We start from the raw sequence: 56131 nt of genomic DNA on the forward strand, positions 1-56131 counted from the left end.
AGCAGCGTCAGCCCGAGCACGGTGATCGGCGCACTGAGCAGCAGACCAAGGTTGGCACCCATGCCGACGCTGATGAAAAACAACCCGAGCAACAGGCCCTTGAACGGTTCGATCTGCGCTTCCAGTTCATGGCGATATTCCGAATCCGCCAGCAGCAAACCGGCCAGGAACGCACCGAGCGCCATCGACACGCCGACCAGATCCATCAGCCACGCCGTGCCGATCACCACCAGCAACGCGGTGGCGGTCGACACTTCCGGCAGACCGGTTTTCGCCACCACGCGGAACACCGGACGCAACAGATAACGCCCGCCAATCACCACCACGGCAATGCCGCCAAGCACTTGCAAGCTGTGCCGCACATCGTCGGCGGTGCTGGTGTGGTGGTCGACGCCGGCGAGCATCGGCACCAGCGCAATCAAGGGGATGGCGGCGATGTCCTGAAACAGCAGAATCGCGAAGGCAAGACGCCCATGAGGGCTGGTCAGTTCCTTGCGCTCGGCCAGGCTTTGCAGGCCAAACGCGGTGGACGACAGCGCCAGGCCAAGGCCCAGCACAATCGCGCTGTTCAGCGGTTGGCCGAACACGGACAAGGCCAGCACGCCGATCACCGAAGCGGTCAGCAGCACCTGCGCCAGGCCCACGCCAAACACCGATTTGCGCATCACCCACAACCGTCGCGGCGACAGCTCAAGACCAATGATGAACAGCAGCAACACCACGCCCAGTTCGGAAATGTGCGCCACGCTTTGCGGATTGCCAATCAGGCCCAGCACGGACGGGCCGATGATGACCCCGGCAAACAGATAACCGAGCACGGCGCCCAGTTGCAGACGTTTGGCCAAGGGCACGGTGAGCACCGCAGCGAACAGAAACACGACAGCGGCTTGTAACAGGTTGCCTTCATGGGGCATTGACTGACTCCTGACAGCGGTACGGCGGGAGGACAAGGATAAAGGCTGAATCGATTCCATATCCACCGAATATCCCCTGTGGGAGTGGGCTTGCTCGCGAAAGCGGTGTGTCAGTCGGCAGGTGTATTGCAGGTGCCACCGAATTCGCGAGCTAGCCCGCTCCCACAGGTCATGTGTGATCTGTAATAATTTGCATCAATTAGTTACATTTATAACCTCTGTGAATCAATCTTCCGGGTTTCGCCATGGCCATCAACTTCGACCTCAACGACCTGCAAGCCTTTCGCGCCGTGGTCGAGCAGGGCAGTTTTCGCAAGGCCGCCGACACCGTGCGCCTGTCGCAGCCCGCCCTGAGCCGGCGTATCGAAAAGCTCGAAGACGCCCTCGGCGTGAAGCTGTTCGAACGCACCACGCGCAAGGTCAGCCTGACCCAGGCCGGGCGGGGGTTCATGCCGAGTGTCGAGCGCTTGCTGGATGATCTCGACGTGGCGTTGCTCGGCATCAGCGAAGTGGCCTCGACCCGGTTGGGCCATGTCACTGTCGCCTGCGTACCGTCGGCGGCGTATTACTTCATGCCACGCGTGGTTGCCCATTACCACCGGCAATTCCCGCGGATCAAAGTCAAAGTGCTCGACTCCAGCGCCCACGATGTACTCAGCGCCGTGGTCAACGGCGAGGCGGATTTCGGTTTGAGTTTTATGGGCACACAGGATGCCAAAGTCGACTTCGAACCGCTTGTGCAGGAGTGCTACGTCGTGGCGTGCCGGCGCGATCACCCGTTGGCCGGGCGCAGCAGCGTGACGTGGAACGAGTTTTATCAGCAGGATTACATCTCGCTGGACAAAACCTCGGGCAATCGTTTTTTGCTCGATCAGGCATTGAGCAGCGTGGTGCCACAACGCCAAAGCATCTGCGAAACCCGGCATGTGACGACGATGATTGGCCTGGTGGAGGCGGGGTTGGGTGTGGCGGCCGTGCCGTTGATGGCGCTGCCGGGGCCGGATCATCCGATCCTGACGCGGGTGCCGCTGACCGATCCGCAAGTGATGCGCAGTGTCGGCATCATCAAGCGCCGGGGTCGCACGTTGACCCCGGCGGCGTTGGAGCTGGAGCGGCTGGTGGTGGAAATGAAAGTCCAGCCGCCGGACCTCAGCGCTTGACCGAATCCAGTCCGGTGGCCTGCACGTCAGCCTGGGCGGCTGGCGCGGCGAGGTAGGCGAGCAACGCCTTGGCCTCGGCCGGATGCTGCGCGCCGACCGGAATGCCGGCAGCGAAACGCGTCACCGACTGCACCGATTCCGGAATCTTCGCGACGAAACTTACCCCCGGTACCGGCAGCAATTCGCTGACCTGCTGGAAGCCCAGTTGATAATCGCCGGTGGCAACCACCGAACCCACCGGGATTTTCGCGATCATCTTGGCTTTCGGTTTCAGCTGATCTTCGATCCCCAGTTTCTTGAACAACTGCTGCTCGATGTACACACCGCTGGCGCTGTCGGAGTAGGCCACCGACTGCGCGTCGAGCAGGGTTTTCTTCAGGGCTTCGACGCTGCTGATGTCCGGTTTCGGCGTGCCTTCGCGCACCACCAGGCCGATCCGCGAATCGGCCAGTTCAACGCGCGACGCCGGGTCGACTTTGCCTTGCTTGATCAAGTCATCGAGGGCGTAGCCGACCATGATCACTACGTCAGCGGGTTCACCGCGTGCGAGGCGATTGGGGATCGCCTCCGGTGCCTTACCCATCGATGGGCCGAGTTGAGTGTCCAGCGTGTTGCCAGTCGCGGCGGCAAATTTCGGCCCGAGGATTTTATAAGCGGCAGTGAAGCCGCCGGAGGTCATTACCCGTACTTCCTCAGCGTGCGCCAGGGCACTGAACGCGAGGAGGGCGACGGCGGTGAGGTTGAGTAGTTTTTTCATGTTGATGGCTCCTTATGCCGCAATGGGTTGCAGAAGGCCGCCCGCGCGGCGATAGAGGTACAGCGTGGCAAGCAACGCACACAGCGCACCGATACTCATCCAGTAGCCTGGCGCGGCTTTGTCGCCGGTGTACTGGATCAGGAAGGTCGACATCGCCGGGGTGAAACCGCCGAAAATTGCCGTGGCCAGGCTATAAGCAAGAGAGAAACCGGCGACCCGGACTTCCACCGGCATGATTTCGGTGAGCGCCGGAATCATCGCGCCGTTGTACAAGCCGTAGATAAACGACAGCCACAGCAACGACAGCAGCATGTGGCTGAAGCTCGGCGCCTGCACCAAGTACGACAGCGCCGGGTAAGTCGTGGCCAGCGCCAGCAGGGACATGGCGATCAGCACCGGACGACGGCCGATGCGGTCGGACAACATGCCGCCAATCGGCAGCCAGAAGAAGTTCGATACGCCGACCAGCAGGGTCACCAGCAATGCATTGGATGTGCTCAGGTGCAGCACGGTTTTGCCGAAGGTCGGCGCGTACACGGTGATCAGGTAAAACGCGGTGGTGGTCAGGGCGACCATCAACATTCCGCCAAGTACCACGCCCCAGTTCTGGCCGAGCGTGCGGAACACTTCTTTCATGCTCGGGCGATGTTTGCGGGCGGCGAACTCTTCGGTTTCCGCCAGATTACGCCGCAGGAAAAAGATGAACGGCACGATCATGCAGCCGACGAAAAACGGAATGCGCCAGCCCCAATCGGCAATCACGTCCGGCGCCATCCACGCGTTCAGCGCGTAACCCAACGCGGCGGCAACGATGATCGCCACTTGCTGGCTGGCCGACTGCCAAGCGGTGAAGAAACCTTTGCGACCCGGTGTGGCGATCTCGGCGAGATACACCGAAACGCCGCCCAGTTCCGCACCGGCCGAGAAGCCTTGCAGCAAGCGCCCGATCAACACCAGCGCCGGGGCGAACAAGCCGATGGACTCGTAACCGGGCACCAGCACAATCAATATCGTACCGCTGGCCATGATCGACAGGGTGACGATCAAACCCTTGCGACGACCGACGTCATCGATGTACGCACCGAGCACGATGGCGCCCAGCGGACGCATCAAAAAGCCTGCGCCGAATACGGCAAAAGTCATCATCAGGGAGGCGAACTCGCTGCTCGCCGGAAAGAACACCGCCGCGATTTGCGTGGCGTAGAAACCGAACAGGAAGAAGTCGAACTGTTCGAGGAAGTTGCCCGAGGTCACCCGGAAAATGGCGCCGGCCCGCGAGCCGCCGTGTGGGATTGAGGCTGTCATAGAAAAGTACTCCACCGCTTTTATGACGTGCGCTAAGGGAGGGCGGCGCACGGTTTTTATTGAGGTGGATGGTGGCGCAGATGTAACAATCTGTTAATTGCATTGTTGGCATGGATTGATGCCAGAAGCGGATCAATCAGCAAGCCCGCTGAACCCTTGTGGGAGCTGGCTTGCCAGCGAAGGCGGTAGTTCAAGCAATAAACCTGCTGGAGGTGCCGACGCCTTCACGGGCAAGCCCGCTCCCACAGGTTCTTGCAGAGTTCCCAGAATCGAGGCGCAGCCACGACCCCTGTGGGAGCGAGCTTGCTCGCGAAAGCGGCGCGTCAGGCGACGCGAATGCTGGATGTGCCGGCCTCATCACGAGCAGGTTCATTCTCACGGGTGTCTGTTTCTGGCAGCGGGGTCAACAGCGGTGGCAGCGGGCAATCGAGCAAATCCGCCAATGCGCGAAACAGTTCCACTTCTGCCACGCTGATCACGCCATCGTGCATTACGCATCGGGTCATGGCGTTGAGCAGGGCGGGGCGTTCCTCTGGCATCAGGTGGCGCAGTCGTTTGAGGGCTGCTTCCAGCCCCGCCAGATCCTCCAGTTCAACCGGCAGTTCTTCCGGCTGTTCGAAAGGTAAGCCTTCCCAGGCAAAATCCAGCGCCAGCAGCGCCGCCTGCTGATTCTGCTGACCTGCGCGGGCCAATGCGTTCAATAAAACCATGAGCTGTTCGGCGCACTGGAACAGGCCGAATTTGAATTGCACTGGAGATGCGCCTTCGACATTGCGTTCAACGATGCGCAACAGCGTCCACTCCAACAACTCGGTTTCGTTATCGGCTTCGATCAGCAGATTCAGAGTGCGCTTGACCTTGGCAAAGGGCTTTTTATCCAACTGTCGCAGGCTTGGAATGGCCAGATCCAGCAAGGGCAGGCGCAGGCCTGGATTGAGCAATGACAGGGGTTCACGCAGCAGATTCAAAGCGTCGAACACAGCGCCGTCGACCTCCGATTGCAGTGCGTCAAGTTGAACGCCCAGCAGAGACACCGAACGTGACAGCAGCAGCCCATAAACAATGGCTTGGGCGCCCTCGATGGTGCGGGCCGCGACTCTGAGCGGTTGTGAAATGTCTTCCAGCACGCGACGCGCTTCAATCAGGTGTTCTGTTTGTGGAGCGCCGATGGCGGACACCGATAGCTGGGCTGCATTCAAGTCGTAGAGCACCGCCGTGGCCGCGGCGGGGATGCCGCCGAAAGCATCGGGTACGGGCATTTTGGCGGTGGATTGCGTATCAATTGACGGTGCCGCAATTTTGATGAAGGTGCCATCCCATTGCGCATCGACCCGGCGGATTCGCTCACTCAGATCCGGATGCGAAGCCATCAAGTCAAAGCTTGAAGTGCCTGACCCGAAATACAGGTGACTGAATTCGGCAGCGTGGGCAGCGTTGATTGTCGCCCCTAACTCATAACCGCCAATTTTCTTCAGCGCCCCGGCAATGCTTTGCGGGTTGCGGGTGTATTGCACCGCCGTCGCATCAGCCAGAAACTCTCGCTGCCGACCGATCGCAGCCTTGATCAGATTGCCGAAATACGTCCCCGCGAACCCGACAATGCACAACACAAAACCGATCATCATCGTGACCGCAACAAACTTATTGCGACGTGCGGGCGTTTTACCGACACCTTCCCCGCCGCGCAGGATAACGCTGCCAGCCAGACCGACTACCAGAATCCCGTGGACGATGGCGACCAGGCGTGTGTTCAGACGCATGTCACCGTTGTAGATGTGGCTGAACTCATGGGCGATCACCCCTTGCAGCTCTTCACGCGTAAGCAGATTGATCGCACCCTGGGTCACGCCGATGACGGCATCCTGGGGCGTGAGTCCGGCAGCGAAGGCGTTGATCCCCAGGTCAGGCAGCAGGTACACCGAGGGAACAGCGGTACCGGAGGCGATGGCCATTTCTTCCACCACGTTAAGTAACCGCTGCTCTTCCAGTGTTTGCGCGCTGTGGTTGATCAGGCGCCCGTCGAGGCGCCGCGCAATCGCCTTGCCGCCAGCGGACAGCTCCGCATGTTTCGACAGACTGCCCAGCAGCACGATGCTGACGATCACTGCCGACACGGTTGCGAACAATTCCCAACTGAGTTTCAGATCGATCAGGATCTCACCGTCGTCACCCTTGACTGGAATGGTCATCAGCACGCAAGTCACAACGATCAGACTGAGCACCGCAAGCGCCATCAAAAAGATAAGCAGCAAGGTGCGGCGCCTGGCTTGGCGCTGTTGTTCAAAAAAATTCATGTCGCCATCCGTTGGCCAGGGTTAGAACGAGACTTTTGGCGCTTCCTGAATCGCCGCGCTGTCGGCAAATGTCAGCGGGGATGCGTCGGCGCCATGCCCAAACAGCGGCGCGAACAACGCTGCCGGAAAGCTTTGCTTGAGGGTGTTGTAGGTCATCACCGCATCGTTGTAGGCCTGGCGGGAGAAGCTGACTTTGTTTTCGGTGCTGCTCAGCTCTTCACTCAGTTGCTGCATGTTTTGCGAGGCTTTGAGATCCGGATAGGCTTCAACCGTTACGTTTAACCGGCCCATTGCATTGCTCAGTGCGCTGTCGGCCTGACCCAGTTGTGCCATGTTCTGCGCATTGCCCGGCTGCGCCTGCGCAGCCTGAAGCCCGGCGATTGCGTTGTTGCGCGCAGCAATCACGGCCTCGAGGGTTTCACGTTCATGGGCCATGTAGCCCTTGGCGGTGGCGACCAGATTGGGGATCAGGTCGTAGCGACGTTTGAGTTGTACTTCGAGTTGCGCGAAGGCGTTTCTGATCTGGTTACGTCGGGCGACGAGGCGGTTGAAGACGCTGATGGCGTAGAGGGCGAGGAGCCCGCCAACGACCAGGAGGATGACGAGGGTGCTGTTCACGGTGATCTCCTTGTTCACACGGCGGAATGGGGCGCGGCATGTTAGCGCAAAATGCGTGGCGCTGATTGTGAGACGGTCCCTTGAACACAACAAAACCACTGAGCATTCTCGCGCGCCAAGGCAGATGTTGAATGTGCCGGCCCCATCGCTGGCAAGCCAGCTCCCACAAGTTTTTGCGGCGTGCGTTTATTTCTGACACACCCTCTAACCCCTGTGGGAGCAGGCTTGCCAGCGATGGCGGCATTCGTGGCGCCTACAATCTCCCGGCCCGTTCAGGCGAAAAACAAGGAATGTTTTCAGAACCCGGTAGTCGGAGTTCAGGTAGCACACATCTCAGGAGGTTCACCGATGAACAGCAAAACCCTAATCGCCAGCCTGGCCCTGGTCGCCGGCATTGCCGGGATCAGCCCACTTGTTCAAGCGGCGCAAACCTCAAGCGAACCGGCCGTCCAATCCCCGACCAGCGACCGTGAGTTGAAGGTCAATGATCGTGCTCCCGACGTTTATCAGCGCAGCGACAAGGCGTTGAAAAACTGGAAGCAGAAAGGCTTGAAAGCACCGATCGAACAGGCGCAGTGGGTGCAGATCAACGATCAGTACGTGATGGTGATGATCACCAACGGGACGATTGTCGAGATGCAACCGGTCGAGCGTTAACTTCGCGATTCAAAGCCCTGCGCCTTTACGTGCGCAGGGCTGTGCCCCCCAACCGATACTGATTATTCCCACTGCGTTTAGCCTCATACATCGCCAGATCGGCAATGTGCAGCAGCCGATCCATGGTCGGTGCATGATCGGGGAACACCGCCACCCCAAGGCTGGTGCCGATGTGGCGCTGGTCGTTGCCGATACTGATTGGCGGCGACAGTTCGATGAAAATCTTTTGGCAGATGCTGCGCGCTTCGTCCTGCAGATTGAGGTTCGGTGCCAGGCCTTGCAGGATCACCACGAATTCGTCGCCGCCAATCCGCGCGACGGTGTCGGTGGCGCGCAGGATACGTTTGAGGCGAGTGGCGGTGGTGATCAACACGCGGTCGCCGGCGGCGTGGCCGTAGTGGTCGTTGATGTTTTTGAAACCGTTCAGGTCGACGAACACCAGCGCCATTCGGGTATTGGTTTGTCGCGCCTGATCCAGTGCTTCGGACAAGCGCTCCTCCAGCACCAGACGATTAGGCAAACCGGTCAACGGGTCGTAGTGGGCGAGGTGTTTGAGGTAACTGGCCGAGGCCTTTTCTTCGGTGATGTCGCGCACCACACCCATCATCTTGATCACCGCGTCGTGGTCGTTGCGCACCACATTCCCGGTCTCGCGTAGCCAGCGAATAGTGCCGTCGGGCCAGACCACACGGTATTCCTCATCGTGGTTTTCGCCGGTCTCAAGGCAACGCAGTTCACCTTCACGCACGCGTATGCGGTCGTCCGGATGCACACAGGAACAGAACAGCGCATAGGAGGGGGTGATTTCGCCGATCTTGAACCCGAACATGCCGTAGATCGCATCCGACCAGTACAGTCGATCGGTATCGACTTCCCAATCCCACGTGCCGATGCGCGCAAAGTACTGGCTGCGCTTGAACCGCTCGGCGTCGTTGTCCTGATGGATGCTTCTGCCTTCGGCGGCGCGAGTCAGCAGCTCGCGGTACTCGGCCAACTGCCGGCGCAAATCGCGCTCGCGCAAAACGAGTACGGCAATCACCGCAAACAGGGCAGCGCCCATGGCAAGGCCGATCCAGAGTTGAATCATTTAGGCGCTGCCAGCATGACGAGTCGATCCGTGAAGTAATGGCGGTTGGCTATGTTAATTCTTCGGCACTCACTTCCGATACAGCGTTGATCTGCGCCTGCGGGTTGCCAATCACGAACAATTCTGGGAAAACGGCCGCCAGTTGAACAATAGAGTGAATGTCATGAATGATGAACTGCAGGTAATCGATCTTCAGGTGGGCGAGGGTAAGGCCGCCGTCAAAGGCGCATTGATCACTACCCAATACACCGGCTGGCTGGAAGACGGCAGCGAGTTCGACTCTTCCTACAGCCGTGGCAAACCTTTTCAGTGCGTGATCGGCACCGGCCGCGTGATCAAGGGCTGGGAGCAACAATTTCATATGTGACACTCAACCCTGTACCATCCCGTCACCAGTACAGGGCATTACATTTATGAAGCGTCTCCCATCGAAGCAAGCCATTTCCTACGTCCGTTTTTCCAGTGAGCGGCAGCGGGGCGGTAGTAGTGTTGAACGCCAGCAAGCCATGATTCGTAGGTGGCTGGATGACCATCCTGATTACACCAACACTGACTTGAAATTCTCCGACTTGGGCAAGAGTGGATTCCATGGGGAACACGTAAAGGAAGGAGGCGGGTTCGGAAAGCTTTTGTTAGCCGTCGAAGCTGGAGCCATCAAGGCCGGGGACGTAGTTCTAGTTGAGGCTATCGACCGTACAGGCAGGCTCCAAGCGCTAGACATGCTTACGCAAGTGATTGCCCCGATCCTGCAAGCTGGTGTCTCGATCATCACCCTAGACGACAACACCACTTACACGAAAGAGTCTGTCGGCGGTTCCCAAATCTTCCTGCTCGTTGCAAAGATTCAAGCAGCTCATGGCTATTCTCGAAGTCTGTCCGAGCGTGTATCGGCGTCTTACGAGTTGCGGAGGAAGCAAGCTAAGGAGGGCGGTGTCACGCCTAAGCGGATAACACCCGTGTGGTTGAACAGTGATGGTTCGATTCGTGAAGACGTTGCTCCTTGGATTAAGACGGCCTTTGAGCTGTACGTCTCTGGCGTTGGGAAGGCCACCATTGCAAAGCGGATGCGGGAGTCAGGCGTTGCACGACTCGCCAAATCTTCCGGCCCCGGTGTGGAAGGCTGGCTGAGAAACAAAGCTGTGATCGGGAAATGGGAAGTGCTGGTTGATACGCCCGATCAACACGTCATTGACGATGTGTATCCCGCAATCATCGAACCCGCCCTGTTTTACAAAGCACAAGTGCATGCTGAGAAGATGAAGACACAGCGCCCTACCAAAACCGCGAAGCATTTTCTTGTCGGTCTGGTGAAGTGCGGGAGTTGTGGAAAGAATTACGTCATGCAAAACAAAGATGGAAAGCCACACACGATGCGGTGTATCTCAAGGGTTGCAAAGTCCTGTGATAACTCGCACATCGTGCCCAAGCCTGTGATGGACGCTATCTACTCGTACACATCCGTTACCGCTGCTTTGGAAGCAATCAAGCAGCAACAGATGGGTGTGAACGACAAGGAGATTGTGACTAGAGAAGCCGAACTCCAAGAGTTGAGTAGGAGGGTAGCCAACCTCTTGCAGACGGCAGAGGCAGTTGGTTATATGCCGGAGCTTGCCACTAAACTGAAGGAAGCGAATGAAGCACGAGAAGCGGCGGAGAATGCACTGGTGATACTTCGCTCGACGGTTGTTCCTCCTTCCGGTGAAAACTGGCGGATCATGGGTAGTCTGTGGGAAATAGAGAAGGAGGATAGCCAGCGGCTAGCAGCAATGCTTCGTAATGTTAACTATGCAATTACGATAAGCCCGGATGGAGAAATTACTAGCACTCACACGCAGACGGTCTACCGATACCTTGGCGTAGACAGGGCATTAAATAAATACAAACTCATGCAGAATGACAAACTGACATTCGTGGCGAAGTGTTCAATAGCAGATGATTTGTACTTCGAACCGTTCCGAGATTTGGAAGGGGTATCTGTGTGGGACGAAACAGATTATGAAAATCTGCGTCAGCAGCATTCATGACACAATTCTAACTGCGGTGGATGTGATAATCGTAATGCACTCTAGTATGTTTCGAATTCGAATTTTATGTGCCAGATAATGTAAAAGTGATAGACAGTTGAAAGTGTGGCATGTTAAAATAGGCCATACAAGGAAGTAATGTTTTGCTCCTTCTCATGCTTTCCTTGTATCGCTACTGATGTAATGTCATGCATCGATCCGGCGTCAACAATCCGCTGTAGCAGCAGACTCAACGAGTTCTGAGATTGTTTCTAATTCTGTGTAGCAGTGCAATGCTCCTACATGCTGTTTCAAGAATCTATGTAGTGTGGGATTACATCGGTGGGAATGGATAGGCTCCTTTGGGAGCCTTTTTCTTTGTCCGTCACGTTTTATCGCACGCTTAACTGACACGACTTCACCTCCCACCTCCCAACTCCCAATAAACAAACACAAAGGAAATTGCCGTGGGCATTAAATCTATCTCTACGACTGTCCGCCACTGCCTGAACTGTGGCCTTCCATCAAACGCCCGACGTAGCACGCGCTTGCATTGCTCTGGCGCATGTCGGGCTGCTTACAGCCGTAAGCGATATTTCAAAACATTCCAACCGATCCGCGTAAAGCCGGAGTACACACAAGGAAGATCCCCATGCGTCAAAGAGAAAGAACTTACTCCCTAGTTGTTGGGGATTACCAGACGGGCAATGGCCTGTTGATTGAAACGCTACAGATGGCATTCGATGTCTCAAAAGTAGCGGACAACAAGAATAACAACGGTAACAGCGCTTCAATTGAGATTTATAATCTCAACCCTTCACAAATCGCTCTTCTTGATACGCAGTTCATTGATGCAACTCTTTCTGTCGGATATCGTGACATTGGTAACAGGGTGCTTGTCAGCGGCAACGTTATGGAAGTGGTGACACGTAAGTCAGGTGATGATTACGTCACGCAACTGACAATGGGCGAAGGGTACAGTGACCTTAATCACAATAAGCTCAAAGGTGTTGTTTCTCCCGGAAGCACAGTGGCTGATGTCATCGAAGCTATCCGTAAGGAAATGCCCAGCGTAGCCCGTGGATCGGTAACTGGGACAAACCTTAACAACCCAGTCGTAAGTGGATGGCGCCTCTCTGGCACGCCTAGGGAAGCTCTAAAGAAGCTTTGTGAAGCCAATCAATTGGAATACAACATCACTGGCAACGTGCTTAATACGACAGACGTTAACGGTGTATTCACAAAGGACACCGTGAATTGTCCGGTGCTGAACGAAGTAACAGGATTGATCGAAACTCCCTTCCATATTCTGCAACAGGCGGGAAAGAGCAAGAAGGACAAACGCCGCCGCAAAGGTATGCAATTCAAGGCACTGTTAAATCCAATGATTCTGCCCGGTGCAATCGTAAAGCTTGAGTCACCTGTAATCACGGGGTTCTACCGTGTAAACGCTGCTCGATTCTCTGGAGACTTCCGGGGAAATGATTGGACAGTTGAATGCACATGTTCGGAAATTGCTGCTGACGAACTCGAATAAATAAGGAAATCAAAGAAATGACTATCAACAACCGATGCTTAGTCGCATCTGCTGCTGTTGGCGAGTTGTTGAGCGTTGTTACAAAGACAGAACGTTCTCTATCTCGCTATTTTAATGACGTCGGCTACCTGGGGATGCACTGTGTCTTTGATGATATCGCGCACCAAATGATAACGACGCTCGAAGAAAACTTAACGGAAGTGAAGCGCTTAATTGCAGAGACTCAAGAGCGATTGAAATTCCAGTCTGAACGCAGGACATTGAGTCCGAGAAATAGGAGAGAAGAGAATGCCACGTCTTACTAAGACATTTGCCATTGGGTCACGCACATACACAATCAGACAGATGAATGCTGTGGACGGGAGCATGATGCTTCAAAAAATGCAGCCCATGATTACAAGTTTCTTGAGAAATTATGACGACATAGTTGTAAGGCTGACAAGTAGGAGAGGGTTGCACGTTGCAGGTTGGATTTTGGCTTTTGGAAATTTGATGGAAGCAATCACAGCGCCTCTGTATGAGAAAGGGAAACCAGTGATCCCAGAAGAGAAGCGCGAAGCCGTCGAAGCTGAACTAATCGCAGATACAGTTAACACAATCCTTGAAGGCGTTCTGCACAATGGCGAGCAAATGACTATCGAACACTTCGCTGGCCGTTACGAAGAATTGTCCGCTGTGCTGGTTACGGTGTTTCAGCACAACTTCCACGGTGCATGGCGTGAGCGCTTCCATATGCCAGAAGATTACGACTACGGAACATCAACCCCAAGAAGTTTGGAGCGTGCCCAAGAGGCGTACACGCAATCGGCCTTGGTTTACACGGTTGTAACTTCTTCGCTCGCATCTTACGGGGAGCTGCACACTCTGTTCAACACAGAGGACATTTACAATATGTATGAAACGGTGTGCCGTAAGAGTTTCGAAGAAATGGAATTCCATAAACAAGCCCAGCGGGAAGCAGCTCAACAACGTTAACAAACCACAGGAGATACAATGTCTGTCAAACAATCGATTGCATCCCATATTGACGGGTTGCATGAAGCTGGCCTAGCTACGGTGATGTATACGATCACAGGCCGTATCGACATGCCTCGACTTTGCAGGTCGTTCAATATGTTCGTACAACGTAAACACCCCGGTGTAACTCAGCATCATTTCTTTTGGTTCAAAACCGGAAAGGGCGTTGTAATTAGTTACGCTGGCAATTCTTTCTTGCTGCACGCTGTAGAGCAATTCATGACCAAGGCAATCAAGCTTGGCATAGTTGGGGGCGCAACGCTCGAATACAGCGGTCGTAGTAAGAGAGCCTTCATGACGCTTCTTGATGAACGTCTCTCACACTTCACCCCAATTGCAAATGTTCGTTCTTTCGGCGGTACACATCGAAATATGGGGGAATGAAACAAGGATTAACCCTTGAATACACAGACACAAATACTTTCAACAAAGTTTATGGAGTTCTTCCGAGGTATAGGCATAACGCTCATATTTGGCTTTGCAGTCCTTCTATCTCATTGCGATACAAAGAGTCAGGTTAGGGAGCAAAGCATCATCACGGAAGAAGCAACGCGGAAATATGTTCAGGCACAGCAAGATGTACTTTATAGCCGAGTGCAACGCGAGGTTAATCAGTCACTTGATGGAATCCGAACTGAGTTGGCACAGACCAATACACTCTTGAGACAAATTACTGAATTCCAAATCAGTAAGAGTGAAAACAACATTGCAACGAGCAATTCCAGTGTAGTCAATGCTCCCTTTACAAGACCCCGTTCCTTGCGAGGCGATCCATGAAACTTAACGTCACCAAGCTACGCGCGGTAAAGAGACGATTGAAAGCGCTTGATAGCACAAAGGTACAGGTTGGTTTCTTTGAAGGAGACAAATACGAAGACACGGGAATCCCCGTTGCTCAAGTTGCTTACTTTAACGAATATGGAACACATCTCAATCCTACAAGACCTTTCATGCACGATACCTTTGAAACTGACGTAGTTAGACGCTTAATCAAGCATGGCTTGGGTAAGGTCTTTATTGCTGCTGTCAAAGGCCAAGCGATTCAACACACACTACGCGAACTAGGGAAGAAGCTTGTGGAAGCCATGCAGGCACACGTTGACGCATATCCCGGTAACAACAGTGCAGCAACAATTCTTCGGAAGGGATTCAATGATCCGCTGTATGACACCGGTAAAATGATGAAGTCCGTGAAGTTTCAAATCTCCTAACCTCAGTTTCGCATCATCAAGGAATAAAAATATGACTTACGCAATCCGCCGTGATAACGGCGACGTGCTGTGGTTTGACGCTATCACCGACGTGGCAGAAGACTACAGAGCAACAGTTTCAAAGCATCCACTATCATCGGGTAGTTTCGTCAGTGACCATACTACGGTTGACAATAAAAAGTTTTTCATCCGGGGAATTCTCTCTGATGCTGACTTCAATCTAAACCGACCAAGTGACGAAGGATGGCGCTCTGTAACAGATAAACAATATGTGAACAACACAGAGACCGCTAAACCGGTGGTAATCACACAGGAGGGCGCTAGGTGGCGAAGCTTCATTCCAGAAGTAGTAAGTCAATTCACTGCAAGCACAATCCCAACAGTTACGGTCACCCCGCAAGCCAAGGTGAAGACAGCCCACGCTGTGAGATCGGACTTAATCCAAATCCTTGAAGACCGTGAGCCGTTCACACTGGTTGAATATAATAGTAACCTTGTTGCACGATCATGGAGCAATGTTGTGATGACTGGGCTCACGTTCGAGGAAGATGCAGATACAGGGGAGGGTTTGTTCCCGTCCATGCAGATGGAGCAGGTGGTTTACACAGACCAGCTTGCAATTACTATCGCTATTCGCTCCAACAAAGGCAGACAGAGCGGTGTTAAGAGCGATAAAGCTATGGGGAAGGGTGACGACGCTGCTAACGAGAAAACGTCAAACGCCAACAAGAGTGCTGCTGATGTAAGTCCGTACGCTTACAATCGCTCATGAGTTACGCGAGAGGGAGCGCCTACATGGTCGCTCCCTTTTCTTTGTCTGTATGGGGAGTAAAAAGAAAGTTCACATATTTATGCACTTGTCTATTGACTTCTGGAGTTTTCGTGAGATAATTCTCATGTGGGATATTAAATACCTTTCCCGCCGCATTAATCCTCTAAGTGCAGCTGCCTCCCACCGGCAACAAGATTTTCTAACTCACAACTCTCATTTGACCTATTGCCATCTGGCTCATCCTCTAAAGGAGATTTTTCTATGTCCGTTAACAAAACGTGTGTTTGCAAAGTCTGCGGTAGTGTCCGTTCCTTCAAGAAGGTGACGGCCACTTGTTCCCGTCTCTGCAAAGATATCTATCTGGCTCGCCCAGCAGCCAACTCTACAACCCCAATCCATTCCGCTATCCATTCAGGAGCCAAAAGCCATGACACAGACCGCACAAAAGACTAAAGCCAAAGCTGATACACGTATCACATGCACTGCCAAAGGGTGCAGCCAGAGATTCAGGCCACCCCGCAAAGGCGCAAAGTTCTGTTCCGACACATGCCGAACGATTTGCAACAACGCCAGAAAATCCCGCACCACAGAAACAACAATCCCTCGCTCCAACCACTTCTGCCAGACACTAATCGATGAAGCTATCCGTGCTGGAACGCTCGAAGTGTTCACCCGCTTGAAAGGCAACGTTGCAGCGCTTGAAGCTACATACAAGGTCGTCAAAGCTCGCATGAGAGCCAACATTGTTGCAGGCGTGAATAGTTTCCACGTTTGCCACGTCGCACCTGTAGCCCACTCTACACGCCTTGGAACATTCGACGCTTCAAACCTGTTCATTGGTGCATCAGAGAAGAACAAGGCAGCCGCTATGACAGCGACAGGAGCAGGAACATTCGTTGCTAAAGCCAACCTTAACCCGGCTAACGATGTTGCGTCAGATGCAGGACGTGCAGTCACCCTAGATCGCATCATTGCTTATATCGGTGAAACCACATTCAAGGCTTTCGTTAAGAAGGTGAAATTGAAAGACTCCGTGCGTGTAGTGACTCTCGCAAAGCTTGAAGCTCTGATTGAAGTTGATAATCCAGAACACAGCCAGTATTCCGTTCTGATCCTCAATAAGAAAACAACCACGTATGAACTAGCCAGCGCTCTTGCTGAGCTATCTGGGAAGTGTAGTGGTCAACTAATCCCGGACACGACGTTAAGTTTTTTCTCGGCCTGAGCTGGGGCCAGTCCGTTGTTGAATTGGTGCGGTCTAATCCAGTTGTACCGATGCATCAGGTAATGACTGATGTCGCGGTGCGCTTCTTGAGCTGTCATGTAGCCCACGGTCGGTATCCATTCAGTTTTCAAGCTGCGAAACACACGCTCCATCGGCGCGTTATCCCAGCAGTTTCCACGACGGCTCATGCTTTGGCGCATGCGGTAACGCCAGAGCCGTTGGCGAAACTGGCGACTGCCATATTGCGAGCCCTGATCCGAGTGAAACAGAAGCCCTTGAGGCCTGCCACGCTGTTCGTAAGCCATGTCCAACGCCTTGATGACCAGATCCGCATCCGGCTTGTTCGACAGCGCCCAGCCCACCACTCGGCGCGCGTAAAGATCCATAACGACAGCCAGGTAATGCCATTTCCCTTGAGCCCAGATGTAGGTGATGTCGCCACACCAGACCTGATTCGGCGCCGGCACATCAAACTCTCGATTCAATATGTTCGGAATGTCAGGCCGCTCAACCGTCGCTTGTTTGTAGGCATGTGATCCAGGTTGTTTACTGACCAACTCCAGTTCCCGCATCAGGCCTCGCACCTTGAACCGCCCAATTTGCTCGCCGTCTTCCTGCATCATCGACACGATGCTGCGGCTACCGGCGGCGCTTCGACTTTGCGTAAACAGTTCGTTAACCCGGCTGCGCAACCGAAGCCGCTCAACGTCTGGAGTTCGGCGCCTGAGACGATGGGCGTAGTAACACGAACGAGTGACGTCAAAGACTGCGCAAAGCCAATCAACCGGCTCTTGGGGGCTCAGTTGATCAATCAGCGCGTGCGCTCGTGCTCTTCCGACATCAAGAGCGCGGTAGCCTTTTTTAAAATGGATTTCTCCCGCTCAAGTCGAGCGATTCGAGCTTCCAATTCCTGGATTTTCTGTTGCTCTGGCGTCAGCGCTTTACTCTGCGGAGTAACGCCAGTGCGCTCCTGCTGAAGCTGATTAACCCAGCGGCGCAACGCGGACTCAACCACACCAAGCGAGCGGCTGGCTTCGATATGGCTATAGCCTTGATCGAGCACGAGGCCTGCGGCCTCGCGTTTGAATTCAGCGGAAAAAGAACGACGTTGTTTGGTCATCAGACACCTCTATCTGGCGAGCATTCTCGCCTAAATGGGTGTCCGGTTTCATTAGACCACTACAGTACCGATCCCGTGAAAGATGGTGGTAATACCGCTAAGGGACTGTGCTGCACCCTCGTCAAGCGCTCCTGCTGATCGCAATTTTTTCACAGTCTGAGAGGTAAGCGCCTGCACGGTCATGGTTTCGTACCCAGTTTCCCCGAGCTGCTTAAGGCAGGATTTCATTACCGTCTCGACATGAGAACAGCTACGAGCAATGGAGTCTTCTGGATCGACTTCCACTGCCTTCCGTGCCTTTTGCCACGACTCAAGCAGGCTTGGATGCTTGTCAAATTCCTGTTCAAGGTCTGTATCAATCGCAGCCTTTTCCGCTGCTACGAACTCAGTTAGCAGAGCGTTTGTACTTGCGATGGTGTCGTGTTCCGCTTCCAAAGTACTGAAGAGATTATCTATCAGTGATTCCAAGACGTGCGGTGCACTGAGCAGAACTTGCCATTCCGGCTTCACGTCTTTGAGAAAATGTGTGTCCCAGTCTGGCTCCGGCCACCCATCCTCGTATTGCTCGGTTCTGACTATCAACCTCGATCCGTCGAACACTAGCCAAGCGTTTGTAGTGCCAGCCCGGTCGGTTTCTTCGTAAAACCAGCTTTCCACCATTACGCTATTGCTCGTGCCGTAGCAGCCCAGCTCTCCCATTGATTCGACGAGTTTTTTCTCAAAGGCATCGAGCTTTTCGAGTAAGAGCCGACGCTCAGCCTTCAGCTTCGTGGTAAGGGACGCTAGTCGTGATAGTCCGTGGTCGCGCATTGTGTTTTCCATATTCTTGGCAAACCGACGTTGTACAGGAGCTGACCGAAAAATTCGACAAGGGATCTGACCGAGAACGAATTGAGTCGATCTTGTCCCTTCCTAGGTGTAATAGTTACACGCGAATCTTAGCCCCATTTCGTCTACAGGCTATGTGTTACAAGGTCTACAGCGTTTCACCTCATGGCAGAAAACCGCAAATGGAATGACCTCTCTAATGGAATAACGCACACCGACACAAGCGAGCTTACAGGGTTGATCCAGTTAGCCGGAGGCAAAGAAGGGTTGCACCCGCAACGAAGTTGCAAAGGAATGACTTGCAGCCCTGCTGCATTGGCTTCTCTTTTGAAAGGGTATCCAAATATAAATTAAATATTGTGATACCTTCGTAACTGGAATCATCTGTAACTACAGCTTCTTCAGGGCGGGACGTCTCACTATCAAAAGTTTACGTTAAAGTTGGCGAAGATTTACTGCGGGAACTCCTCACAAACTGTAGTGTATGTTAAATTAGTTAATGTTTCTTGTAGTTATTAGTTGCTAATTGCACATGTTCATGGTAAAATTGTACAAAGGAGAGAAGATAAGCTTTACCACTTTCCGTAGCTTTCTTTTCTTGCTCTCCAGCCACCGAAGATGGTTTGTCGAGAGCACGCTAGACCAAGGTGGGGACACCTCCAAGCATCTTCCAGTGATGCGGTCGAACGACGTTCTAGTCGAATACTGGACACTCTGCAATGGCGGATTTGTTCCCCGCATACATTGGTAATAAGCTACGTTGCTGTCGTAGGAGTGGAAACAGCCTCGAATTCAATGCCTGCATGAGAGTGGCTATAGATGCCTTTTCAAATTTTCCGCCACTAGCAGGCGCCCTTTAAGCTTCGCCGTGCAATACGGTGGAAGCACGCATCGTTAGCTACAGCACAATCCCGCCGATTCAGGCGGTTTTTCTGTACCCCGATTTAACTCCGCAACATTCCCAATAAACATATTTCATAAATCCTATAACAGAAGGAGCCTTTCTCATGGCCGCTGTAATGCGTCAATGCCCCCACTGCGGAACTTGGTTTCCATCTAAAACCGCTCGTGCTGTTTATTGTCCCGCTCCTGCTTCATGCAGAACGTTGGCAGGTCGTGCAAAGAAACGTCAGCTATTGGACTTAGCAATCAATGAAACCAACTTCCTCAATGTCCCCGACGTAACGTAACAATCCCTGATATCCCTCACCATCCCCCACATACAGAGAGAAAAACAATGTTCACCATTTACACACTACTCGCACTTACAGCCTTCGGATGTCTTGCTGCTGGATTCGCCTTTGGTTACATCTTCGGACGTACACAATGAATTCAATGCTTACAGAAACTGAATGGTGCAGAGGCTTTGTAGCTACCCTAGATGAAGACGGAAATGAAACTCACCAATCAATGGTGTTCGTTGCAAACAACCGTTATCCAGATGACTACGAAGACGACAACATTGAAGGTTACTTCAGTGTGCGTCCATATGAAGGAGATTACAAATGACCGATCTAAGCCTTAAAGACCTTGAGCGTAGATTGAGACTCGCAGATGAAAGCTTTGTGCGTTCGTACACGCGCCACGGAAAGAAACTTCCAAAGCTCTCACCTGAAGACTCTGAGGGTGTTGAGTTCTTTAACTCGATCCAGCGAGAGCTACAACGTGAACGCATGAAAGCAATTTACTCCGACCATAACGTATAACCTAATCCCATATCCAGAAGGAAAATATAAGATGACTAACGACACACGCTTTAACCAAGCCACCCTAGACGCTCTTCAAGAGGCGAACAAAACTGCATATGCTCAACGTGTAAGCAAGCATGATTTCGATATGACCAAGCCTGCTAATGCTCGTGGTAACTACCCTCGTGTGTTTATGCACGGAGCAATTGTTGAAGTAAATGGCAAAAGCCTATCAGAGTTCTTGACCAACTACGAAGCTCTGCGTGCAGAAGGTTATTCACGCTCCGCAGTAACTGAGTACGCTGTTGGTATTGCCCTCTTCGGTTTCATGGCAAAGCCAGCCGAATTGCAAGCAGAAGAACTTGTAAAAGAGAACGCTCGTATTGAAGACGACTACCGTGCAGCGGTTGAAGCAAACGCACAGAAGGCCGCAGAGAAGGAGGCAGAAGAAGAACTAGCAGCCATTGAAGCAGAAGTGCAAGCCACTCTTGCAAGAGAGCAGGGTGACCGTATTGCAGCTATTCGCGCTCGCATCCTCGGAGAGAAAGCAGCTACAGCTAAGCGAGCTTCAAAATGAATGTTGAAAACAGGTACAGCATCGGTGGTTGGCGCTGGCAGTTGTTGGAGAGTGTAAAAGCTCTTCACACTGTTGATGATCCCCGTGAAGACATCTTGAAACTTGTCTTAATTCGAGATTTGAAAGCGTCAAAGTCGGACAACGACATTGTTGTAGCCGTGAAGCGTTATCGCTATGCAGTTGAGAACTGCCGTACCCCTCAGCACTTCGACTTCTTAGAGAGCATTGCAGCATGAGCCAATTCGAAGATGACACAGATGATGCACGACACAAACGCCGTGTGTCCCGCTCCCAAGACAGAGCCAGAGGTAAACAACGTGACGAAAATAAGTCTTCCCGCCGTGAGTCTCGTTACAAATAATGAAAGAGGTGATACATGGCTAATAGCCCCACAGCAGAACAATTGATTACACGCACAGCCAGACGTTCACGTCTCGCTCTTCCTACCCTAGAACGTTACCTAGTTGCAGCTCAGCAAGCTAACTTCCCGGAAGCACACATTGAAGCTCTGACACAGCTTGTCGCTGAAATGGAAGCGCTTACGAAGCTTGAGGGTGTGGAGTTTGAACTACCAGCTCGCAGACCCGGACCTGTCCCTGCTTCCCGTGCAAAGACTACGGATTACACACGCGCTATCTTTGAATCTGTTGCTCCAAAGAAGCCACGCAAGAAAAAGACTGATGTTCCCAAAGTGATTGCAAAGATAGTCGCTAAAGACTTCGCGCCAGTGAGACAGCTCGAAGCTGAAGAAGCAGCAGCATTCACCAGTGAAGGCCAGTTGGTTACATTTGACTTCATGTAAATAGGGGCTGCAATGGCCCCTTCAGTAATAAACACTCCCCCGTTCGAACACATCCCCACATATTCGTCTTTCCAGACTATCCAATTTAGGAGCTATACCCATGTGCACAGATTCTCAGCAGGCGGTTATCACTCGTCTCATTGCTGACGTTCCAAGTCGCCAACATCACATCATTATGGATTTGGTTCTACGCAATCAGATTAAGTCAGCAGAAGCAGTTGCAGAGGAATTCAGCAAGATTGCCGCCTTACAAGCCAGCGCTATGCAAGCTTTCCAGATCGCTCAAGAAGAAACACAGCAAGCAGTTGAACATCACGCTCAAGCATCCCGTAACTTCGTTGTCGCTCGTGCAGACATCGTGAAACTACAAGAAGCTCTTGCAGTTTCACAACACGATTATCAACGCCTCTCTGAAATGAATGCAGCTTTCCAAGAGCGTGTTATCCAGATGGAAACCAACGCTATCCAGATGGAAGCAGAGCGTGAAGAGTTGTACGGATTCCTCGCTGCTGCCAGTGATGCATTAGATGCGGCTGAAGTCGCTGCAACGCTCGCTGTCACTCTTGTAGAAGCTGCCTGATGACGCAGGCACATGATGAACTTCAAACCTCCCTCTTAGCTGTCACAGAGGCTTTTAGAACGGCTCTTGCTGCATTTCCCGCAGATGGGAGTTACGACGCAGAAGCAGTTAGTACCTACCTTGAAGCAGCTCACCAACAACAATTAATTCAACTCCAACTGAGAGAACTCCAATGACCGACACAATACAACAAGACGCTCCCAGAATCACACTCACACGTACTCAGATTCAATTTTTCCAATCACTTGCGGAACAATCTGTACGTGCCAGCTTTGAATCAGTCGAAGACCCTGCCGTGGTGGAAAAATTCATCGAGCCTATTCACTTTAAGCAATATGGCAAACACTTCGGGGAAACGATGCTATCCCGTGTCAGTTACTCCGATGTGAAAGCCGTGGACAAATTCATGAAAAGTGAACAGTTCATCAACGTTATGGCCGCTCTTGAAGAGGCTGTAGATACAGTCCCATTCACAGAGGACGATGCACTGAATACGGCGTTCACAGCTTCTTTCATTCTCGACACTGTATCGCCTGTGTTAGCTCCAGAAGAATATGCAGCAGCTCTTGCATCAACTGATAAACCGATGGGCGCTCTTGAGAAGTTGCTTTCTCGTGCTGTCTCTCGATAAGGATAAACAAACATGACGGAAGAAAGTGTTGTCCAGCTAACGGGAGATATTCTTCTCAAGGTAGATACCCGCCCCATTGATAGACTCGAACATAAACTACGTGGCCTGATGCGTCTCAGTGACGCTATTGGTCGTAAGATCGGGAAGAACCTTACCCCCGATGGGCGTGCAATGAACAAGCTTGCAGCTCAGACAAAGCAACAGTTTGCAGCTCAGATGCAAGCGTCTAAGTTCACCCTGGCACAGCAGCAACAACAGACCAAGCTTGGAAGCCTTCAGGCCAAGCAGTCTCTTGAACAGATTAAGGTACGTAAGGCTGAACAGGCCCACGCAGTGGCCGCTGCTACAGCTCAACGTCGGGCACAGCTCGATCAAGTGAGAACACAAGGTGCATTGCTTGCCAACAAGATGAAGGCTCTACGCCTCACAGACCTTGAGTCTCGTCTTAAGGCTCGTCAACTACGTGCAGACCGTAACGCTCGACGAGCGCCACAGGCTCAAACACGCTTCCGTAACCCGTTCCATGGTGGAGGTGGTGTTGGTCGTGGTGGTTATGCCCGTGTAGGCCTTGCCGGTCACGCTGGCCGTCTCGCTAATCACTTCGGTGGCTTCGGTCGTAATGGCGGGAGCGGTGGTATTCCCCGTCCTCATATGCCATCTGGGGGCCGCTCTGGTAGTGGTGGACGTGTGTCCAGTGCTGTTGGTGGTTTCCCTGCTCTTGGTGGGCTCGCTATGGCCGCTACTGGAGCCACTGTCGCTCTAGCTGCAATGGCCGCTGTTGCATTCAAGTTTGTTTCAGAAGCAGAGCGTGCAGCTAATGCCCAACAGCAACGCAACGCACAATTCAAGGTTGCTGCCGGAAGTGAAGAGGGCGCCAAGGGAATGGAAGCTCGCTACCAGAAGCTAGCCGATTATCTCGGGTTGAACGCCAATGAAGGTGGACGAGATTACGCAAAGCTAACCGGTGCGCTTGCCAAGAAAGGCGGTGTTGCACAGGCAGAGGCTACCGCATCTGGAATCATGTCCTACGGTAAAGCCCAAGGCATGACACAAGATGAAATGAAGCTGATGAACCGTGGTTTGTTGCAAGCCCTCGGTAAGAACCAGCTTTATGCAGAGGAATGGACAGGACAAATCTCTGAACACCTTGGGGCCAATGCCAACCAGTACGGTGCAGAAGCTTATCAACGTGCAATCGGAGGAAAGAAGACCGGACAAGAAGCGGAAGACCAATTCCGCAAAGATCGTGAAGACAGGAAAATCCGTGGCCCTGTTTTGCAGGCTTTCATTAAGGAGCTTGGAGCAGTCCTAGGGAAACATGCCAACGACGGCGGCGCATTGGATGTAGCGAGGCAGTCCCAAGAATCCCGTAAGGCGCGCTTTGCAAATCAGCTCTCGGAGAATATGACACACGCTTACAACAACAGCGGGTTGAAAGAAGCCACCGGCCCGATGTATGAGAACGCTCAAGGCTTGTTGAAAGCTCTAGGGAAACTCTGAAGAAGACTTCCTGATTTTGGCAAAATACCGGGACTCCACCCGCCGAGCTTTCCGATGAAACAGATGACCTTCGCTGACGCCGAGTACGCAGGCAAGCGTAAGCAGACCCGCAAAGAGTTGTTCTTGATCGACATGGATCAGGTGGTGCCGTGGAACGGCTTGATCAAACTGATCGAGCCGTTCTACCCGAAGGGTGAAGGCGGTCGTCCGGCTTATCCGTTGATGACGATGCTGCGTGTACATTTGATGCAGAACTGGTTCGGTTACAGCGATCCAGCGATGGAGGAAGCGCTGTACGAGACCACCATCCTGCGGCAGTTCGCCGGGCTGAATCTGGAGCGTATTCCCGACGAAACCACCATCCTCAACTTCCGCCGACTGCTGGAGAAACACGAGCTGGCTGCCGGCATCCTGGCCGTGATCAATGGCTATCTGGGTGACCGAGGGTTGTCGTTGCGCCAAGGCACCATTGTCGATGCCACGCTGATCAATGCGCCCAGCTCGACCAAGAACAAGGACGGTAAACGCGATCCAGAAATGCACCAAACCAAGAAGGGCAACCAGTACTATTTCGGCATGAAAGCGCACATCGGTGTGGATGACGAGTCAGGTCTGGTGCACCGCGTGGTGGGCACAGCCGCCAACGTGGCGGATGTCACTCAGGTGGACAAATTGCTGCACGGTGCGGAGAACGTGGTCTGCGCCGATGCCGGTTATACCGGCGTCGAGAAACGTACCGAGCATGATGGGCGCGAGGTGATCTGGCAGATCGCGGCACGCCGCAGTACTTACAAAAAGCTGGGTAAGCGTAGCGCTCTATACAAAGCCAAGCGCAAGATCGAGAAGGCCAAGGCCCAGGTGCGCGCCAAAGTCGAGCACCCGTTTCGGGTGGTCAAGCGCCAGTTCGGTTTTGTGAAAACGCGCTTCCGTGGCCTGGCCAAAAACACCGCGCAACTGGTGACGCTATTCGCGCTGTCGAATCTGTGGATGGCACGCCGACATTTACTGACGAGTACAGGAGAGGTGCGCCTGTAATGTGGGAAATGACCGTTGCGAGGTGCTCGCGGCGGCTAAAAGCGCAGAAATACGCGGATGATCTGATCGTTTTGGTCGATTCGCCGTTTTCAAAATCAGCGGAGGCTGAAGTCAGCCAGAAAAGCGTGACTACTTCAGACCATCCCTAGGGCCAGAGTTTGATAAGTTCGCTAAATGGTCTGCTGAGTCGGTGAAGATGTTGAGCGAAGGTTTGAAGCTAGCAACAGACTTCGTTGATGCCTTGAACAGTTCAAAGCCTGATGCAATGAATGAATATTTTGATCCCGAATCGATCAAATCATTCAAGTCTGCATGGGATGACTTCATAGTGTCTATGCAAGACCGCTTCAAAGCGCTGGGGGATTTGTGGAAAGAAGTATTTGGTGATACCACGGCTAAAGACTTTGCTTCCGGTGTCCTCGATGTCCTGACGTTTATTCTAAAAGCGTTCAATGGAATCAATAGTGTAATTACCTCGATCATCAAAGAGTCTGTTGCCTTTATACAATGGGCTAAACAGAATATTCCGGGGATGGGAGGCGAAACCGCTGGTCAAGATGGTAAGGCTACTCCTACTGTTAACTCGACAGGGAAGATAGCGCCGGGAACTTCAATGTTGGCTCCTTCTCCGAATGGGGCAGCAGATGCCAAAGCAAGCCCTCTTCCTGTACAGGCGCCCCTTGTAGTTCCGACATCGCCATCAATCTTGCCGCCCTCGGTACAAGCCAGTATGAAGACCATGAGTGTTCCCCCGGCTTCTGCTATCAATCCTCCTGCTGTTCAACCAGCCCCTGTGACGAACAATACTACGGTGAACAACAACGTCACTGTGCAAGCTCCTAACATCAGGATTGATGGTTCAAATCACACACCTGAGCAGATTGCTGAAGCTCTAGGCTCGAAACTACAAGGCATGGCAACAAAGGCTTTGAAAGATGAAGTGAGCAAAGCGGCAGCCTCCCAGACGGATCGATACGGACGATGAGCGGACACATGGACAAAGTTATGAGTGTTCGTGTCTGGGGTTGGCTTCTGGCATCTTGCCTGATCGTTATGGCGTTTTGTGTCTACATGGCATACGACGCCCATAACGTCCTCAACAAATATCGCAGTGAAAGAGAACAGGACATGTCTCGTTATCGTTCTGAGTTGGTGCAGGCGTTGAACAATCAGAGTGACTTACTACGTGCGAAGATCGACAGTAGTAATGTGCAGCTTAAACAGTATGTTGATATCCAAGTGCCGCTGTTGATGAAGAACTATGTCCCTTCCTCTGTGAATATCACGAATAAGAATACGGCTAATGCCACTTCAGCCTTGGAGTCAAGACAATGACACACCACGAGTATAGAGAGGATATTCTGTCAGCGGATATTCTCTTCGCTCTTAACCAACACGCAAGACATGTTACACCAACTCAAAGAGTTGCACTTTCACATGCTCTAGTAGCTCTCGTAGGGCGCCTAGGGAATGATCCTGATCAACGTATAGGTTCGCTCTCTGTTGAGGCTCCTGTAGCGTCTCAGAGGGGCAGGGCAGCATATAACCCGCAGCCAGCTAAGCCCGATGTATTGCATAACCCATTCACAGTTCCAGATGACGCACCAAAGCACATCGCTCTAATCGCTAATTAATGTTGCTTGCAGCATTTCCTTTTCCCAAGCGAGCAGGAGGACGGAACGACACATAAATATTTCAGAAGGAAAGAAACATGAGTGACCTCATTGCCCTTATCAATAAACAAATCACCGACCAGAATGATGAACAAGACCAATGCTTCTTGGCTCGTGTAATCCGTGTTAACAATGCTCAACTCACTGTTGATGTTGAAATGCTGACTCTTCGATACGATGCGGACGGAGAGACACAGGACGATGTCCCTGTGCTTGGTGTTCCTCTCGTTATGCCATCAAGCTCTACGTCAGCAATCACGTTCCCTGTGCAAGTCGGGGATACCGTCGTCTGTGTTGTTTCACAAACATCCATTGACAACTACAAGACTTCCACTAGTAATGCCGATGTGCCAACCAGAGTGAACGATTACCGACGCTTCAACGCACAAGACGCTCTTGCATATCCTTATTGCAAGCGTTCAAACAATCCAGCTCTACGAACATTGGATCATGATCCTAACGACGTGGTGATTACACATAACATCGGCACAGGGAATGAATGCTCTTTCATCCTGAAAGCAGATGGAAATGTTGAGGTGACAAGCCCGTTCGCCGTAAAAGTGAAGGCAAAGGATATTGAGCTGGAAGCTGAAAACAGCCTTTCCATGAAAGCACAGACAATGACAATTCAAGTGCCTAACACAACATGGACAGGTAATTACACGGTGACCGGGGAAGCCACATTCAATGGCATTCCGTTCTCAACACACAAACACACAGGCGTCACTCCGGGGAGCGGTACGACCGCTGCCCCTGTCGTTTGAGAAGCTTAAAAAATGTTTAGAGGTAAGAAACCCGCTCAGACGGGCTTCTTTCGTTGCGCTTTTTACAGTTTTGAAACAAATTTCGTCAGATGTTTAAGGGATTCTTTGTAGTTCGACTTGGGTATCCCAACAGGCTCGCCATTAGGCATTGTGTAAGTGTTGTGCTGGGGCAATCGGTGCAGAGGGATGCCGAGACTTGCTGATACCTTGCCTGCTGTATGGAAGTCTTTGACATTGGATACAAAAAGCGCCTCCCACTCTTTTGCGGTTGTCGGTGGTTCTTGGCATGGATAAAATATCGTTGGGTCTGTGGCGTATTGTTTCCAAGCATATTCTATAAGCTCTTCTCTAACAGCATCGAAAGCCGTTGCTACGCCGAGGTTCGTCGTGAAGTTGTTGAAAGGTAATTCCCAGATTTTCGGCAGTTCTAAGCCGTATTGCTCGACTTGGCGACTGAAGGTTACTACCTTAGCTGCATAATTTTTCGTTGCTGATGATGGATACTTTCCATATAAGAGCATCAGAATTCCTTTGATGCCCTCCAGCGAGCTGAAGTCTGCCATCATTGGAACGATTAATGCGTCGGACGATACAAGCGCCATTTGTGTGTAAACGGAGAAGCTTGGGTTGCAATCAACGAAGACGGTCATCTCTTCGTATTCGGAGTTTTGCAATTCCAGATCACATAGTCTGCGTATCGCAGTCACGTACTCCTTCCACGCAAAGATGTTTGCCGGGTTCATAGTGGCAAAGTTTAAGGCGAGGGTCAGCGACTCTAGGAACGAATCGCCAGCGATCAGATGCAGGTTCTTCGTAACATTCGGATTATGCGGCTTCACCTGGGTTAAGTAGCTGGTAGGTAGGCTAGTAAAGCCAGAATTTCCACCAAGCATCCAATCCATAAAGCCAACGATATTTCTGCGAGTTGCAGTGGATTGGAGTCTCTGATTTGCCTTGTACCCAACGTGCCCGCCACCCAGCAGGAATTGCGAAATGTTGGCTTGGGGACACAGGTCAATCACCAGAACAAGCTTTTCAGGGTTGTTTTCGGCGTAGAGGCATGCGGCGTTTTGACAGAGCGTGGTTTTCCCCACTCCTCCCTTGTTGTTGTAGAACGCATATATCTTCGTGGTCACGGCTTGACTCGTCCTTGTGGGGTGTAACCGCATGATGGCGGCAAGGTGATGGCGTTTCAATAGCTATTGCTCAACAGCATCGATTGGTCTGTTCCGAGTCACCCGGCATTCGCAATAGTTCATCGATTGAGAGGGAATTATCTGCCTCACATGGAATTTCATATGTCAATGAATTTCTTGACTTTTTCCCCGTCTCGGCGTACATTGACGCCTTCAACAACCACTACCCCTGAGAGGGCACGCCTATCGACCGAACTGACAAGGAGATTTATCCATGAGTACCGCTATTCCCGCCCCAACCGCCGCTGTAATCAAGCCTTCCCGTAGCAAGGTTTCTCCCGAGTCCCGCACTCAAGCTATCCAGATGCGTGCTGCTGGCGCCTCATATCCTGACATCGTAAATGCGACCAACTGCGAAGCCGTCACGGTGGACTGGTGTAAGCGCAACCTGAAGACTGTTCCCGTCTACGACACGCACTTTTATCTCATTGAAGAACTGACTCCCTTGGCGCTCCGCCCAGAGGGAATTGCACGTCTCGACCTGCGTACACGGATTAAGAAAGCTTACGGTATCGCTGATGGTAATCCGATCCCGAGGGCAATTTACACGCGCACCACGAATGGGTTACCGGAAGGGGCATTCATACGACCAGACTTTCTAGAGCCAGAAGCAGCGGTAGCCAGTCAGAACGCTTTGTGTGTCGCCGCTATCACCCTCATGGAACGGTTTGAAGAGCTGGTTGCAGAATACATTCACCAGTTCCCGAGCACATCACCTTGGCATGTGAGGAACACGATCTTGCAGATGCTGACAGGCAGTCATCCCGGTGGCCCGCTGGTTCAAGGTCGTCGTATCAACGACGCGGTTGAAGAGTTGACGGATCGTGTCCCACAATCCGGCGTAGTCGTGTCATCTTGCCTGCCCGTGGTCGATTCTGAATACGATGCACTATGCGCCTGAGGGAAGTGCACTTTTCGTGCAGATAGATGTATAGGTGGTGCAGAGTGGAGCTGCCTACCCTTGGTGCACTTTTCGTGCAGATAAGTTATGAATGGTGCAGAAGCGCATCTGCAAGTGAGGATACTCAGGGAGGAAGACCGTTTACACGCTTGGCGTGTAGCCTGTTCCTTGTGAAGTGGTTCACCCTTGTAATGGTTTCACTGTTGAATGTTCCATCCGGGAATGACAATTCCATCTTCGATGGTTAGTCCTATTCGTAGTTGGGCAATAAAAAATAAATGAAATTTATTGCCCTCTGTGAAAGATAATGTTGCAGCAACGCTGCCGTAGTAATCCCTGTTTACCTCCGGTTAAGTTGTCATAACTTTACAATTCCGTTGTGTGTGCATCCTGCTTCACCTTCGGTTAAAGGTTCCCTGTTTTATCTCGTTTTCCATGGTGCAAATGTATCTTGGTGTGCGTGGTTTGACTGTGTGAATTGAGTGCAACTGATAAGCGGGTGACGCCATTAATGATGGACATGCTGTAAGAGTGGTGTGCATCAACTCCCCTTAATTCCTGGCTTGTGTCAAATGACGACATCTGAGAAGTGTGCTGATTTCTAAGCAAATCGATTTCGCACTTATCAAGTGATATTTTGACGTTTCTCGCAAGATGTCTCAGGTGCCAATTATCTGGATGTGTCAATCGCAATGTGCAACATTTACACAGGGAATCGTTCGCATTTCTTCTTCGCTTGATTCGTCAAATGGCTCCAAATTACACGCTCGGCTCAGGTTGCAAGCTCTCCACTTAGTCGAAGTAGTCAAGCTGTTTCGTTGCATAGCTTTAAAGGCCGTTCGAGTGATGTTCGTACTAGGCTTAAGTGGCTACGCCCCTAGGTGTAATAGTTACACGCCAGTTATGGCCCTAATCGAGCTACAAGCCACGTCTTGTAAGGGTTTGACGCCACACCGGAGTGGGACAAAAGTGATAATGGTTCCTGCCTTGCGAGCGGAGCGGGAGCGCCATTTAGAGCAACACGACCAAATAAAACATTGGACAATTCAAGCTTCCATAAGTGAATCCCTGTCGGTCATGACACATATCATTACGTATGAGAGGTGTCATACGGTTTGTCATGTCCGGCTTAGGTCGGTAGAATGAGATGCAGGGACAGAATGTCCGATAGCTTTGGAGTGTGATGATGGACGTTGTTGCATACATCCGTGTGAGTACAGGCAAGCAGGAAGCGTCTGGCCTTGGCCTTGAGGCGCAGCTTGATTACATCCACACAGCGGCCACCCAACAGGGCTGGAATGTAACCTCTGTCTTCTCCGAAGCCGTGTCAGGCTCTGTAGCTCCCCTAGATCGCCCTCAATTTGCCAAAGCACTGGCAACAGGTTTGCCCATCGTCGTAGCTAAGCTGGATCGTCTATCACGGGACGTTGAACACATTGCCGGATTGATGAAGCGTGTGCAGTTCAAGGTGGCGACGATGCCGCAGGCTGACAACTTTCAACTTCATTTGTTTGCAGCTCTGGCAGAGCAGGAGAGGGTGTTCATTCGCACGCGCATTAAGGACGCTCTCAAGGCGTTACAACAACGTGCTGATGATGGGTGCATCGAGAGCCAACAGAAGATCCAAAGACGCACAGCAGGGCTTGTGGCGGCTCGTGCGAACAAGGATGTATCACCAGCATCTGATGCCCTGACAGCGAAGGTAGAAGCCCACCGTGAAGCCATCCTGCCTCATGTACAAGCATGCCTCTACACAGGCTCCAAGACGCTTCAGAGCTTGGCTAGCTGTCTTAACGCAAAGGGACAGAAAACGTCTCGGGGAGGCGAGTGGAGCGCTACAACAGTTCGACGCTTGATGATTGCATTAGGACTATCATTTGACTGATGGTGCTTGGCACGGCTGTGTCTGAAGCGCCCTTGGGTTATTATGGAATTACGACGAATTCTCAATTGGCCCTATCCGTTTGGTTAAGTGCCTCCGGTATAAATCCGGGCAGAATCTAGTTGTCTGTAACCCCCCGCCATCATTATTTTCTGGCTGATAGTTTCAAGTGCCATCGAATGTGCATCCGGAAATTTTCGGCGGCTTGGAATATTTTCAGAACGATCCAGTTGTCATTACCCAGGTAGGTTGATTGGGCACATTGCCATCCCTGCTCTGGTAGAATGTCCTTTTTGCCTATTGAGGTAGCCATGAAGGCGAAGGGTATCTGGGGGATGGTGATTGCCGGGGTATTGGGCTTGGGTGCCTTGATCGGCCCGCCGTTAGCTGACTCGCTTGTGAAGGATGGAAAGCTCCCTGATTGGATATCAGGCAAGCTGACCGGGTTGTCGGAGTTTCTCTCGCAACAAATCCCGTTCCCCTTGTGGTTGATCATTCTAGGCGTCTTGCTTGCGTGTGCCCTGACAGTCGAATTTTATAAAGGCGCTGTTAAAACCGCTGATCACGCGGGAGACGTTGCCCGCTTGACAGAAGAGTGCGAGAAGCGTGACCAACGGTTTCTTCAAATGGAAGAATATAAATCCTCGCTCTTGGTGCAGCTTGCCGAGAAGACTCAAGCCCTAGAAGCTATGGAAGCCCTTGAAGCCCAAAGAGCATTGGACGTGCCGGAAGCGGTTCAGCATCATTTGTCTGCTATTGGGCTCAAGGTGATGGCAATCGTTGCAAGATGTACAGATAGAAATGTCAAACCAACCTTGTCTGCAATTGCCGCTGCAATACCTGTCGGGCACGTGGAAGCTCACGCCGCTATCGACGTTTTAATAGAAAACGGATTTTTGACTCGGATAGCTTCTGTTGGTGGTGCAAAATTTCAATTCACTCCCGCTGGTCGTGCATTCTACGTGATGCAAAACGAACAACAGGGATAGGCTTTCGACGCGCCAGCTAACTGGTTGTGTTGTCATGTTTGATGTGTGTCGTAAGCCATGTCATGTCATATTTTGTGTGTAAATTACACATGAACGTTGACGTGTCATGCGATGTGTCATATTCTCTGCTTCACACGCCAAGCAGATGGAAATATAGCAAGGCAATATCATAGCGCTTCACAACGCGGGGAATAGACATGACCAGTAGCACCAAACACATCAAAGTGCCTAGCTATCCAGAGCCTCAAGGTCTGGAATTCAAGGCTGGGCAGTCTTGGAACAAGCAACATGGTTACGTACAGACCGAAGCCGGGATGTGCGATGTGGAAGCTTTGAAAGCTGCTTACAATGCTGCTGGGCGCCCTGCACTACGTACATGGGTCAAAGAGCAGGCGGGGAAAGGTGTTGCAGTTCCGTCTTATCCAACGTGCATGTCATGGTTCAAGCTTGACGATGGAAAAGTTGTCGCAGGCTCGTTTGCCGTTGGTGCAAGCTCTAGCACTGCTTTCAGCTTCGCACAGGAGTTTGAAGCCAAGTTTGAAGCTGAAAAGAAAGCTGCGTATATCGAGTTCCTGCATGGCAAAGCAAACGATCTTCGTGCACAGCTTGCTGCTGTAGAGGGCGAGATTACCAAGCTGACAAGCGATCCCGTAGTAGAGGGTTGATGATGTTTTCCTACGTGTTCGCGATGTGTGTTGCATCCACTGGGGAGTGTCTCCAGTTGGCCAAACAAGGGAACGACTACCCAACGATGGCAGCGTGTACAGCCGCTCTGATGGAAGATGCTCGTACAATTCGCTTGAAAGATGACCTAGTGCCTGTGCTGGGGCCGTGCATGTCTTCTGATGCTGCACAGGTGATCTCTAGTCGGAATCCCCGCCACAAAGCAAAGTAGTCAGATAGGCCGCCTAGCGTGGCCTTTTTCATTTCCTGTTGTGGTCGCCGTACTGGTATCCCATGCGGGATGGTTCCTGTTCGCTTTGTCGCCTGTACACATCGCTCAACGTCCATTGCAAACGCCCGTGTTCCACCTTCAATGCAGCAAGCTCCTTTGAGCTATCCCGGTACATCACAATCAATCCAGCAATGTCACTGTGGGCTTTCCGTAGGCAAAGGCGAGTAGCGTCCAACTCTGCTTCCAGCAGCCGGTTGTAGTGTTGGAGCATTTCTACATGCGTGGGCTGGCCCAGTTCAAAGCCCATGTCGTCAACAAGCCCCTCAATTCATTCGTTTTTGATTTCAGTTACGCCAGCTACTAGATGTCCATCCAGTATCGTAGCTGGCGGGCTTCTTCAAGGCGTGAAGGATGGGCGGGAAGGGCCATACGCTGCCATCAGAAGCTGGCACTCTGGTAGCATCTGTCGGGACATTTGATTGAAGGTGGAGAAGGGAAGGGATGCAGATGGACAACGTAAAGCAGCGCTCCGGGTGGAAGTGGTTCAAATGGCTAGCGGCAGCGACACTCGTTCCCGTCTTGGGCATCCCCGCTACAAAACTGGCGGAGAGCTATTACGACGTTTCGCTTTTTAGCTCGATGTTTGTAGCAGTGGGGGTTTGGCTGAGCCAAACGATTCCGGTTCACCTGTGGCTGTTTTGGGTTGTGACAATCGTGTCAACGCTGCTGGGGGCGTTTGGTGTCTGGAGTTTTCTGGATCGGCGTCACCAAGTGGGGCTTGCTAAGGCAGAGCAGGAAAAGGCATTTGCGAGAGCGAGAGAGGCTATTGCGAAGCTGAAAACAGCCAATTCCGAGTTGGACGCCGCCAAGCTTGCACTGGGAGTGGCACGCACAGAATTGGATTCTGCTGGAATCGAACTGGATGCTGCCAACACGAAGATTGCAGAGCTGCAAAATCCGGCGTTGCCGCCTATGACAGAAGATCAAGACAAAGTGATCGCCGTTATCGCAACCTATGACAGCGAAGGCAAAGAGTGTTCGGCAAGTGAGTTCCCGAGTCGCATTGGGTTGAATCTGTTGGAAGCAGACGGGGCGATGGACGTGCTGGAGGCAAGGAAATTGATCGAATTCCAATACTACAATGGTCGTCGGTACGTCACGTTGACTGCCAAGGGGCGAGCATACGTCTTACATGCTGACTTTTGGATGCCGCCGATGCCCTCCTAGACAGGGATTGCTGTATCGATGACCAATAAAAGTAGAGGGTCATATAGAAAAAGGTTGCGATCAAGGCTTGATGGGCATGCAGGTTGGCGGCAAGCGTAAGTTGCGGGTGCCGGCACATCTTGGCTATGGCGAGCGAAGCATGGGCAAGATCCCGCCGAATTCGAATCTGGTCTTTGAGATCGAGTTGCTGGAGGTTTTGACGCGGGAGGATTGAGGCGAAATGTGTGTTTATTGAATGCTTTCAGGGCTCAGGGCAATGGATGTCGAACACATGATTTATCGCCCCGCCGAATGGTTGACCACCCGCCAGTCAACCGGTCGCCGGACGATTTCCGGTTTCCGGTTCGTTGTTGAAGTCCTCCAGCGAATTGTTGCATTCGCTGGAGAACGTCGAGATTTATCTCAGGGCTCACACGCCGTTTATCCTGGCAGATGTTGCCCATCTGCCACAGCGTCACAGCCTTACGCACTGCTAATACTGAACAACGGAATTCGCCCATTCAGGGAAGGGCGGTAGCGCCAGGTGAGCTGTGTCAGGTCGATGTCGTTGGCAAGGATTTGGTTGACGGTGGCCGCGGCAATACTCATCGCCAGGCTCTGTCCGGGACATTGATGCCGCCCGCTGCCAAAACTGAAACTGCGGCGATTCGGTCGTTCCAGCAGAAACCGGTCAGGTTGTTCATTCAATAAGGGATCGCGGTTGGCCGAGGCCAGCAGCACCAGTATCACATCGCCGGCCTCAACGCGGACACCGTCGATTTCGCAGGATTGCGCCGCAAAACGCCGGGTGTTCTGCACTGAAGGGTCGAAGCGCTGAACTTCAGCCAGCAGCGCGTCCATCGATGCATCGCGCAATGACGGCTGGCGTTGCAGTGCGATCAATGCATGACCAATCAGGCCGGCAGTGGCTTCATGGGTCTGCGAGCAGAGGCCGATCAGGTTGGCGATGAGGGTTTCCTCGTCGCCTGTAAACCGCTTCTGGATACCCCTCAGCAAAGCGCTTTCAGGCTCAGCGAGCAATTCAATGAAACAACCGCGCAACTGTTCCGCCGCCGCGTGGGCCGCCGCCAGTTGCAGGTCGTTGCTCAAGGGCGACAGGCACGCTACGAATTCTGCGGTCAACTCGCTGATCGCTCGGCCTTGCGCCGGAGTGAAGCCGAGCAACGCGGCGACCACGCACACCGGGCCGCGAAACATTGCCTTATATAAGCCGTGGGCATCTGCGCTGATCAGGCGCGCGGCCACCCGCGCGTTAACGGCGGCGACATCGATCAGTTCCAATTCGGGCTCGACCGCTGAGCGCGGGCAGCGCTGACGCTCACCGTCATTCATCCGCATCAACAGCCCGAACACCTTGCCCGCCGTACCCTCGGCAATTGCGTTGGGCACCGGTTCCTGTACCGGACGCACTCGACAATCGGCATGTGCCAACACCGCACACACCGCGCGGGCGCTGCTGGCGATCCACAATTTCAATCCGTGATGGAAGGTCAGCCCACCTTCGGCGCGCAATGTGGCGTAGTAGGGGTAGGGGTCGGCATGGGTCGCAGCAATGATGGGGTCCATGGTTCACAGCCTTGTCGGTGGGAAAGTCATGCGAGTATCTTCAGTCCAAGGCGGCGATGATTCGTCGGGGAGCGAAATGTGCACGCAGAAGATCAAGACATTGGCGTCTCGCAGGTGGCCGCCGCCATCGCGGAGCCAGCACGGACCAAAATGCTCTGCTCACTGATGGACGGCCACGCCCGCACCAGCACTGAACTGGCAGCCATTGCTGAAGTCAGCGCCTCCACTGCCAGCGCGCATCTGGCCAGGCTCAAGGATCTAGCGCTGGTGCGTGTGCATGTGCAGGGGCGCCATCGTTATCACAGCCTCGCCGACCAACGCGTGGCCCAGGCGCTGGAAGCCTTGATGGTGATCAGCCAAAGCGCCGCGCCCACCTTCAAACCGCACACGCCGGATCGCCTGCAATTCGCCCGCACTTGTTACGACCATATGGCCGGGACGCTGGCGGTGTTGCTGCACGATCGCCTGATCGAGGCGGGATGGCTGGTGCAGATTGACGAGCAGGCATATCGCTTGAGCGACAGTGGTGAGGCTTTGTTTGAGGGATTGGGGGTTGAGGTCGCGAGTTTGTCGACGCAGCGTCGGCGGTTCGCCTGCCCGTGCCTGGACTGGAGCATGCGCCGGCCGCATCTGGGTGGATCGCTGGGGGCCGCACTGTTGCAGACGGCGTTGAAGCGCAAGTGGGTAACGCAGGATCTGGACAGTCGGGCGTTGGGGGTGACTGAGCAGGGCCGTGTGCAGATGGAGGTGTGGTTTGGCATGAAGTTCTGAGAAACACAGGTTGGACGCTAGGCAGATACATACAAACGCCGCAATAATAATGTTGATTTTTCGAATATGGATCGTTTGGGTAAACAGGGAGTTGTTATGTATAAAAAGGCAATTGAGTTCGATAGGAATAACAAGTCGCGCATTTATCAGCTGATCATGCTGAAAGGTCATTGCCTCTTTGGTGACGATATGCTTGATTTGGATTTGCGGACGGAGCCGCGAGCCGAACCGCGAATGGGACACACCTTCTTTAGTGATATGTCGGGTGCGGTCGATGTGCTTTTATACTTTTTCATGAATGATGAAGTGACCAACTGCCTGCCAGAGCGCGGACCGCTTCAGGAACTCCTTGCTGAAGTAAAACAGGATAATTTTCAAGAAGAAGACGAACGACTGTTTCGAATGGCAATGGAAGGCATTAGAGAAATGTACGGCAATCGTGTTAATGACATGATCGGCAGGAGTTTTCTGGATTTTACAGTAAGCTCTTATTCAGTATTCGAGTTTTGGATGGCGAGGCTTTACGAGTTAATAAAGGAAACAGATGCTGCGCGGTATGAGAAGAAGGAGAAATATGTAATTCAGCAAATGCTCAACTACCAGAAGGCGGCAGGCGCAGGTGTGGAGCAGCAAGCACTAAGAAATATACTGGAAAAAGGCAGTCCTTATATGTCAGGGAAGGGAAAGGTTGACCATATTCTTTCCAGGATTTCAGAGAGCTCCGATGAGGCTGTCAGCGATAAAGCAGTTGTCGAATTTTACGGAGCGCTACGTAATACAGTGCATAACCTTGGGATCCACAAAGGCCATAAGGACTATAGCTTTTCGCTTGCCAGCGGAGACGTAACGCTCAATATTGGTGAGCCCTACAAGACAAGTAATTGGTCGACTTCGATTGAGTTGTGTTATCGGTTAATTGATATTTATAATTCTGCTGTGGTCGAGCTAAAGCAAGTTAACGAGCAGTGTTGTGTGATCTATAAAAAGTAGGTGAGGATATGTGTGTTCAATGCGAAGCTCGAGTGTCAAGTCTTTGGCGAGGTCTGGCGGTTGGTCAGGTTTTTATGACGCCCGATCACATAAATGGTAGGGAGTTTGAAGTTTCTCAAGTCAATCCAGACTCCATTGAAATTCCTCCCCAAGCAATTGCGATCAGTCAAGCTGCGTTTGTCGCAGCACTTGCTCATCTTTTTCATAATGCGCATGGAATTGAAAACCCATGTCTGGTGGGATCCAGCAATAGTGCCACCGACTCTGGTCCCCTATGTACCTCGTCGCGTCTGGAGAATAACGGTGTGCGCTGCATTAATTATATATTGCCTGTCTTGCAGCGCTGGGGCGTGGTAGGGATACATGGAGGGCGGAGTAACTCAACCTGGCTTTTAGCCGATTGATTTTCGGCAACCCAGCAGTTCGCTTTACGAAGCCTTGGTCCCCTATCCCTGATCCAACAGACAGGGTTTTATAGGCACTGCCGAAGGCTGCGATCTTTCGACCTTCGTCTTTACCGACGAAGGGCTATTCGAACGCTTGTCCCTGCGTTGTGAAGCGGATACTGTATGTACAACCAGTACAGAGCGTTCGCCATGCAAATCATCGACAAGCTCAGCATCCTCGCCGACGCCGCCAAATACGACGCGTCCTGCGCCAGCAGCGGGGCGCCCAAGCGCAGCTCCGAGGGCAAGAGCGGTCTGGGCTCGACTGACGGCATGGGCATTTGCCACAGCTATACGCCGGACGGGCGTTGTGTCTCGTTGTTGAAGGTTTTGCTGACCAATTTCTGTCTCTACGATTGCCAATACTGCGTCAACCGCCGTTCCAGCGACGTGCCGCGGGCACGGTTCACGCCTGAAGAAGTGGTCAGCCTGACCCTGGACTTCTACCGCCGAAACTGTGTCAGCGGGCTGTTTCTCAGCTCGGGGATCATCCGTTCGGCGGACTACACCATGGAGCAGCTGGTACGCGTGGCGAAGTTGCTGCGCGAAGAGCATGAGTTTCGTGGCTATATCCACCTCAAAACCATTCCCGAAGCCGATCCGGCCCTGATCGAAGAAGCGGGGCGATACGCCGATCGCTTGAGCGTGAACATCGAATTGCCCACCGATGCCAGCCTGCAAACCCTGGCGCCGGAGAAGCAGATCGGCTCGATCAAGCAGGCCATGAACACCATCTATACCGGTGTGCAAACGGTACTCAACGAACCTCGTTCGGCGAAGTTCGCCCCGGCCGGGCAGAGTACGCAGATGATTGTCGGCGCCGATGATACCGACGACAGCACGATTCTCCACAGCGCCCAGAGCCTGTACGGCAATTTCCGCCTGCGCCGGGTCTATTACTCGGCGTTCAGCCCGATCCCCGACAGCCCGAAAAGCGTACCGCTGGCCGCGCCGCCGCTGATGCGCGAACACCGCTTGTATCAGGCCGATTTCCTGTTGCGCAGTTACGGCTACAGTGCCGGTGAGCTGCTCAAGGGGCCGGGCAATCTGGCGCTGGATATCGACCCGAAACTGGCGTGGGCGCTGCAGAATCGCGAGGTCTTCCCGCTGGATCTGAACCGCGCCGAGCCCGCACTGATCGCCCGCATCCCCGGCATTGGCCTGCGCACCACCGAACGTCTGGTGGAACTGCGTCGGCAGCGGCGGATCCGCTACGAAGATGTCGCGCGCATGCGCTGCGTGCTGGCCAAGGCCAAGCCGTTCATTATCACCAGCGACTATCACCCGCAGCAGGCCGAGGTCACCAGCCACATGCTCTATCAGCAATTGCGCGACCGGCCGCAGCCGCAGCAAATGGGGTTGTGGGGATGATCAATCTGGATTGCGACGACCTGTTCGACACCTGGCGCCAGCAGGCGCGCTGGTTGCTGAGTCATGAGATCGATCCCAGTCTGGTGAGTTGGGCCGCGGAGGGTGTCGGCGACCTGTTTGCCAGCGATGTTTCGGTGCCCGAGGGCCAGGGACCGTTTCAGGCCCGCATCCCTCGCGCGCTGCTCGACACACTGGAGCAAGCCTCGCGTTATCGCGGCGATCAGCGCTGGAGTCTGCTGTACGAGGTGTTGTGGCGGGTCAGTCACGGCGACCGTACGGCGATGATGGCCGGGGACAAACTGGGCAGCGAGTTGCAACGTCGGATCAAGCAAGTGCACCGCGAAGCCCACCATTTGCATGCGTTCGTGCGTTTCATCGAACGGCCGAAAGATTTGCCGGGTCCACAATACGTGGCGTGGCACGAACCGGCTCACGACATTCTGCACAGCGCCAGTGAGCATTTCATCGGGCGGATGGGACAGCATCGCTGGTTGATCGCCACACCGCGTGACGGCGTCTATTACGACGGCGAACAACTGATACACCAGCGCCAATGCCCGGTGGAGTGGCAGCAACTGGCGCAGAACGTCGACGATCCCCATGGTGATCTGTGGCTGACCTATTACAGCCATATCTTCAATCCGGCGCGATTGAACGAGAAGGTCATGCAGGGGCATTTGCCGGTACGGTTCTGGAAGAATTTGCCGGAGGGAGAATTGATCCCCGGGCTGATTACCCAGGCGCGGATGGGCAAACAGCAGAATGGGCAGGCGAGCGGGATTGCCGGGCGCACCGGTAAACGCATCGCGTTGAAATGAAAGATCAAAAGATCGCTTTAAATAAAAAACCCCCACCGGTTTCCCGATGGGGGCTTTTGTGCATCAGCAGCCGTCAGATCAAACCTTGACGATCCAGCCCGCTGGCGCTTCGATGTCGCCGGTCTGCACACCGGTCAGCTCTTTGTAGAGCTTCTGGGTGACCGGGCCGACTTCGGTTTCGCTGTGGAACACGTGCAGGTGGTCGTTGTAGCTGATGCCGCCGATCGGGGTGATCACCGCAGCGGTACCGCAAGCACCGGCTTCCTTGAAGTCCGACAGCTTGTCGATCAGCACGTCGCCTTCAACCACTTCCAGGCCCAGACGCGATTTCGCCAGTTCGATCAGCGACAGACGGGTGATGCCCGGCAATACCGATGGCGAGTTCGGTGTGATGAACTTGTTGTCGTGGGTGATCCCGAAGAAGTTGGCCGAACCGACTTCCTCGATCTTGGTGTGGGTCATCGGGTCCAGGTAGATCGCGTCGGCGAAGTTGGCTTTCTTCGCTTTCGAGCCCGGCATCAGGCTGGCGGCGTAGTTGCCGCCGACCTTGGCTGCGCCGGTGCCTTGTGGGGCGGCGCGGTCGTAGCTGGAGATCTGGAAGTTGTGCGGGGTCAGGCCGCCCTTGAAGTAGGCGCCAACCGGAATGCAGAAAATCGAGAAGATGAACTCGGGTGCGGTGCGCACGCCGATGTTGTCACCCACGCCGATCACGAACGGGCGCAGGTACAGCGCGCCGCCAGTGCCATACGGCGGGATGAAGCGCTCGTTGGCACGAACCACTGCCTTACAGGCTTCGATGAACTGCTCGGTGTCGACGTTCGGCATCAGCAGACGCGCGCAGCTGCGTTGCATGCGCAGGGCATTCTGGTCCGGACGGAACAGGTTGATCGAGCCGTCCTTGCAACGATAGGCCTTCATGCCTTCGAAGCACTGCTGGCCATAGTGAAGGGCAGTCGAGCCTTCGCTGATGTGCAGCACGTTGTCTTCGGTCAGGGTGCCTTTGTCCCACTCGCCATCGCGAAAGTACGACAGATAGCGTTTGTCGGTCTTGATGTAGTCAAAACCCAGCTTGTCCCAATTGATGCTTTCGTTACCCATGACACCCTCTATCACTGAACAACCGTCGAAACGGTTCAAGGCTTCTGACGTTTTTTGGATGGGCACAACAATACTTCATTCTTGAGCGGTTTCGCAGCCGCAATTCACGCCTTTGATCGTTCCCACGCTCTGCGTGGGAATGCAGCCCGGGACGCTCTGCGTCCCAAGAGCCGAACGCGGAGCGTCCGATGAGACATTCCCACGCAGAGCGTGGGAACGATCAGGGTTGGGCAATCACAAGTGCAGTGCATGCCCCAGCGCACGCAACGCCGCTTCCTGCACCGCTTCACCCAAGGTCGGATGCGCATGAATGGTCCCGCCGATGTCTTCCAGCCGCGCGCCCATTTCCAGGCTTTGCGCGAACGCCGTGGACAACTCGGAAACCCCGACCCCCACCGCCTGCCAACCGACAATCAGATGATTGTCCCGACGAGCGACCACGCGCACGAAGCCGCTTTTGGACTCCAGCGTCATCGCCCGGCCATTGGCGGCGAACGGGAAGCTGGAGACGATGCAGTCCAGCCCGGCAGCCTTGGCCTCGTCCGGTGTCTTGCCGACCACCACCAGTTCCGGGTCGGTGAAGCACACGGCAGCGATGGCGGTCGGATTGAATTCGCGATTTTTGCCGCTGATCAACTCGGCGACCATTTCACCCTGGGCCATGGCACGGTGAGCCAGCATCGGCTCGCCGCTCAAGTCGCCGATGGCGTAGACGTTGCGCATGCTGGTCTGGCAGCGGCTGTCGATCTTGATCGCCGAACCGCTCATCTCAAGATTCAGCGCTTCGAGGTTCCAGCCTTGGGTATTGGGTTTGCGACCCACGGCCACCAGCACCTGATCGGTTTCCAGATTCAGGGTGTCGCCGTTCGGGTCGCGCACTTGCAATCTGCCGTCGAAGCCCAGGACGCTGTGCTTGAGGTACAACTTCACGCCGAGTTGCTTCAGCGCGTCGTGCACCGGTTGTGTCAGCTCAGCGTCATAGGCCGGCAGGATGCGATCCTGCGCCTCGACCACACTGACTTCGGCGCCAAGCTTGCGATAAGCAATGCCCAGCTCCAGACCGATGTAACCACCGCCCACCACGACCAGACGTTTGGGCACTGACTTCGGCGCCAATGCTTCGGTGGAAGAGATGATCGGGCCGCCAATCGGCAGGATTGGCAAGTTGACGCTGGTTGAACCGGTGGCGAGCACCAAGTGTTCGCACTGGATGCGCGTGTCGCCGACTTCCACGGTTTTGCCATCGATAACCTTGGCCCAACCAGTGATGACCTGAACCTTGTTCTTCTTGAGCAGTGCGGCGACGCCGGTGGTCAGGCGATCAACGATGCCGTCCTTCCACTCAACGCTTTTGCTGATGTCCAGCGTCGGCGCCGAAACACTGATGCCCAGTGCCGAATGCTGGTTGTGATGCTGTGTCTGGTGAAACTGCTCGGCCACATGAATCAGTGCTTTCGACGGAATGCAGCCGATGTTCAGGCACGTGCCGCCCAGCGATTGGCCTTCGACCAGAATGGTCGGTATGCCCAGTTGCCCGGCGCGAATGGCCGTGACGTAACCGCCGGGGCCGCCGCCGATGATCAGCAGCGTGGTGTTCAAAGTCGACATCACTTACTCCACAAACAGAGTGGCAGGTTGTTCGATCAGGCCACGAATGGCCTGGATGAAGAGTGCCGCGTCCATGCCGTCGACCACGCGGTGATCGAACGAGCTGGAGAGGTTCATCATCTTGCGGATCACCACCTGGCCTTTGACCACCATTGGCCGTTCGACGATTTTGTTGACGCCGACGATCGCCACTTCCGGCAGGTTCAGCACCGGTGTGCTGACAATGCCGCCCAGCGCACCGAGGCTGGTCAGGGTAATGGTCGAGCCTGACAGTTCATCGCGGCTGGCCTTGCCATTGCGCGCGGCATTGGCCAGGCGTGAGATCTCGGCGGCGCTGTCCCACAAGCTGCGGGCTTCGGCGTGACGCACCACTGGCACCATCAAACCAACATCGCTTTGCGTGGCAACACCGACATGCACCGCGCCAAGGCGAGTGATGACCTGGGCTTCGTCGTCGTAACGGGCGTTCATCTGCGGGAAGTCGCGCAGGGCGACGACCAGTGCGCGGACGAGGAACGGCAGCAACGTCAACTTGCCACGGCTGGCGCCGTGTTTTTCATTCAGGTGCGCACGCAGTTCTTCAATCGCGGTGACGTCGATTTCCTCGACATAACTGAAGTGCGCGGCACGCTGGGTGGCGTCCTGCATGCGCTGGGCGATCTTGCGGCGCATGCCGATCACTTGAATCTGTTCTTCGTCGTTACGCTGGGCGTAAGCGGCGGATGCAGGCGCCGAGGCGTTGGACTGACCTTGCGCCAGATAGGCCTCGAGGTCATCGTGCAACACGCGACCGGCCGGGCCGGAGCCGCGTACCAGACGTAATTGAATGCCCAGATCCAGCGCATGTTTGCGCACGGCCGGGGAGGCCAGTGGTCGTTCATCCGCTTCGCGGGCAACCATCGGACCCTGGCAAACAGCAGCCGGACGCGGTGCGGCGGCTGCGGCAGGTTTGCTCTCTACGACCGCTTCGACTTTCGGCGCAACAGGCTCTTTTGCAGCTACAGGAGCCGACTCTTTCAGATTGCCCGCACCTTCCACTTCAATGCTGATCAGCACACTGCCGACCGCCATCACTTCACCCGGCTGACCGCCGAGGGCAATGACCTTGCCATGAACCGGCGACGGAATATCGACCATCGCCTTGTCGGTCATCACGTCCGCCAGCACCTGATCTTCAACGACCAGATCACCGACCTTGACGTGCCACTGCGACAGTTCTACTTCTGCGATGCCTTCGCCGATGTCCGGCATCTTGATAACGTGCGTGCCCATTCAGACCTCCATGACCCGTTTCAACGCCGCGCCCACTCGGGACGGGCCTGGGAAATACGCCCACTCTTGCGCGTGCGGGTAGGGGGTATCCCAACCAGTGACGCGTTCGATTGGCGCTTCCAGGTGATGGAAGCAGTGCTCTTGCACCAGCGACACCAGTTCGGCGCCGAAACCACAGGTACGGGTGGCTTCGTGGACCACCACGCAGCGGCCGGTTTTCTTCACGGATTTGACGATGGTTTCCAGATCCAGCGGCCACAGGCTGCGCAGGTCGATGACTTCGGCGTCGACGCCACTTTCTTCAGCGGCAACTTGCGAGACATACACGGTGGTGCCGTAGGTCAGTACGGTGACGTCCTTGCCCGGACGGGTGATCGCGGCAACGTCCAGCGGCACGGTGTAGTAACCGTCCGGGACCTGGGCTTGCGGGTGTTTCGACCACGGCGTTACCGGGCGGTCGTGGTGGCCGTCGAACGGGCCGTTGTACAGGCGTTTCGGTTCCAGAAAGATCACCGGATCATCGTTTTCGATGGAGGCGATCAACAGGCCTTTGGCGTCATACGGGTTGGACGGCATGACCGTGCGCAAACCGCAGACCTGGGTGAACATCGCCTCGATGCTCTGGCTGTGAGTCTGGCCACCGTAGATGCCGCCGCCGCAAGGCATGCGCAGGGTCATCGGTGCGGTGAACTCGCCGGCCGAGCGATAGCGCAGGCGCGCGGCTTCGGAAATGATCTGGTCGGACGCCGGGTAGACGTAGTCGGCGAACTGGATTTCAGCCACCGGGCGCAGACCGTAAGCGCCCATGCCGACGGCGACACCGACGATGCCGCTTTCCGAAATTGGTGCGTCGAACACCCGCGAGGCGCCGTATTTGGTCTGCAGGCCTTCGGTGCAACGGAACACGCCGCCGAAGTAGCCGACGTCCTGACCGAACACCACGACGTTGTCGTCACGTTCAAGCATCACATCCATGGCCGAGCGCAGGGCCTGGATCATGGTCATGGTGGTCGTGGTCATGGCGGTTTCCAACTGAATATTGTTGTTGTGATCGTTCATGTCAGATCCCCAACTGCTGACGCTGGCGCTTCAAGTGCTCCGGCATCTCTTTGTAGACGTCTTCGAACATGGTCGCGGCGCTCGGAATCTGGCCGCCGGCGAGGGTGCCGTATTGTTCGGCCTGTTTCTGTGCGGCAATCACTTCGGCTTCAAGCTCGGCGCTGACGGCGGCGTGCTCTTCTTCCGACCAGTGGCCGACCTTGATCAGGTGCTGTTTCAGGCGGGCAATCGGGTCGCCCAGCGGGAAGTGGCTCCAGTCATCGGCAGGACGGTATTTCGACGGATCGTCAGAGGTGGAGTGCGGGCCGGCGCGGTAGGTGACCCATTCGATCATGGTCGGGCCGAGGTTGCGGCGGGCGCGTTCGGCAGCCCAGGCGGAAGCGGCGTACACAGCGTAGAAATCGTTGCCATCGACGCGCAGCGAGGCGATGCCGCAACCGACGCCGCGTCCGGCGAAAGTGGTGGCTTCACCACCGGCAATCGCCTGGAAGGTGGAAATTGCCCACTGATTGTTGACCACGTTGAGGATCACCGGCGCCCGGTAAACGTGAGCGAAGGTGAGGGCCGTGTGGAAGTCCGATTCGGCGGTGGCGCCGTCGCCGATCCACGCCGAGGCGATTTTCGTGTCGCCCTTGATCGCTGAAGCCATGCCCCAGCCAACCGCTTGAATGAACTGGGTGGCGAGGTTGCCGGAAATGGTGAAGAAACCGGCTTCCTTGACCGAGTACATGATCGGCAGCTGACGGCCCTTGAGCGGATCGCGCTCGTTGGACAGCAGTTGGCAGATCAGGTCGACCAGCGGCACTTCGCGGGCCATGAGGATGCTTTGCTGACGGTAGGTCGGGAAGCACATGTCGTCGATGTTCAACGCCAGAGCCTGGGCGCTGCCGATGGCTTCTTCGCCAAGGCTTTGCATGTAGAACGACATTTTTTTCTGACGCTGGGCAACCACCATGCGGTTGTCGTAGATCCGCGTCTTGAGCATGGCGCGCATGCCTTTGCGGAGGATCTCGACCGGGACGTTCTCGGCCCACGGACCGAGGGCATTGCCTTGGTCGTCGAGCACGCGGATCAGGCCACGGGCGAGGTCGGCGGTGTCGGCGGGTTCTACGTCGATGGAAGGTTTGCGCACCGTACCGGCATCGGTCAGATGCAGGTAGGAAAAATCGGTTTTGCAGCCTGGGCGGCCCGAGGGTTCAGGGACGTGCAGACGCAGCGGTTCATACGCTTGGGTCATGGCTTCTACGCTCGATCTTGTGAATTTCTTGTAGTGAGCTGGCAGTCATTCTTCGGTAGAAGAAATCTTGTCCTACAACAATCATAGGCCCGGGCAAGAAGAATATTTATCTCTGTTTCGTTGCGCTGGCGATCATTTGCAGATAGAAATTCTGCATAAACATAAAAAACAGGTGGTTTTGTCTCATGCGCAAACTGGACCGTACCGATATCGGCATTCTCAACAGCCTTCAGGAGAACGCGCGCATCACCAACGCCGACCTCGCACGCTCGGTAAATCTGTCGCCGACGCCGTGCTTCAACCGGGTCAAGGCGATGGAAGAATTAGGGCTGATTCGCGAGCAGGTAACGTTGCTGGATGCCGATTTGCTGGGCTTGCATGTGAACGTGTTTATTCACGTCAGCCTGGAAAAGCAGGTGGAAGAGGCCCTGCAACATTTCGAGGAAGCGATTTCCGACCGCCCCGAGGTGATGGAGTGCTACCTGATGGCCGGTGACCCGGACTATCTGATCCGGGTGCTGGTGCCGACGATTCAGTCGCTGGAGCGATTCATGATGGACTTCCTGACCAAAGTGCCGGGGGTGGCGAATATCCGGTCGAGCTTTGCGCTCAAGCAGGTGCGGTATAAGACAGCGTTGCCGTTGCCGGCGAATGGGTTGACGCTGGGGGCGTGAAGATCAAAAAAACGCAGCCTGCGGCAGCTCCTGCATTGGATTCGCATTTCTCCTGTAGGAGCTGCCGCAGGCTGCGATCTTTTGACGTTAAAGCTTATTGATCGGAATCTTCAGATACACCACGCCATTGTCCTCAGCCGCCGGAAAATTCCCCGCCCGCACGTTCACCTGTATCGCCGGCAACAACAATGTCGGCATGCCCAACCCGGCATCACGCTTCGTGCGCATTTCGACGAACGCGGCTTCATCGATGCCGTCATGCACGTGAATGTTACTTTTGCGCTGCTCACCGACAGTGGTCTGGCACTGCGGTTCTCGACCCTGCGGCGGGTAATCGTGGCACACGTAGAGTTTCACGCCGGCCGGGAAGGCCAGCAGTTTCTTGATCGAGTTGAACAGTTGATGAGCGTTGCCACCGGGGAAGTCGCAGCGCGCGGTGCCGACGTCGGGCATGAACAGCGTGTCGCCGACCAGGATCTGTTCGCCGTCGATCAAATAGGCCATGTCCGCCGGGGTGTGGCCAGGCACGTGCAGTGCGGTGGCGTTGAGATTGCCGATCTGGAATGACTCGTTCGGCGCGAACAGGTGATCGAACTGCGAGCCATCAACACAGAATTCCGGCTCCAGATTGAACAGCGCCTTGAACACGTTTTGCACTTTGCTGATCGACTCGCCAATGGCGATCTTGCCGCCCAGCTCCCGGCGCAGATACGGCGCGGCGGACAAGTGGTCGGCGTGGGCGTGGGTTTCCAGCAGCCATTGCACTTGCAGGTGATGCGCGCGGACGAAGGCGATGAGCTTGTCCGCCTGGGCGGTGCAGGTACGCCCGGCGGCGCCATCGTAATCGAGCACCGGGTCGATGATCGCGCATTGTCCGCCGTTGGCCTCGTAGACCACATAGCTGTAGGTCGAGGAGGCGGGGTCGAGGAAAGCTTCAATCAGCGCGGGCATGGACGTGGACCTGTACGGGAGGACGAAAAGTCAGTCGGGGTTGCAACACTTTATGTAAAAACATAATGTTCGCAGCTTAAGTGACGTTGAAGGCATCATGCAAATGCAATCCAGTCTGACCGAGTGTGAAGTCGCGCAATTGCGCGCGTCGGCGTCAAAGGCCTGTGCGCTGCTCAAGGCGATGGCCAATGAGGACCGTTTGTTGATCCTGTGCCAGTTGACCCAAGGCGAGCGCAACGTCGGCGAGCTTGAAAAAATGACCGGTGTGCGCCAGCCGACGCTGTCTCAGCAGTTGGGCATCCTGCGCGATGAAGGGCTTGTCGCGACACGTCGTGAAGGCAAGTACATTTTTTACGGCCTTGCCAGCCCTGAAGTCATCCAGGTGATGAAAACCCTCTCCGGCTTGTATTGCGGCGCGGTGCTGAAAAGCCTCGGTCACCCATAAATACCTGCCAGAACACATCAACCCTGTGGGAGCGAGCCTGCTCGCGAAAGCGGCGGTTCAGTCAATACTTTACTCGACTGATAGTCCGCCTTCGCGAGCAGGCTCGCTCCCACATTGGGATTTGTGTGATGGCCGAAAATCCTTGCGTGCAGCCATAAGGAACAAGCAATGAACGATCAACACTGGGGCCCATCCATCAGTGCAGATATCGTGGTCATCGGCGGCGGCACTGCCGGCATTGGCTTCGTCGCCAGTCTGCTCAAGCGCGATCCGCACTTGAACATTACCGTGATCGAACCGAGCGACAAGCACTATTACCAACCTGCCTGGACGCTGGTCGGGGGTGGCGCTTACGACGTCAAAGACACCGTAAGACCGATGAGCAAAGTGATGCCGCGTCAGGCAACTTGGGTTCAGGCAGCGGTTACGAGTATTGATCCCGACAATCGCCAACTCACCCTCAACGATCAGCGCACCGTCAGCTACCAAAACCTGATCGTCTGCCCCGGCCTGCGTCTGGCCTGGGAAAAAATCGAAGGCTTGCAGGAAAGCCTCGGCCAGCACGGTGTGACCTCCAACTACAGCTATCAGCACGCGCAGTACACCTGGGATCAGGTGCAGAAACTGCGCGGCGGCAAGGCACTGTTCACTCAACCGGCAATGCCGATCAAATGCGCCGGGGCACCGCAAAAGGCGTTGTATCTGTCCTGTGATTACTGGCGCAAAAGCGGCGTGCTGAACAAGGTCGAAGTCGAGTTCAACCTCGCTGGCGCCGCGCTGTTCGGTGTGGCGACATTCGTCCCGCCGCTGATGAAGTACATCGAGAAGTACAACGCGCGGTTGGCGTTCAACGCGAATCTGCTCAAGGTCGACGGCCCGGCGAAAACCGCGTGGTTCGAGGTCAGGGACGCCGACGGCAACGTCGGCCAACAGGCGAAAACCTTTGACCTGCTGCACGTCGTGCCGCCGCAGGTTTCGCCGGATTTCATCGCGCAAAGCCCTCTGGCGGACGCCGGCGGCTGGTGCGAAGTCAATCCGCACAGCCTGCAACATCCGCGCTACCCCGAGGTGTTCGCGCTCGGCGATATCTGCGGCACCAGCAACGCGAAAACCGCGGCGGCCGTGCGCAAGCAGGTCGTCGTGGTCGCGGAAAACCTGTTGGCCTTGCGCAAACAACAGCCGCTGCCGCTGAAGTACGACGGCTACGGTTCCTGCCCGCTGACGGTGGAGAAGGGCAAAGTGATCCTCGCCGAGTTCGGCTACGCCGGCAAATTGCTGCCGACCTTTGCACTGGACCCGACCGTGCCGCGTCGTTCGGCCTGGTGGCTCAAGGCAACATTGCTGCCGTGGTTCTACTGGAACGGCATGCTCAAGGGCCGCGAGTGGCTGACCGGTTTGTCGAAGGTTGACTGAGTACTCCCTATGTTGCTGGCAAGTCTGTTTGGCGTAGTGATGGGGCTGGTTCTCGGGCTGACCGGGGCCGGCGGCGGGATTCTCGCGGTACCGGCGCTGGTGCTCGGGCTCGGCTGGACGATGACCCAGGCGGCGCCGGTGGCGTTGTTTGCCGTCGGCAGTGCGGCGGCGGTCGGCGCTATCGATGGCTTGCGTCATGGTCTGGTGCGTTACCGCGCGGCGCTGTTGATTGCCGCACTGGGCGCGGTGTTTTCGCCGCTGGGGATCTACTTCGCGCATCAGTTGCCGGAGAAGATCCTGATGATCCTGTTCAGTCTGCTGATGGTCATGGTTGCCTGGCGCATGCTGCGTCGCGAGCGTCAGGAAGCAGGGCCGAGCGATCACGGTCACGGCAGTTGGGGGCAGAAGAACTGCATGCTCGATGCAGAGACCGGGCGCTTCGACTGGACCGCCAAATGCACCGCGACGCTCGCGGCGTTGGGGGCGGTCACCGGGGTGGTGTCCGGGTTGCTGGGTGTGGGGGGCGGCTTCCTGATCGTGCCGGCGTTCAAGCAACTGACCGACGTGCAGATGCGCGGCATCGTTGCCACGTCGTTGATGGTGATCAGCCTGATTTCGGCGATCGGGGTGATCGGCGCGTTTCATGCCGGAGTGCGGATCGACAGCCTTGGTGCGGCGTTCATCGTCGCCAGCATCGTGGGGATGATCATCGGTCGCAAGCTTTGTGCGCGGGTGCCGGCGCGGGCGTTGCAGGTGGGGTTTGCCAGCGTGTGTCTGGTGGTGGCGGGGTATATGTTGTTGCGGGCGTGAGGTAAACCTTGTGGTGAGGGAGCCTGCTCCCTCACCACAATTACAGCGTTACAACACCAAATGCGGCAACCACAGCGAAATCGCCGGAACGTAGGTCACCAGCATCAACACCAGAAACAGCACGGCATAGAACGGCAGCAGCGCCTTCACCGTGCTTTCGATGCTGACCTTGCCCACCGCCGAACCGACAAACAGCACCGCACCTACCGGCGGTGTTATCAGCCCGATCCCCAGGTTGACCAGCATGATCATGCCGAACTGCACCGGATCGACGCCGATGCCGAGAATCACCGGCATCAGGATCGGCGTGAGGATCAGGATCAGCGGCGCCATGTCCATCACCGTGCCGAGCAACAAGAGCATGACGTTGATGCACATCAGGATCACATAACGGTTGTCCGACAGGGTCAGGAACAGCGTGGTGATTTTCGCCGGGATCTGCATCAGGGTCATGATGTAGCCGAAGCTGGCGGCGAAGCCGATCAGGATCATCACGATCGAAATCGTCCGCACCGTGCGGTGCATCAGTTTCGGCAGTTCGCTCCATTTGTAGTCGCGATAGATGAACATGGTGACGAAGAATGCCCAGAGCACGGCGATGGCCGCCGACTCGGTTGCAGTAAAGATCCCCGAAAGAATGCCGCCGAGGATGATCACCATCGCCATCAGCCCCCACAACGCTTCGCCGCAGATCTTCAGGGCCTCACGCAGCGGGATGACTTCGCCTTTGGGGTAGTCGCGTTTGCGCGCGAAGATCAGGCACAACACCATCAGGCACGCGCTCATCAGCAGGCCCGGCACCACGCCGGCCATGAACAGCGAGGCGATGGACACCGTACCGCCAGCCGCCAGCGAATAGAGCACCGAGTTGTGGCTCGGCGGCGTGAGCAACGCCTGCACCGAACCGCTGACGGTCACCGCCGTGGAGAAATCCCGTGGATAGCCTTTGCGCTCCATTTCCGGAATCAGCACCGAACCCACCGACGCAGTATCGGCTACGGAGGATCCGGAAATCGCTCCGAAAAACGTCGACGCCATGATGTTGACCAGCGACAAGCCGCCCCGCACGAAACCCACCAGCACACCGGCGAACGCCACCAGCCTGCGTGACATGCCGCCTTCGGCCATGATCGCCCCGGCGAGGACGAAGAACGGAATCGCCAGCAACGAGAATTTGTTCACCCCGCCCGCGACCTGAATCATCAGCGCCTGGAACGGAATGTCGATCCACCAGGCACCGATCAAAGCCGATAGCCCGAGAGCGTAAGCGACCGGCATGCCGATCAGGATCAGTGCGATAAAACTGCCCAGCAGAATCAATGCGTCCATCAGGCAGCCCCTTCGTTTTCTTCAACCAGGTCGAAGCGCACCACGCGACGGTTGCTCTGGTCACCGAGAATGAGTTTTTCCAACACGAAGACCAGCGTCAGCGCGCCGCCAATCGGGATCGGCATGTAGGTGATGCCCACGCGCAAAGTCGGCAGGGCGCTCATGAACTGGTTCCAGGTCGACAGGCAGAGCTTGGTGCCCCAGATCGTCATGAACAGGCAGATGGTTGCCATCAGCAGTTGCGAAACAATGCTCATGGTTCTACGCATGTTCGGTTGCAAGCGGTCGGTAACCATCGCCACGGCCATGTGCGCGCCGGCACGATAACTGGCAGCGGCGCCGATAAAGGTGAACACCATCATCAACAGGATGGCGGTGGGCTCCGGCCAGCTCGAGCCGGTGCCGAGGGCGTAACGGGCAAAAACACCCCAGGGAATAATCAGGGCGATGGCCAGAACGGACAGGCCGGCGACCCAGATGCAAGCCATGTAGATCCGGTCATTGATGCGCAACAGCAAATTCTTCATCGGGTTCCACCGTAACCGGGCCGCGCGGACGTCGAGTGACGCCAGCGCTGCCGGGCCTTTCATTGAGGGCTGGGGGGGTTACTGCACGGCTTCGATGCGCTTGATCAGGTCGGCGTAAGGCGCGCCGTACTTCTCGCGAACCGAGGCGGTGGCCTCGTAGAAGGGTTTCTTGTCGACGGTGATGAACTCGACGCCGGCGGCCTTGAGTTTTTCTTCACTGCTGGCGGATTTCGCATCCCACAGTGCGCGCTCTTCAAGCTGGGCAGCCTTGGCGGCTTTCTTCACCAGCGTCTGCTGGTCGGGGGTGAGTTTTTCCCAAGTGATCTTCGACATCACGATCGGCTCGGGCAGGATCAGGTGCCCGGTCAGGCTGTAGAACTTGGCGTTCTGGTAGTGGTTGTGTTCGAGCAGGGTCGGCGGGTTGTTCTCCGCGCCGTCGATCACCCCGGTTTGCAGGGCGCTGAAGATTTCGCCGGTGTCCATGGCGATGCCGTTGCCGCCCATGGCGTTGATGGTCTCGATGAACATCGGGTTGCCTTGCACGCGGATCTTCATGCCCTTGAGGTCTTCGAGTTTGCGCACTGGTTTTTTGGTGTAGATGTTGCGCGTACCACCGTCCATCCACGCCAAGGCCACCAGGCCGAATTCAGAGTTAGTGATCCGGTCGAGAATCGCATCGCCGACTTCGCCATCGATCACCGCGCGCATGTGCGCCTGGTCGCGGAAGATGAATGGCATGTTGAATACGTTCACGTCCGGCACCACGGGGCCGACGATACCCAGGCTGACACGGGTCATCTGGATTGCGCCGACCTGTGCCTGTTCAATCACCTCTTTTTCCGAGCCGAGCACGCCTCCGGGGAAATACTTGAAGGTGAGATCGCCATTGGTTTCCTTGGTCAGGGCTTTGCCCATGCTTTGCTCGGCAACCACCGTCGGATAACCCGCGGGATGGATGTCGGCGAATTTGATTTCCAGCGCCTGAGCGGCACTGCTGAGGGTCAACGCGAGGGGCAAAGCGGCGGCGAGCAACGTGCGTTTGAAGTCCATGGGGGTGTCTCCAGTCTTGTTATTGTTGTGTTCAAGGCACAGCGATGTAGCAGAGGCGGGTTAAAGCAAATCATCGAAAAGCGGTTCCGGCATACCTTTGACCCCGGTGTTCAAAGCGAACACGCCGCCGGCCAGGGACTGCGGATCGTGGTCATCGCCGGGTCGAATCGAGGCGACGAACAGGGTGTCCATTGCACTGCCGCCGAAGGCGCACATGGTCGGTTTTTTCACCGGCACCGCCAGTGAGTAATCGAGACGTCCGTCGGGGGTGAAGCGGTGGATGAGACCGGCATCGTTGGCGCAGATCCAGTAGCAACCGTCGGCATCCACGGCGGCGCCGTCAGGGCGACCGCTGTAGTGATTCATGTCGACGAATATGCGGCGGTTCGACGGCGTGCCGCTGGCGGTGTCGTAGTCGAACGCCCAGATCAGTTGCACGTTGGGGTGCGAGTCGGACAGGTACATCGTCTTGCCGTCGGGACTGAAGCCCAGGCCGTTGGGCACGATGAAACCATCGAGTTGCGCTTCAATCGCACCCGACTGCCCCGCGCTGTAGCGATAGAGCCGACCTTCGGGCGCATTCAGGCCCATGTTCAGCACCATGCTGCCGGCCCAGAACCGGCCCTGACGGTCGCAGCGGCCATCGTTGAGGCGCATGTCGTCGCGACTGTGCTCAACCGGTGCGAGCCGTTCGGTATCGAGGCTGCCATCGTTGTGCGGATGCAGATGGTAGAAACCGCTTTCCATGCCGGCGATCCAGCCACCACGGCTGTGGCGGGCAATGCAGGCGAGCATCTCGGGAGCTTTCCAGGCGTGGACATGGCCGCTGTCGGCGCTCCAGCGTTGCAGGCCGCCATTGGGAATATCCACCCAATACAGGGCGTTTTCCTGGGCGACCCAGACCGGGCTCTCACCGACCGCGTTGCGGGCGTCGACGATCAATTCGGCTTGCATACTCATTCCCTTGGTTTTTATTGGAGGGGGATCAAGTGGACAACGCTGGGCTCAGTCGCCGAACGGACCGGCCGCGACGAACGCGCCGCCCTGATAGATCCGCGCCGGGTCATCCGCCGCTGGCATCGGCTGCGCTTCGACCTTGTCGCGGAACACTTCGGAACTGTCTTTGGCTTCGAAACCCAGGTGGCAGGCCAAGCGGTTGTCCCACCACACATCCTTGTTGTCGGACATGCCATACACCACGGTGTGGCCGACGTTCGGGGTATAAAGCGAGTGTTCGAGCAGTTGGGTGAGGTCGTCGAAGCTCAGCCAGGTGTGCATCATTCGGCGGTTCTGCGGTTCGGGAAACGAGGAGCCGATGCGGATGCTGACGGTCTCGATGCCGTAGCGATCGAAATAGAAACTGGCCATGTCTTCGCCGTAGGACTTGGACAAACCGTAGTAACCGTCGGGGCGGCGGGCGGAGCTGGCGTCGAGTTGTTCGTCCTGCTTGTAGAAACCGATGACGTGATTGGAACTGGCGAAGATCACCCGTTTCACACCATGCCGCCGTGCTGCCTCATAAATGTGGAAGACGCCGCAGATGTTGGCGCCGAGGATTTCTTCGAACGGCCTTTCAACGGACACTCCGCCGAAATGCAGGATGGCATCGACGCCTTCGACCAGTTGATGCACGGCATGCTTGTCGGCGAGGTCGCAGACGACGATTTCTTCGCGATCATCGATGGCCGGGGTGAGGGCGGCGATGTCTGAAAGACGCAGCACATTGGCGTAGGGGCGCAGGCGTTCGCGCAGCACTTTGCCCAGGCCACCGGCGGCACCGGTAAGCAGCAGCCGATTAAACGGCGCGCGGGGGGTAGAGGTAGACGTCATGGCAATCCCTTACACGTATTG

58 protein-coding genes and 2 pseudogenes (1 of these 60 only partly in view) are annotated in these 56131 nt (G+C 55.0%); 38 read left to right on the forward strand and 22 right to left on the reverse strand.

Features of this window, described 5'->3' with window-relative positions; all coding sequences use genetic code 11:
- Positions 1 to 914, reverse strand: partial view of a monovalent cation:proton antiporter-2 (CPA2) family protein gene (locus ATI02_RS29615; RefSeq protein ID WP_100848121.1) — the 5' portion only. It extends 895 nt beyond the left edge of the window; the window shows 914 of its 1809 coding nt (coding positions 1–914); it begins with the start codon at positions 912 to 914; the stop codon falls past the left edge of the window.
- A 245-nt stretch (positions 915 to 1159) separates the two neighbouring features.
- Here ATI02_RS29615 and ATI02_RS29625 point away from each other — a divergent pair, with 245 nt between their 5' ends.
- A complete protein-coding gene (locus ATI02_RS29625; RefSeq protein WP_095190205.1) occupies positions 1160 to 2074 on the forward strand; it encodes a LysR family transcriptional regulator in 915 nt (304 codons plus the stop codon).
- Here ATI02_RS29625 and ATI02_RS29630 read toward each other — a convergent pair.
- The 4 genes from ATI02_RS29630 to ATI02_RS29645 all read right to left on the reverse strand — a co-directional run bounded on the left by ATI02_RS29630 (position 2064) and on the right by ATI02_RS29645 (position 7048).
- A complete protein-coding gene (locus tag ATI02_RS29630) occupies positions 2064 to 2831 on the reverse strand; it encodes a substrate-binding domain-containing protein (protein ID WP_100848122.1) in 768 nt (255 codons plus the stop codon). The genes ATI02_RS29625 and ATI02_RS29630 overlap by 11 nt on opposite strands.
- 12 nt (positions 2832 to 2843) lie before the next feature.
- Positions 2844 to 4136 carry an MFS transporter gene (gene tcuC, locus ATI02_RS29635; protein ID WP_100848123.1) on the reverse strand — a complete coding sequence of 431 codons (1293 nt, stop codon included), beginning with the start codon at positions 4134 to 4136 and terminating at the stop codon, positions 2844 to 2846.
- 323 nt (positions 4137 to 4459) lie between these two features.
- The gene (locus tag ATI02_RS29640) at positions 4460 to 6430 is read right to left on the reverse strand and encodes a M48 family metallopeptidase (protein WP_100848124.1); all 1971 of its coding nucleotides are present in this window, start codon (positions 6428 to 6430) and stop codon (positions 4460 to 4462) included.
- 21 nt (positions 6431 to 6451) lie between these two features.
- On the reverse strand, positions 6452 to 7048 hold the full coding sequence (locus tag ATI02_RS29645) for a LemA family protein (RefSeq protein WP_192886548.1): 597 nt from the start codon (positions 7046 to 7048) through the stop codon (positions 6452 to 6454).
- Between the two features lie 348 nt (positions 7049 to 7396).
- Here ATI02_RS29645 and ATI02_RS29650 point away from each other — a divergent pair, with 348 nt between their 5' ends.
- The gene (locus ATI02_RS29650) at positions 7397 to 7705 is read left to right on the forward strand and encodes an RcnB family protein (protein ID WP_095190201.1); all 309 of its coding nucleotides are present in this window, start codon (positions 7397 to 7399) and stop codon (positions 7703 to 7705) included.
- A 25-nt stretch (positions 7706 to 7730) separates the two neighbouring features.
- On the opposite strand, the gene ATI02_RS29655 is transcribed toward ATI02_RS29650, so the two are convergent.
- Entirely contained in the window at positions 7731 to 8792 is a 1062-nt protein-coding gene (locus ATI02_RS29655) for a sensor domain-containing diguanylate cyclase (protein WP_100848125.1), read from the reverse strand.
- Positions 8793 to 8955: 163 nt separating this feature from the next.
- Between ATI02_RS29655 and ATI02_RS29660 the strand changes: the two are divergent.
- From ATI02_RS29660 to ATI02_RS29700, 10 genes and pseudogenes are all read left to right on the forward strand, one after another.
- Positions 8956 to 9144 (forward strand): annotated as a pseudogene (locus tag ATI02_RS29660) (FKBP-type peptidyl-prolyl cis-trans isomerase); the annotation flags it as partial.
- A 61-nt stretch (positions 9145 to 9205) separates the two neighbouring features.
- Positions 9206 to 10816: a recombinase family protein gene (locus tag ATI02_RS29665; protein WP_100848126.1), complete on the forward strand. Its 1611-nt coding sequence runs from the start codon at positions 9206 to 9208 to the stop codon at positions 10814 to 10816.
- A gap of 631 nt (positions 10817 to 11447) precedes the next feature.
- The gene (locus tag ATI02_RS29670) at positions 11448 to 12332 is read left to right on the forward strand and encodes a hypothetical protein (protein WP_100848127.1); all 885 of its coding nucleotides are present in this window, start codon (positions 11448 to 11450) and stop codon (positions 12330 to 12332) included.
- A 17-nt stretch (positions 12333 to 12349) separates the two neighbouring features.
- On the forward strand, positions 12350 to 12637 hold the full coding sequence (locus tag ATI02_RS29675) for a hypothetical protein (protein WP_100848128.1): 288 nt from the start codon (positions 12350 to 12352) through the stop codon (positions 12635 to 12637).
- A gap of 61 nt (positions 12638 to 12698) precedes the next feature.
- Complete coding sequence (locus ATI02_RS29680) at positions 12699 to 13307, forward strand: hypothetical protein (RefSeq protein WP_146166087.1); 609 nt, start codon at positions 12699 to 12701, stop codon at positions 13305 to 13307.
- 18 nt (positions 13308 to 13325) lie between these two features.
- Entirely contained in the window at positions 13326 to 13733 is a 408-nt protein-coding gene (locus ATI02_RS29685; protein ID WP_100848130.1) for a hypothetical protein, read from the forward strand.
- A 15-nt stretch (positions 13734 to 13748) separates the two neighbouring features.
- On the forward strand, positions 13749 to 14126 hold the full coding sequence (locus ATI02_RS32195) for a hypothetical protein (RefSeq protein WP_146166088.1): 378 nt from the start codon (positions 13749 to 13751) through the stop codon (positions 14124 to 14126).
- A complete protein-coding gene (locus ATI02_RS29690; RefSeq protein WP_202864011.1) occupies positions 14123 to 14560 on the forward strand; it encodes a hypothetical protein in 438 nt (145 codons plus the stop codon). The genes ATI02_RS32195 and ATI02_RS29690 overlap by 4 nt, the downstream gene beginning before the upstream one ends.
- Before the next feature lie 31 nt (positions 14561 to 14591).
- Positions 14592 to 15332 (forward strand): phage baseplate protein, encoded by a 741-nt coding sequence (locus ATI02_RS29695; protein WP_100848131.1) that lies wholly within the window; start codon positions 14592 to 14594, stop codon positions 15330 to 15332.
- A 427-nt stretch (positions 15333 to 15759) separates the two neighbouring features.
- Positions 15760 to 16557, forward strand: coding sequence for a hypothetical protein (locus tag ATI02_RS29700; RefSeq protein ID WP_146166089.1), 798 nt, complete (start codon positions 15760 to 15762; stop codon positions 16555 to 16557).
- Here ATI02_RS29700 and ATI02_RS29705 read toward each other — a convergent pair.
- A protein-coding gene (locus ATI02_RS29705; RefSeq protein WP_095191983.1) for an IS3 family transposase occupies positions 16515 to 17677 on the reverse strand; the annotation gives its coding sequence in 2 pieces (ribosomal slippage) (positions 16515 to 17422 and positions 17422 to 17677; 1164 coding nt in all). The genes ATI02_RS29700 and ATI02_RS29705 overlap by 43 nt on opposite strands.
- Before the next feature lie 51 nt (positions 17678 to 17728).
- Positions 17729 to 18487, reverse strand: coding sequence for an abortive infection family protein (locus ATI02_RS29710; RefSeq protein WP_100848133.1), 759 nt, complete (start codon positions 18485 to 18487; stop codon positions 17729 to 17731).
- A gap of 1344 nt (positions 18488 to 19831) precedes the next feature.
- On the opposite strand from ATI02_RS29710, the gene ATI02_RS32200 reads away from it, so the two are divergent.
- The 12 genes from ATI02_RS32200 (at position 19832) to ATI02_RS29765 (ending at position 27755) form a co-directional block, all read left to right on the forward strand.
- Positions 19832 to 20014, forward strand: coding sequence for a hypothetical protein (locus ATI02_RS32200; RefSeq protein WP_146166090.1), 183 nt, complete (start codon positions 19832 to 19834; stop codon positions 20012 to 20014).
- Entirely contained in the window at positions 20011 to 20211 is a 201-nt protein-coding gene (locus ATI02_RS29715) for a hypothetical protein (protein ID WP_100848134.1), read from the forward strand. Before ATI02_RS32200 ends, ATI02_RS29715 begins: the two co-directional genes overlap by 4 nt.
- A gap of 31 nt (positions 20212 to 20242) precedes the next feature.
- On the forward strand, positions 20243 to 20770 hold the full coding sequence (locus tag ATI02_RS29720) for a hypothetical protein (RefSeq protein WP_100848135.1): 528 nt from the start codon (positions 20243 to 20245) through the stop codon (positions 20768 to 20770).
- On the forward strand, positions 20767 to 21006 hold the full coding sequence (locus tag ATI02_RS29725; RefSeq protein ID WP_100848136.1) for a hypothetical protein: 240 nt from the start codon (positions 20767 to 20769) through the stop codon (positions 21004 to 21006). The genes ATI02_RS29720 and ATI02_RS29725 overlap by 4 nt, the downstream gene beginning before the upstream one ends.
- Positions 21007 to 21146: 140 nt before the next feature.
- A complete protein-coding gene (locus tag ATI02_RS29730; protein ID WP_100848137.1) occupies positions 21147 to 21572 on the forward strand; it encodes a hypothetical protein in 426 nt (141 codons plus the stop codon).
- A gap of 100 nt (positions 21573 to 21672) precedes the next feature.
- Positions 21673 to 22152 carry a hypothetical protein gene (locus ATI02_RS29735; protein WP_100848138.1) on the forward strand — a complete coding sequence of 160 codons (480 nt, stop codon included), beginning with the start codon at positions 21673 to 21675 and terminating at the stop codon, positions 22150 to 22152.
- 172 nt (positions 22153 to 22324) lie between these two features.
- Positions 22325 to 22783 (forward strand): DUF7375 domain-containing protein, encoded by a 459-nt coding sequence (locus ATI02_RS29740; protein ID WP_100848139.1) that lies wholly within the window; start codon positions 22325 to 22327, stop codon positions 22781 to 22783.
- Positions 22784 to 22795: 12 nt separating this feature from the next.
- Positions 22796 to 24283 carry a hypothetical protein gene (locus ATI02_RS29745; protein WP_100848140.1) on the forward strand — a complete coding sequence of 496 codons (1488 nt, stop codon included), beginning with the start codon at positions 22796 to 22798 and terminating at the stop codon, positions 24281 to 24283.
- A gap of 54 nt (positions 24284 to 24337) precedes the next feature.
- Positions 24338 to 25318, forward strand: coding sequence for an IS5 family transposase (locus ATI02_RS29750; RefSeq protein ID WP_100845114.1), 981 nt, complete (start codon positions 24338 to 24340; stop codon positions 25316 to 25318).
- A gap of 196 nt (positions 25319 to 25514) precedes the next feature.
- Positions 25515 to 26303, forward strand: coding sequence for a hypothetical protein (locus tag ATI02_RS29755; RefSeq protein WP_100848141.1), 789 nt, complete (start codon positions 25515 to 25517; stop codon positions 26301 to 26303).
- Positions 26304 to 26311: 8 nt separating this feature from the next.
- Positions 26312 to 26653 (forward strand): hypothetical protein, encoded by a 342-nt coding sequence (locus ATI02_RS29760; protein WP_100848142.1) that lies wholly within the window; start codon positions 26312 to 26314, stop codon positions 26651 to 26653.
- Between the two features lie 376 nt (positions 26654 to 27029).
- A complete protein-coding gene (locus ATI02_RS29765) occupies positions 27030 to 27755 on the forward strand; it encodes a Gp138 family membrane-puncturing spike protein (RefSeq protein WP_100848143.1) in 726 nt (241 codons plus the stop codon).
- A gap of 62 nt (positions 27756 to 27817) precedes the next feature.
- Here ATI02_RS29765 and ATI02_RS29770 read toward each other — a convergent pair whose 3' ends face one another.
- On the reverse strand, positions 27818 to 28891 hold the full coding sequence (locus ATI02_RS29770; RefSeq protein WP_238156217.1) for a ParA family protein: 1074 nt from the start codon (positions 28889 to 28891) through the stop codon (positions 27818 to 27820).
- A 274-nt stretch (positions 28892 to 29165) separates the two neighbouring features.
- Between ATI02_RS29770 and ATI02_RS29775 the strand changes: the two genes are divergently transcribed.
- From ATI02_RS29775 to ATI02_RS29790, 4 genes are all read left to right on the forward strand, one after another.
- Positions 29166 to 29852 carry a hypothetical protein gene (locus tag ATI02_RS29775; RefSeq protein WP_100848145.1) on the forward strand — a complete coding sequence of 229 codons (687 nt, stop codon included), beginning with the start codon at positions 29166 to 29168 and terminating at the stop codon, positions 29850 to 29852.
- A gap of 1186 nt (positions 29853 to 31038) precedes the next feature.
- The gene (locus ATI02_RS29780) at positions 31039 to 31737 is read left to right on the forward strand and encodes a recombinase family protein (RefSeq protein WP_100848146.1); all 699 of its coding nucleotides are present in this window, start codon (positions 31039 to 31041) and stop codon (positions 31735 to 31737) included.
- Positions 31738 to 32045: 308 nt separating this feature from the next.
- Entirely contained in the window at positions 32046 to 32723 is a 678-nt protein-coding gene (locus ATI02_RS29785) for a hypothetical protein (protein ID WP_100848147.1), read from the forward strand.
- Between the two features lie 197 nt (positions 32724 to 32920).
- The gene (locus tag ATI02_RS29790) at positions 32921 to 33388 is read left to right on the forward strand and encodes a hypothetical protein (RefSeq protein WP_100848148.1); all 468 of its coding nucleotides are present in this window, start codon (positions 32921 to 32923) and stop codon (positions 33386 to 33388) included.
- A 258-nt stretch (positions 33389 to 33646) separates the two neighbouring features.
- Here ATI02_RS29790 and ATI02_RS29800 read toward each other — a convergent pair whose 3' ends face one another.
- Positions 33647 to 33925 carry a hypothetical protein gene (locus tag ATI02_RS29800; protein ID WP_100848150.1) on the reverse strand — a complete coding sequence of 93 codons (279 nt, stop codon included), beginning with the start codon at positions 33923 to 33925 and terminating at the stop codon, positions 33647 to 33649.
- A gap of 200 nt (positions 33926 to 34125) precedes the next feature.
- On the opposite strand from ATI02_RS29800, the gene ATI02_RS29805 reads away from it, so the two are divergent.
- Both ATI02_RS29805 and ATI02_RS29810 read left to right on the forward strand, forming a co-directional pair.
- Positions 34126 to 34845 (forward strand): hypothetical protein, encoded by a 720-nt coding sequence (locus ATI02_RS29805; RefSeq protein ID WP_146166091.1) that lies wholly within the window; start codon positions 34126 to 34128, stop codon positions 34843 to 34845.
- 37 nt (positions 34846 to 34882) lie between these two features.
- Positions 34883 to 35059: pseudogene (locus tag ATI02_RS29810) on the forward strand (FKBP-type peptidyl-prolyl cis-trans isomerase); the annotation flags it as partial.
- 248 nt (positions 35060 to 35307) lie between these two features.
- On the opposite strand, the gene ATI02_RS29815 reads toward ATI02_RS29810, so the two are convergent.
- Positions 35308 to 36411, reverse strand: a complete 1104-nt coding sequence (locus ATI02_RS29815) for a cytochrome P450 (protein WP_100848152.1) — start codon at positions 36409 to 36411, stop codon at positions 35308 to 35310.
- Between the two features lie 78 nt (positions 36412 to 36489).
- Between ATI02_RS29815 and ATI02_RS29820 the strand changes: the two genes are divergently transcribed.
- From ATI02_RS29820 to ATI02_RS29835, 4 genes are all read left to right on the forward strand, one after another.
- Positions 36490 to 37182 (forward strand): ArsR/SmtB family transcription factor, encoded by a 693-nt coding sequence (locus tag ATI02_RS29820; RefSeq protein WP_100848153.1) that lies wholly within the window; start codon positions 36490 to 36492, stop codon positions 37180 to 37182.
- Between the two features lie 66 nt (positions 37183 to 37248).
- On the forward strand, positions 37249 to 38172 hold the full coding sequence (locus tag ATI02_RS29825) for a hypothetical protein (RefSeq protein WP_157815159.1): 924 nt from the start codon (positions 37249 to 37251) through the stop codon (positions 38170 to 38172).
- 596 nt (positions 38173 to 38768) lie between these two features.
- Positions 38769 to 39989 carry a putative DNA modification/repair radical SAM protein gene (locus ATI02_RS29830; RefSeq protein ID WP_095190194.1) on the forward strand — a complete coding sequence of 407 codons (1221 nt, stop codon included), beginning with the start codon at positions 38769 to 38771 and terminating at the stop codon, positions 39987 to 39989.
- Positions 39986 to 40807 (forward strand): TIGR03915 family putative DNA repair protein, encoded by an 822-nt coding sequence (locus ATI02_RS29835; protein WP_100848155.1) that lies wholly within the window; start codon positions 39986 to 39988, stop codon positions 40805 to 40807. The genes ATI02_RS29830 and ATI02_RS29835 overlap by 4 nt, the downstream gene beginning before the upstream one ends.
- A gap of 78 nt (positions 40808 to 40885) precedes the next feature.
- On the opposite strand, the gene ATI02_RS29840 is transcribed toward ATI02_RS29835, so the two are convergent.
- The 5 genes from ATI02_RS29840 to ATI02_RS29860 all read right to left on the reverse strand — a co-directional run bounded on the left by ATI02_RS29840 (position 40886) and on the right by ATI02_RS29860 (position 47081).
- Positions 40886 to 41905 (reverse strand): branched-chain amino acid aminotransferase, encoded by a 1020-nt coding sequence (locus tag ATI02_RS29840; protein ID WP_100848156.1) that lies wholly within the window; start codon positions 41903 to 41905, stop codon positions 40886 to 40888.
- Positions 41906 to 42139: 234 nt separating this feature from the next.
- Complete coding sequence (gene lpdA / locus ATI02_RS29845) at positions 42140 to 43513, reverse strand: dihydrolipoyl dehydrogenase (RefSeq protein ID WP_100848157.1); 1374 nt, start codon at positions 43511 to 43513, stop codon at positions 42140 to 42142.
- Positions 43514 to 43516: 3 nt separating this feature from the next.
- Positions 43517 to 44785, reverse strand: a complete 1269-nt coding sequence (locus ATI02_RS29850) for a dihydrolipoamide acetyltransferase family protein (protein ID WP_095190191.1) — start codon at positions 44783 to 44785, stop codon at positions 43517 to 43519.
- Positions 44786 to 45844: an alpha-ketoacid dehydrogenase subunit beta gene (locus ATI02_RS29855; protein ID WP_008086973.1), complete on the reverse strand. Its 1059-nt coding sequence runs from the start codon at positions 45842 to 45844 to the stop codon at positions 44786 to 44788. It lies immediately after the preceding gene.
- Position 45845: 1 nt separating this feature from the next.
- Entirely contained in the window at positions 45846 to 47081 is a 1236-nt protein-coding gene (locus ATI02_RS29860; RefSeq protein WP_095118320.1) for a 3-methyl-2-oxobutanoate dehydrogenase (2-methylpropanoyl-transferring) subunit alpha, read from the reverse strand.
- A gap of 185 nt (positions 47082 to 47266) precedes the next feature.
- Here ATI02_RS29860 and bkdR point away from each other — a divergent pair, with 185 nt between their 5' ends.
- Positions 47267 to 47755: a Bkd operon transcriptional regulator BkdR gene (gene bkdR / locus ATI02_RS29865; protein ID WP_025111414.1), complete on the forward strand. Its 489-nt coding sequence runs from the start codon at positions 47267 to 47269 to the stop codon at positions 47753 to 47755.
- 87 nt (positions 47756 to 47842) lie between these two features.
- On the opposite strand, the gene ATI02_RS29870 is transcribed toward bkdR, so the two are convergent.
- The gene (locus tag ATI02_RS29870) at positions 47843 to 48706 is read right to left on the reverse strand and encodes an MBL fold metallo-hydrolase (RefSeq protein WP_100848158.1); all 864 of its coding nucleotides are present in this window, start codon (positions 48704 to 48706) and stop codon (positions 47843 to 47845) included.
- Between the two features lie 103 nt (positions 48707 to 48809).
- On the opposite strand from ATI02_RS29870, the gene ATI02_RS29875 reads away from it, so the two are divergent.
- The 3 genes from ATI02_RS29875 (at position 48810) to ATI02_RS29885 (ending at position 51374) form a co-directional block, all read left to right on the forward strand.
- Positions 48810 to 49151 carry an ArsR/SmtB family transcription factor gene (locus tag ATI02_RS29875; RefSeq protein WP_095190188.1) on the forward strand — a complete coding sequence of 114 codons (342 nt, stop codon included), beginning with the start codon at positions 48810 to 48812 and terminating at the stop codon, positions 49149 to 49151.
- A gap of 168 nt (positions 49152 to 49319) precedes the next feature.
- A complete protein-coding gene (locus tag ATI02_RS29880) occupies positions 49320 to 50564 on the forward strand; it encodes an NAD(P)/FAD-dependent oxidoreductase (RefSeq protein WP_100848159.1) in 1245 nt (414 codons plus the stop codon).
- A 9-nt stretch (positions 50565 to 50573) separates the two neighbouring features.
- Complete coding sequence (locus ATI02_RS29885) at positions 50574 to 51374, forward strand: sulfite exporter TauE/SafE family protein (protein WP_095190186.1); 801 nt, start codon at positions 50574 to 50576, stop codon at positions 51372 to 51374.
- A 48-nt stretch (positions 51375 to 51422) separates the two neighbouring features.
- Here the strand turns inward: ATI02_RS29885 and ATI02_RS29890 are convergent, their stop codons facing one another.
- The 5 genes from ATI02_RS29890 to ATI02_RS29910 form a co-directional block, all read right to left on the reverse strand.
- Positions 51423 to 52703 carry a TRAP transporter large permease gene (locus tag ATI02_RS29890; protein ID WP_095190185.1) on the reverse strand — a complete coding sequence of 427 codons (1281 nt, stop codon included), beginning with the start codon at positions 52701 to 52703 and terminating at the stop codon, positions 51423 to 51425.
- A complete protein-coding gene (locus tag ATI02_RS29895; protein ID WP_100848160.1) occupies positions 52703 to 53230 on the reverse strand; it encodes a TRAP transporter small permease in 528 nt (175 codons plus the stop codon). The genes ATI02_RS29890 and ATI02_RS29895 overlap by 1 nt, the downstream gene beginning before the upstream one ends.
- Positions 53231 to 53308: 78 nt before the next feature.
- Positions 53309 to 54280, reverse strand: coding sequence for a TRAP transporter substrate-binding protein (locus ATI02_RS29900; protein WP_100848161.1), 972 nt, complete (start codon positions 54278 to 54280; stop codon positions 53309 to 53311).
- A 60-nt stretch (positions 54281 to 54340) separates the two neighbouring features.
- On the reverse strand, positions 54341 to 55234 hold the full coding sequence (locus ATI02_RS29905) for an SMP-30/gluconolactonase/LRE family protein (RefSeq protein ID WP_095190182.1): 894 nt from the start codon (positions 55232 to 55234) through the stop codon (positions 54341 to 54343).
- Positions 55235 to 55285: 51 nt separating this feature from the next.
- Complete coding sequence (locus tag ATI02_RS29910; protein ID WP_100848162.1) at positions 55286 to 56110, reverse strand: NAD-dependent epimerase/dehydratase family protein; 825 nt, start codon at positions 56108 to 56110, stop codon at positions 55286 to 55288.
- Positions 56111 to 56131 lie beyond the last annotated feature (21 nt).

Origin of the sequence: Pseudomonas baetica (assembly GCF_002813455.1) — a bacterium.
GTDB lineage: Bacteria > Pseudomonadota > Gammaproteobacteria > Pseudomonadales > Pseudomonadaceae > Aquipseudomonas > Aquipseudomonas baetica.

Bases quoted from the DNA above. Each gene is read 5' to 3' on its own strand.
- ATI02_RS29675 (WP_100848128.1), top strand. From the start codon at position 12,350: ATGACTATCAACAACCGATGCTTAGTCGCATCTGCTGCTGTTGGCGAG.
- ATI02_RS29825 (WP_157815159.1), top strand. From the start codon at position 37,249: ATGGATCGTTTGGGTAAACAGGGAGTTGTTATGTATAAAAAGGCAATT.
- ATI02_RS29860 (WP_095118320.1), bottom strand. From the start codon at position 47,081: ATGACCCAAGCGTATGAACCGCTGCGTCTGCACGTCCCTGAACCCTCG.
- bkdR (WP_025111414.1), top strand. From the start codon at position 47,267: ATGCGCAAACTGGACCGTACCGATATCGGCATTCTCAACAGCCTTCAG.
- ATI02_RS29905 (WP_095190182.1), bottom strand. From the start codon at position 55,234: ATGCAAGCCGAATTGATCGTCGACGCCCGCAACGCGGTCGGTGAGAGC.
- ATI02_RS29835 (WP_100848155.1), top strand. From the start codon at position 39,986: ATGATCAATCTGGATTGCGACGACCTGTTCGACACCTGGCGCCAGCAG.
- ATI02_RS29880 (WP_100848159.1), top strand. From the start codon at position 49,320: ATGAACGATCAACACTGGGGCCCATCCATCAGTGCAGATATCGTGGTC.
- ATI02_RS29775 (WP_100848145.1), top strand. From the start codon at position 29,166: ATGAGTACCGCTATTCCCGCCCCAACCGCCGCTGTAATCAAGCCTTCC.
- ATI02_RS29800 (WP_100848150.1), bottom strand. From the start codon at position 33,925: ATGGGCTTTGAACTGGGCCAGCCCACGCATGTAGAAATGCTCCAACAC.
- ATI02_RS29765 (WP_100848143.1), top strand. From the start codon at position 27,030: ATGAGTGACCTCATTGCCCTTATCAATAAACAAATCACCGACCAGAAT.
- ATI02_RS29680 (WP_146166087.1), top strand. From the start codon at position 12,699: ATGATGCTTCAAAAAATGCAGCCCATGATTACAAGTTTCTTGAGAAAT.
- ATI02_RS29650 (WP_095190201.1), top strand. From the start codon at position 7,397: ATGAACAGCAAAACCCTAATCGCCAGCCTGGCCCTGGTCGCCGGCATT.
- ATI02_RS29630 (WP_100848122.1), bottom strand. From the start codon at position 2,831: ATGAAAAAACTACTCAACCTCACCGCCGTCGCCCTCCTCGCGTTCAGT.
- ATI02_RS29730 (WP_100848137.1), top strand. From the start codon at position 21,147: ATGGCTAATAGCCCCACAGCAGAACAATTGATTACACGCACAGCCAGA.
- ATI02_RS29710 (WP_100848133.1), bottom strand. From the start codon at position 18,487: ATGCGCGACCACGGACTATCACGACTAGCGTCCCTTACCACGAAGCTG.
- ATI02_RS29780 (WP_100848146.1), top strand. From the start codon at position 31,039: ATGGACGTTGTTGCATACATCCGTGTGAGTACAGGCAAGCAGGAAGCG.
- ATI02_RS29740 (WP_100848139.1), top strand. From the start codon at position 22,325: ATGACCGACACAATACAACAAGACGCTCCCAGAATCACACTCACACGT.
- ATI02_RS29700 (WP_146166089.1), top strand. From the start codon at position 15,760: ATGACACAGACCGCACAAAAGACTAAAGCCAAAGCTGATACACGTATC.
- ATI02_RS29695 (WP_100848131.1), top strand. From the start codon at position 14,592: ATGACTTACGCAATCCGCCGTGATAACGGCGACGTGCTGTGGTTTGAC.
- ATI02_RS29885 (WP_095190186.1), top strand. From the start codon at position 50,574: ATGTTGCTGGCAAGTCTGTTTGGCGTAGTGATGGGGCTGGTTCTCGGG.
- ATI02_RS29830 (WP_095190194.1), top strand. From the start codon at position 38,769: ATGCAAATCATCGACAAGCTCAGCATCCTCGCCGACGCCGCCAAATAC.
- ATI02_RS29855 (WP_008086973.1), bottom strand. From the start codon at position 45,844: ATGAACGATCACAACAACAATATTCAGTTGGAAACCGCCATGACCACG.
- ATI02_RS29870 (WP_100848158.1), bottom strand. From the start codon at position 48,706: ATGCCCGCGCTGATTGAAGCTTTCCTCGACCCCGCCTCCTCGACCTAC.
- ATI02_RS29910 (WP_100848162.1), bottom strand. From the start codon at position 56,110: ATGACGTCTACCTCTACCCCCCGCGCGCCGTTTAATCGGCTGCTGCTT.
- tcuC (WP_100848123.1), bottom strand. From the start codon at position 4,136: ATGACAGCCTCAATCCCACACGGCGGCTCGCGGGCCGGCGCCATTTTC.
- ATI02_RS29900 (WP_100848161.1), bottom strand. From the start codon at position 54,280: ATGGACTTCAAACGCACGTTGCTCGCCGCCGCTTTGCCCCTCGCGTTG.
- ATI02_RS29785 (WP_100848147.1), top strand. From the start codon at position 32,046: ATGAAGGCGAAGGGTATCTGGGGGATGGTGATTGCCGGGGTATTGGGC.
- ATI02_RS29665 (WP_100848126.1), top strand. From the start codon at position 9,206: ATGAAGCGTCTCCCATCGAAGCAAGCCATTTCCTACGTCCGTTTTTCC.
- ATI02_RS29875 (WP_095190188.1), top strand. From the start codon at position 48,810: ATGCAATCCAGTCTGACCGAGTGTGAAGTCGCGCAATTGCGCGCGTCG.
- ATI02_RS29685 (WP_100848130.1), top strand. From the start codon at position 13,326: ATGTCTGTCAAACAATCGATTGCATCCCATATTGACGGGTTGCATGAA.
- ATI02_RS29750 (WP_100845114.1), top strand. From the start codon at position 24,338: ATGAAACAGATGACCTTCGCTGACGCCGAGTACGCAGGCAAGCGTAAG.
- ATI02_RS29745 (WP_100848140.1), top strand. From the start codon at position 22,796: ATGACGGAAGAAAGTGTTGTCCAGCTAACGGGAGATATTCTTCTCAAG.
- ATI02_RS29850 (WP_095190191.1), bottom strand. From the start codon at position 44,785: ATGGGCACGCACGTTATCAAGATGCCGGACATCGGCGAAGGCATCGCA.
- ATI02_RS32200 (WP_146166090.1), top strand. From the start codon at position 19,832: ATGAATTCAATGCTTACAGAAACTGAATGGTGCAGAGGCTTTGTAGCT.
- lpdA (WP_100848157.1), bottom strand. From the start codon at position 43,513: ATGTCGACTTTGAACACCACGCTGCTGATCATCGGCGGCGGCCCCGGC.
- ATI02_RS29690 (WP_202864011.1), top strand. From the start codon at position 14,123: ATGAAACTTAACGTCACCAAGCTACGCGCGGTAAAGAGACGATTGAAA.
- ATI02_RS29895 (WP_100848160.1), bottom strand. From the start codon at position 53,230: ATGAAGAATTTGCTGTTGCGCATCAATGACCGGATCTACATGGCTTGC.
- ATI02_RS29840 (WP_100848156.1), bottom strand. From the start codon at position 41,905: ATGGGTAACGAAAGCATCAATTGGGACAAGCTGGGTTTTGACTACATC.
- ATI02_RS29720 (WP_100848135.1), top strand. From the start codon at position 20,243: ATGACTAACGACACACGCTTTAACCAAGCCACCCTAGACGCTCTTCAA.
- ATI02_RS29890 (WP_095190185.1), bottom strand. From the start codon at position 52,703: ATGGACGCATTGATTCTGCTGGGCAGTTTTATCGCACTGATCCTGATC.
- ATI02_RS29655 (WP_100848125.1), bottom strand. From the start codon at position 8,792: ATGATTCAACTCTGGATCGGCCTTGCCATGGGCGCTGCCCTGTTTGCG.
- ATI02_RS29640 (WP_100848124.1), bottom strand. From the start codon at position 6,430: ATGAATTTTTTTGAACAACAGCGCCAAGCCAGGCGCCGCACCTTGCTG.
- ATI02_RS29715 (WP_100848134.1), top strand. From the start codon at position 20,011: ATGACCGATCTAAGCCTTAAAGACCTTGAGCGTAGATTGAGACTCGCA.
- ATI02_RS29735 (WP_100848138.1), top strand. From the start codon at position 21,673: ATGTGCACAGATTCTCAGCAGGCGGTTATCACTCGTCTCATTGCTGAC.
- ATI02_RS29725 (WP_100848136.1), top strand. From the start codon at position 20,767: ATGAATGTTGAAAACAGGTACAGCATCGGTGGTTGGCGCTGGCAGTTG.
- ATI02_RS29815 (WP_100848152.1), bottom strand. From the start codon at position 36,411: ATGGACCCCATCATTGCTGCGACCCATGCCGACCCCTACCCCTACTAC.
- ATI02_RS29790 (WP_100848148.1), top strand. From the start codon at position 32,921: ATGACCAGTAGCACCAAACACATCAAAGTGCCTAGCTATCCAGAGCCT.
- ATI02_RS29670 (WP_100848127.1), top strand. From the start codon at position 11,448: ATGCGTCAAAGAGAAAGAACTTACTCCCTAGTTGTTGGGGATTACCAG.
- ATI02_RS29625 (WP_095190205.1), top strand. From the start codon at position 1,160: ATGGCCATCAACTTCGACCTCAACGACCTGCAAGCCTTTCGCGCCGTG.
- ATI02_RS29755 (WP_100848141.1), top strand. From the start codon at position 25,515: ATGTTGAGCGAAGGTTTGAAGCTAGCAACAGACTTCGTTGATGCCTTG.
- ATI02_RS29760 (WP_100848142.1), top strand. From the start codon at position 26,312: ATGGACAAAGTTATGAGTGTTCGTGTCTGGGGTTGGCTTCTGGCATCT.
- ATI02_RS29805 (WP_146166091.1), top strand. From the start codon at position 34,126: ATGGACAACGTAAAGCAGCGCTCCGGGTGGAAGTGGTTCAAATGGCTA.